Source organism: Flavobacterium sp., from assembly GCF_034111225.1.
Taxonomy (GTDB): domain Bacteria; phylum Bacteroidota; class Bacteroidia; order Flavobacteriales; family Flavobacteriaceae; genus Flavobacterium.
In genome coordinates this window covers 403,701-461,371 of record NZ_JAWUXR010000011.1, presented here as the reverse complement: position 1 = coordinate 461,371, position 57,671 = coordinate 403,701, and the positions used below count along the sequence as shown (strand labels likewise).

General features: G+C 30.8%; 58 protein-coding genes and 3 tRNA genes (1 of these 61 only partly in view). 40 read left to right on the top strand and 21 right to left on the bottom strand.

What is annotated here, in order from left to right:
- The 4 genes from nqrF to UXY25_RS07430 all read left to right on the top strand — a co-directional run.
- Window positions 1–480, top strand: partial view of an NADH:ubiquinone reductase (Na(+)-transporting) subunit F gene (gene nqrF / locus UXY25_RS07445; protein ID WP_320815372.1) — the end only. 834 nt of this gene lie to the left of the window's left edge; only the last 480 of its 1,314 coding nucleotides appear in the window; its start codon lies beyond the left edge, outside the window; the stop codon is at window positions 478–480.
- A 70-nt stretch (window positions 481–550) separates the two neighbouring features.
- Window positions 551–913: a Na(+)-translocating NADH-quinone reductase subunit F gene (locus tag UXY25_RS07440; protein WP_320815371.1), complete on the top strand. Its 363-nt coding sequence runs from the start codon at window positions 551–553 to the stop codon at window positions 911–913.
- A complete protein-coding gene (locus tag UXY25_RS07435) occupies window positions 876–1,907 on the top strand; it encodes an FAD:protein FMN transferase (RefSeq protein WP_414601371.1) in 1,032 nt (343 codons plus the stop codon). Before UXY25_RS07440 ends, UXY25_RS07435 begins: the two co-directional genes overlap by 38 nt.
- Window positions 1,908–1,913: 6 nt before the next feature.
- Window positions 1,914–2,339 carry a hypothetical protein gene (locus tag UXY25_RS07430; RefSeq protein WP_320815370.1) on the top strand — a complete coding sequence of 142 codons (426 nt, stop codon included), beginning with the start codon at window positions 1,914–1,916 and terminating at the stop codon, window positions 2,337–2,339.
- 22 nt (window positions 2,340–2,361) lie between these two features.
- On the opposite strand, the gene UXY25_RS07425 is transcribed toward UXY25_RS07430, so the two are convergent.
- Window positions 2,362–3,132 carry a class I SAM-dependent methyltransferase gene (locus tag UXY25_RS07425; protein WP_320815369.1) on the bottom strand — a complete coding sequence of 257 codons (771 nt, stop codon included), beginning with the start codon at window positions 3,130–3,132 and terminating at the stop codon, window positions 2,362–2,364.
- A complete protein-coding gene (map, locus tag UXY25_RS07420; protein WP_320815368.1) occupies window positions 3,132–3,950 on the bottom strand; it encodes a type I methionyl aminopeptidase in 819 nt (272 codons plus the stop codon). Before map ends, UXY25_RS07425 begins: the two co-directional genes overlap by 1 nt.
- 232 nt (window positions 3,951–4,182) lie before the next feature.
- On the opposite strand from map, the gene UXY25_RS07415 reads away from it, so the two are divergent.
- On the top strand, window positions 4,183–4,362 hold the full coding sequence (locus UXY25_RS07415) for an acetyl-CoA hydrolase/transferase C-terminal domain-containing protein (protein WP_320815504.1): 180 nt from the start codon (window positions 4,183–4,185) through the stop codon (window positions 4,360–4,362).
- An 83-nt stretch (window positions 4,363–4,445) separates the two neighbouring features.
- A complete protein-coding gene (locus UXY25_RS07410; RefSeq protein ID WP_320815367.1) occupies window positions 4,446–4,790 on the top strand; it encodes an RNA-binding protein in 345 nt (114 codons plus the stop codon).
- Window positions 4,791–4,840: 50 nt separating this feature from the next.
- On the opposite strand, the gene UXY25_RS07405 is transcribed toward UXY25_RS07410, so the two are convergent.
- The 7 genes from UXY25_RS07405 to UXY25_RS07375 all read right to left on the bottom strand — a co-directional run bounded on the left by UXY25_RS07405 (window position 4,841) and on the right by UXY25_RS07375 (window position 14,595).
- Window positions 4,841–6,223, bottom strand: a complete 1,383-nt coding sequence (locus UXY25_RS07405) for a TolC family protein (protein WP_320815366.1) — start codon at window positions 6,221–6,223, stop codon at window positions 4,841–4,843.
- Between the two features lie 6 nt (window positions 6,224–6,229).
- Window positions 6,230–7,582, bottom strand: coding sequence for an HlyD family secretion protein (locus tag UXY25_RS07400; protein ID WP_320815365.1), 1,353 nt, complete (start codon window positions 7,580–7,582; stop codon window positions 6,230–6,232).
- 2 nt (window positions 7,583–7,584) lie between these two features.
- Complete coding sequence (locus UXY25_RS07395) at window positions 7,585–9,246, bottom strand: peptidase domain-containing ABC transporter (protein WP_320815364.1); 1,662 nt, start codon at window positions 9,244–9,246, stop codon at window positions 7,585–7,587.
- Window positions 9,243–9,914: a TetR/AcrR family transcriptional regulator gene (locus UXY25_RS07390; protein ID WP_320815363.1), complete on the bottom strand. Its 672-nt coding sequence runs from the start codon at window positions 9,912–9,914 to the stop codon at window positions 9,243–9,245. Before UXY25_RS07390 ends, UXY25_RS07395 begins: the two co-directional genes overlap by 4 nt.
- Window positions 9,915–10,039: 125 nt before the next feature.
- Window positions 10,040–10,606 carry a thioredoxin family protein gene (locus UXY25_RS07385; protein ID WP_320815362.1) on the bottom strand — a complete coding sequence of 189 codons (567 nt, stop codon included), beginning with the start codon at window positions 10,604–10,606 and terminating at the stop codon, window positions 10,040–10,042.
- 1 nt (window position 10,607) lies between these two features.
- Complete coding sequence (gene gpmI / locus UXY25_RS07380; RefSeq protein ID WP_320815361.1) at window positions 10,608–12,125, bottom strand: 2,3-bisphosphoglycerate-independent phosphoglycerate mutase; 1,518 nt, start codon at window positions 12,123–12,125, stop codon at window positions 10,608–10,610.
- A gap of 52 nt (window positions 12,126–12,177) precedes the next feature.
- Window positions 12,178–14,595: a DUF5916 domain-containing protein gene (locus tag UXY25_RS07375; RefSeq protein ID WP_320815360.1), complete on the bottom strand. Its 2,418-nt coding sequence runs from the start codon at window positions 14,593–14,595 to the stop codon at window positions 12,178–12,180.
- Between the two features lie 187 nt (window positions 14,596–14,782).
- Between UXY25_RS07375 and UXY25_RS07370 the strand changes: the two genes are divergently transcribed.
- Window positions 14,783–15,514, top strand: a complete 732-nt coding sequence (locus tag UXY25_RS07370) for a murein L,D-transpeptidase catalytic domain family protein (RefSeq protein ID WP_320815359.1) — start codon at window positions 14,783–14,785, stop codon at window positions 15,512–15,514.
- Here the strand turns inward: UXY25_RS07370 and UXY25_RS07365 are convergent.
- On the bottom strand, window positions 15,503–17,092 hold the full coding sequence (locus UXY25_RS07365; RefSeq protein ID WP_320815358.1) for a L,D-transpeptidase family protein: 1,590 nt from the start codon (window positions 17,090–17,092) through the stop codon (window positions 15,503–15,505). The two genes, UXY25_RS07370 and UXY25_RS07365, sit on opposite strands and share 12 nt — an antisense overlap.
- A gap of 294 nt (window positions 17,093–17,386) precedes the next feature.
- Here UXY25_RS07365 and UXY25_RS07360 point away from each other — a divergent pair.
- Both UXY25_RS07360 and UXY25_RS07355 read left to right on the top strand, forming a co-directional pair.
- Window positions 17,387–17,459 (top strand) — tRNA-Gly (locus UXY25_RS07360).
- A 23-nt stretch (window positions 17,460–17,482) separates the two neighbouring features.
- A tRNA-Gly gene (locus UXY25_RS07355) sits at window positions 17,483–17,555 on the top strand.
- Window positions 17,556–17,586: 31 nt separating this feature from the next.
- Here the strand turns inward: UXY25_RS07355 and pepE are convergent.
- Window positions 17,587–18,294: a dipeptidase PepE gene (gene pepE / locus UXY25_RS07350; RefSeq protein ID WP_320815357.1), complete on the bottom strand. Its 708-nt coding sequence runs from the start codon at window positions 18,292–18,294 to the stop codon at window positions 17,587–17,589.
- Between the two features lie 184 nt (window positions 18,295–18,478).
- Here pepE and UXY25_RS07345 point away from each other — a divergent pair, with 184 nt between their 5' ends.
- The 7 genes from UXY25_RS07345 to UXY25_RS07315 all read left to right on the top strand — a co-directional run bounded on the left by UXY25_RS07345 (window position 18,479) and on the right by UXY25_RS07315 (window position 23,450).
- A complete protein-coding gene (locus tag UXY25_RS07345) occupies window positions 18,479–19,201 on the top strand; it encodes a hypothetical protein (RefSeq protein ID WP_320815356.1) in 723 nt (240 codons plus the stop codon).
- Window positions 19,191–19,694 carry a DUF6702 family protein gene (locus UXY25_RS07340; protein WP_320815355.1) on the top strand — a complete coding sequence of 168 codons (504 nt, stop codon included), beginning with the start codon at window positions 19,191–19,193 and terminating at the stop codon, window positions 19,692–19,694. The genes UXY25_RS07345 and UXY25_RS07340 overlap by 11 nt, the downstream gene beginning before the upstream one ends.
- Window positions 19,695–19,705: 11 nt before the next feature.
- Complete coding sequence (locus UXY25_RS07335; RefSeq protein WP_320815354.1) at window positions 19,706–21,976, top strand: M1 family metallopeptidase; 2,271 nt, start codon at window positions 19,706–19,708, stop codon at window positions 21,974–21,976.
- A gap of 131 nt (window positions 21,977–22,107) precedes the next feature.
- A complete protein-coding gene (locus tag UXY25_RS07330) occupies window positions 22,108–22,455 on the top strand; it encodes a twin-arginine translocase TatA/TatE family subunit (RefSeq protein ID WP_320815353.1) in 348 nt (115 codons plus the stop codon).
- A 1-nt stretch (window position 22,456) separates the two neighbouring features.
- Complete coding sequence (locus UXY25_RS07325; protein WP_320815352.1) at window positions 22,457–23,029, top strand: phosphatase PAP2 family protein; 573 nt, start codon at window positions 22,457–22,459, stop codon at window positions 23,027–23,029.
- A 23-nt stretch (window positions 23,030–23,052) separates the two neighbouring features.
- Window positions 23,053–23,244, top strand: a complete 192-nt coding sequence (locus UXY25_RS07320; RefSeq protein ID WP_320815351.1) for a hypothetical protein — start codon at window positions 23,053–23,055, stop codon at window positions 23,242–23,244.
- Between the two features lie 5 nt (window positions 23,245–23,249).
- A complete protein-coding gene (locus UXY25_RS07315) occupies window positions 23,250–23,450 on the top strand; it encodes a hypothetical protein (protein ID WP_320815350.1) in 201 nt (66 codons plus the stop codon).
- 1 nt (window position 23,451) lies between these two features.
- Here UXY25_RS07315 and UXY25_RS07310 read toward each other — a convergent pair whose 3' ends face one another.
- Window positions 23,452–24,093 (bottom strand): O-methyltransferase, encoded by a 642-nt coding sequence (locus UXY25_RS07310; protein ID WP_320815349.1) that lies wholly within the window; start codon window positions 24,091–24,093, stop codon window positions 23,452–23,454.
- Window positions 24,094–24,183: 90 nt separating this feature from the next.
- On the opposite strand from UXY25_RS07310, the gene rlmN reads away from it, so the two are divergent.
- The 5 genes from rlmN (at window position 24,184) to UXY25_RS07285 (ending at window position 29,229) form a co-directional block, all read left to right on the top strand.
- On the top strand, window positions 24,184–25,224 hold the full coding sequence (gene rlmN / locus UXY25_RS07305) for a 23S rRNA (adenine(2503)-C(2))-methyltransferase RlmN (RefSeq protein WP_320815348.1): 1,041 nt from the start codon (window positions 24,184–24,186) through the stop codon (window positions 25,222–25,224).
- 44 nt (window positions 25,225–25,268) lie between these two features.
- Complete coding sequence (locus UXY25_RS07300; protein ID WP_320815347.1) at window positions 25,269–26,249, top strand: polyprenyl synthetase family protein; 981 nt, start codon at window positions 25,269–25,271, stop codon at window positions 26,247–26,249.
- 102 nt (window positions 26,250–26,351) lie between these two features.
- Window positions 26,352–26,921 carry an RNA polymerase sigma factor gene (locus UXY25_RS07295; protein ID WP_320815346.1) on the top strand — a complete coding sequence of 190 codons (570 nt, stop codon included), beginning with the start codon at window positions 26,352–26,354 and terminating at the stop codon, window positions 26,919–26,921.
- Window positions 26,908–27,591 carry a hypothetical protein gene (locus UXY25_RS07290; protein ID WP_320815345.1) on the top strand — a complete coding sequence of 228 codons (684 nt, stop codon included), beginning with the start codon at window positions 26,908–26,910 and terminating at the stop codon, window positions 27,589–27,591. The genes UXY25_RS07295 and UXY25_RS07290 overlap by 14 nt, the downstream gene beginning before the upstream one ends.
- 30 nt (window positions 27,592–27,621) lie before the next feature.
- Window positions 27,622–29,229, top strand: coding sequence for a hypothetical protein (locus UXY25_RS07285; protein ID WP_320815344.1), 1,608 nt, complete (start codon window positions 27,622–27,624; stop codon window positions 29,227–29,229).
- Between the two features lie 50 nt (window positions 29,230–29,279).
- On the opposite strand, the gene UXY25_RS07280 is transcribed toward UXY25_RS07285, so the two are convergent.
- Complete coding sequence (locus tag UXY25_RS07280; protein WP_320815343.1) at window positions 29,280–30,224, bottom strand: hypothetical protein; 945 nt, start codon at window positions 30,222–30,224, stop codon at window positions 29,280–29,282.
- A 10-nt stretch (window positions 30,225–30,234) separates the two neighbouring features.
- On the bottom strand, window positions 30,235–30,594 hold the full coding sequence (locus UXY25_RS07275; protein WP_320815342.1) for an NINE protein: 360 nt from the start codon (window positions 30,592–30,594) through the stop codon (window positions 30,235–30,237).
- A 47-nt stretch (window positions 30,595–30,641) separates the two neighbouring features.
- Here UXY25_RS07275 and UXY25_RS07270 point away from each other — a divergent pair, with 47 nt between their 5' ends.
- On the top strand, window positions 30,642–31,505 hold the full coding sequence (locus UXY25_RS07270; protein WP_320815341.1) for a hypothetical protein: 864 nt from the start codon (window positions 30,642–30,644) through the stop codon (window positions 31,503–31,505).
- Between the two features lie 2 nt (window positions 31,506–31,507).
- Complete coding sequence (gene dnaG, locus UXY25_RS07265; protein WP_320815340.1) at window positions 31,508–33,484, top strand: DNA primase; 1,977 nt, start codon at window positions 31,508–31,510, stop codon at window positions 33,482–33,484.
- Here dnaG and UXY25_RS07260 read toward each other — a convergent pair.
- Together UXY25_RS07260 and nadE are read right to left on the bottom strand one after the other, a co-directional pair.
- Window positions 33,481–34,110 (bottom strand): response regulator transcription factor, encoded by a 630-nt coding sequence (locus UXY25_RS07260; protein ID WP_320815339.1) that lies wholly within the window; start codon window positions 34,108–34,110, stop codon window positions 33,481–33,483. The two genes, dnaG and UXY25_RS07260, sit on opposite strands and share 4 nt — an antisense overlap.
- 74 nt (window positions 34,111–34,184) lie before the next feature.
- A complete protein-coding gene (gene nadE, locus UXY25_RS07255; protein ID WP_320815338.1) occupies window positions 34,185–34,997 on the bottom strand; it encodes an NAD(+) synthase in 813 nt (270 codons plus the stop codon).
- A gap of 103 nt (window positions 34,998–35,100) precedes the next feature.
- On the opposite strand from nadE, the gene gldB reads away from it, so the two are divergent.
- Window positions 35,101–36,057 (top strand): gliding motility lipoprotein GldB, encoded by a 957-nt coding sequence (gldB, locus tag UXY25_RS07250; protein ID WP_320815337.1) that lies wholly within the window; start codon window positions 35,101–35,103, stop codon window positions 36,055–36,057.
- Window positions 36,057–36,389, top strand: coding sequence for a gliding motility protein GldC (gene gldC, locus UXY25_RS07245; protein ID WP_320815336.1), 333 nt, complete (start codon window positions 36,057–36,059; stop codon window positions 36,387–36,389). The genes gldB and gldC overlap by 1 nt, the downstream gene beginning before the upstream one ends.
- 76 nt (window positions 36,390–36,465) lie before the next feature.
- On the opposite strand, the gene yihA is transcribed toward gldC, so the two are convergent.
- Both yihA and UXY25_RS07235 read right to left on the bottom strand, forming a co-directional pair.
- On the bottom strand, window positions 36,466–37,089 hold the full coding sequence (gene yihA, locus UXY25_RS07240; protein WP_320815335.1) for a ribosome biogenesis GTP-binding protein YihA/YsxC: 624 nt from the start codon (window positions 37,087–37,089) through the stop codon (window positions 36,466–36,468).
- Between the two features lie 34 nt (window positions 37,090–37,123).
- The gene (locus tag UXY25_RS07235; RefSeq protein ID WP_320815334.1) at window positions 37,124–37,879 is read right to left on the bottom strand and encodes an alpha/beta hydrolase; all 756 of its coding nucleotides are present in this window, start codon (window positions 37,877–37,879) and stop codon (window positions 37,124–37,126) included.
- Window positions 37,880–38,227: 348 nt separating this feature from the next.
- Between UXY25_RS07235 and mraZ the strand changes: the two genes are divergently transcribed.
- The 15 genes from mraZ (at window position 38,228) to UXY25_RS07160 (ending at window position 54,470) form a co-directional block, all read left to right on the top strand.
- Window positions 38,228–38,698, top strand: a complete 471-nt coding sequence (gene mraZ / locus UXY25_RS07230; protein WP_320815333.1) for a division/cell wall cluster transcriptional repressor MraZ — start codon at window positions 38,228–38,230, stop codon at window positions 38,696–38,698.
- Complete coding sequence (gene rsmH / locus UXY25_RS07225; RefSeq protein WP_320815332.1) at window positions 38,673–39,584, top strand: 16S rRNA (cytosine(1402)-N(4))-methyltransferase RsmH; 912 nt, start codon at window positions 38,673–38,675, stop codon at window positions 39,582–39,584. The genes mraZ and rsmH overlap by 26 nt, the downstream gene beginning before the upstream one ends.
- A 6-nt stretch (window positions 39,585–39,590) precedes the next feature.
- Window positions 39,591–39,950, top strand: a complete 360-nt coding sequence (locus UXY25_RS07220; protein WP_320815331.1) for an FtsL-like putative cell division protein — start codon at window positions 39,591–39,593, stop codon at window positions 39,948–39,950.
- The gene (locus UXY25_RS07215) at window positions 39,941–41,935 is read left to right on the top strand and encodes a penicillin-binding protein (protein ID WP_320815330.1); all 1,995 of its coding nucleotides are present in this window, start codon (window positions 39,941–39,943) and stop codon (window positions 41,933–41,935) included. Before UXY25_RS07220 ends, UXY25_RS07215 begins: the two co-directional genes overlap by 10 nt.
- Window positions 41,932–43,395: a UDP-N-acetylmuramoyl-L-alanyl-D-glutamate--2,6-diaminopimelate ligase gene (locus UXY25_RS07210; protein ID WP_320815329.1), complete on the top strand. Its 1,464-nt coding sequence runs from the start codon at window positions 41,932–41,934 to the stop codon at window positions 43,393–43,395. Before UXY25_RS07215 ends, UXY25_RS07210 begins: the two co-directional genes overlap by 4 nt.
- A gap of 3 nt (window positions 43,396–43,398) precedes the next feature.
- Window positions 43,399–44,619 (top strand): phospho-N-acetylmuramoyl-pentapeptide-transferase, encoded by a 1,221-nt coding sequence (gene mraY, locus UXY25_RS07205; protein ID WP_320815328.1) that lies wholly within the window; start codon window positions 43,399–43,401, stop codon window positions 44,617–44,619.
- 1 nt (window position 44,620) lies between these two features.
- The gene (gene murD / locus UXY25_RS07200; RefSeq protein ID WP_320815327.1) at window positions 44,621–45,955 is read left to right on the top strand and encodes a UDP-N-acetylmuramoyl-L-alanine--D-glutamate ligase; all 1,335 of its coding nucleotides are present in this window, start codon (window positions 44,621–44,623) and stop codon (window positions 45,953–45,955) included.
- Between the two features lie 2 nt (window positions 45,956–45,957).
- The gene (locus UXY25_RS07195; RefSeq protein WP_320815326.1) at window positions 45,958–47,244 is read left to right on the top strand and encodes an FtsW/RodA/SpoVE family cell cycle protein; all 1,287 of its coding nucleotides are present in this window, start codon (window positions 45,958–45,960) and stop codon (window positions 47,242–47,244) included.
- A 1-nt stretch (window position 47,245) separates the two neighbouring features.
- Complete coding sequence (gene murG / locus UXY25_RS07190; RefSeq protein ID WP_320815325.1) at window positions 47,246–48,340, top strand: undecaprenyldiphospho-muramoylpentapeptide beta-N-acetylglucosaminyltransferase; 1,095 nt, start codon at window positions 47,246–47,248, stop codon at window positions 48,338–48,340.
- 4 nt (window positions 48,341–48,344) lie between these two features.
- The gene (murC, locus tag UXY25_RS07185) at window positions 48,345–49,694 is read left to right on the top strand and encodes a UDP-N-acetylmuramate--L-alanine ligase (protein ID WP_320815324.1); all 1,350 of its coding nucleotides are present in this window, start codon (window positions 48,345–48,347) and stop codon (window positions 49,692–49,694) included.
- Window positions 49,681–50,406 carry a cell division protein FtsQ gene (locus tag UXY25_RS07180; protein WP_320815323.1) on the top strand — a complete coding sequence of 242 codons (726 nt, stop codon included), beginning with the start codon at window positions 49,681–49,683 and terminating at the stop codon, window positions 50,404–50,406. Before murC ends, UXY25_RS07180 begins: the two co-directional genes overlap by 14 nt.
- A gap of 7 nt (window positions 50,407–50,413) precedes the next feature.
- On the top strand, window positions 50,414–51,784 hold the full coding sequence (gene ftsA, locus UXY25_RS07175; RefSeq protein ID WP_320815322.1) for a cell division protein FtsA: 1,371 nt from the start codon (window positions 50,414–50,416) through the stop codon (window positions 51,782–51,784).
- 11 nt (window positions 51,785–51,795) lie between these two features.
- Entirely contained in the window at window positions 51,796–53,754 is a 1,959-nt protein-coding gene (ftsZ, locus tag UXY25_RS07170) for a cell division protein FtsZ (protein ID WP_320815321.1), read from the top strand.
- A 111-nt stretch (window positions 53,755–53,865) separates the two neighbouring features.
- On the top strand, window positions 53,866–54,315 hold the full coding sequence (locus UXY25_RS07165; RefSeq protein WP_320815320.1) for a GatB/YqeY domain-containing protein: 450 nt from the start codon (window positions 53,866–53,868) through the stop codon (window positions 54,313–54,315).
- Window positions 54,316–54,396: 81 nt separating this feature from the next.
- Window positions 54,397–54,470: transfer RNA gene (locus UXY25_RS07160), tRNA-Arg, on the top strand.
- Window positions 54,471–54,505: 35 nt separating this feature from the next.
- Here UXY25_RS07160 and UXY25_RS07155 read toward each other — a convergent pair.
- Genes UXY25_RS07155 through UXY25_RS07145 form a run of 3 tightly spaced genes read right to left on the bottom strand, consistent with a single transcriptional unit; the run spans window position 54,506 to window position 57,589 of the window.
- On the bottom strand, window positions 54,506–56,215 hold the full coding sequence (locus UXY25_RS07155) for a S8 family serine peptidase (protein WP_320815319.1): 1,710 nt from the start codon (window positions 56,213–56,215) through the stop codon (window positions 54,506–54,508).
- A 3-nt stretch (window positions 56,216–56,218) separates the two neighbouring features.
- A complete protein-coding gene (locus UXY25_RS07150; RefSeq protein WP_320815318.1) occupies window positions 56,219–57,115 on the bottom strand; it encodes a tail fiber protein in 897 nt (298 codons plus the stop codon).
- A gap of 6 nt (window positions 57,116–57,121) precedes the next feature.
- Window positions 57,122–57,589 carry a T9SS type A sorting domain-containing protein gene (locus UXY25_RS07145; protein WP_320815317.1) on the bottom strand — a complete coding sequence of 156 codons (468 nt, stop codon included), beginning with the start codon at window positions 57,587–57,589 and terminating at the stop codon, window positions 57,122–57,124.
- Window positions 57,590–57,671: the final 82 nt, after the last annotated feature.

Genomic DNA, 57,671 nt, shown 5'->3' with positions numbered 1-57,671 from the left:
GTTTCTGGTCCTTATGGAGAATTTTTCATCAACGAAACAGAAGCAGAAATGTTGTATGTAGGTGGTGGAGCTGGTATGGCACCAATGCGTTCACATTTATATCACCTATTCCGTACTGTTAAAACAGGAAGACAAGTTACTTACTGGTATGGTGGTCGTTCTAAGCGTGAGTTGTTTTATACAGATCACTTTAGAGCATTAGAGAAAGATTTCCCTAACTTCAAATTCTATTTAGCGTTATCTGAACCACAGCCAGAAGATAATTGGAAAATTAAAGAAGGAATTGACGGAGACGGAGACGGTTTTGTTGGGTTTATTCACAATGTGGTAATTGATAATTATTTATCACACCATGAAAATCCAGAAGATATTGAATTATATTTCTGTGGTCCGCCAATGATGAACAATGCAGTTCAGAAAATGGGAGAAGACTTCGGATTAGATCCAGATAACATCCGTTTTGATGACTTTGGAGGTTAATATATCAAAAACCGATTCAGAAATGAATCGGTTTTTTTATTTCTATTAATTCAATTCGTACTTTTACACAATGGAAGAACTAACGGAACAAGAATTGCATCAAATTGGTATGAACCATGTTGGAAAAGACCTTGAGAAAAAAGGGTTTGAATTCATTGCAATTAATAGCGAATTAAAAAAGCATCCTCAATTTGTATGTGTCGATACACAAAACACTTTACATTTTGTAATGGTTCAAGTTGTTCCATATCCTATAAACCCAGAAGAGCCAAATGTTTTGTTTGTTGAAACATTTATTAATCATGCAAAATCTAAGAATGCAAAAGTGTTATTTGCAGGAGTAGGAATTGCAAATGCAGAAGATTTAGAAAAACCCATTTATACAACATCAGATTATGTCATCAATTACAATGGTTACAAAGAACTTTTATAGTCTATTAGTACTTTTAGTACTTACAGTTTCGTGTCAAGAAAAAGAAAATCAATTTTTTGTAATTCAAGGAGAAGCACAAGGCAGTACGTATAGTGTTAAATACATTGCCAATGAAGAATTGGTCACTAAAAATCAAGTGGATTCGTTATTATTGGCTTTTGATATGTCACTTTCGACTTATCGACCTGATTCTAAAATTTCAAAATTAAATGCAGGAGACTCTACAATTATCGTTGATGGTATGTTTGTAGAAACATTCAAGGCTTCTAGTCAAATTTTTAACGAAACTAATGGTCTTTTTGATCCAACTATTGGTGTTTTAGTCAATGCATATGGTTTTGGACCTAATCACGAAAGAAAAGAGCTAAATCAGCTTCAAATTGATAGTTTGTTGCAATATGTAGGTTTTGATAAAGTGAAGTTGAATGCCAATAAAACGATTTCTAAATTACATACAGCAACTTATTTTGATTTCAATGCAATTGCACAAGGATATTCAGTGGATGTAGTTATAGATTTTTTTAAATCTAAAGGAATTGAAAATGCAATAGTTGAAATAGGAGGTGAATTATATGCCTTAGGAAAAAATACAATTGATGATAAGAATTGGATAGTGGGCATTGATGACCCATTACAATTTAAAAGTGAACGTGAATTAATTGCAACCGTTAGATTAGAAAATCTAGGAATGGCAACTTCTGGGAATTACCGTAAAGTGGTTACCGACTCTATTACAGGTGAAAAATTCGTACATACTATAAATCCAAAAACTGGGAAGCCTCAAAAAAGTAATGTCTTAAGCGCAACGGTATTGACTTCGACTTGTAAAATGGCCGATGGTTATGCAACTGCTTTTATGGTTATGGATTTAGAGCAAAGCAAAGTCTTTATAAAACAACATCCTGATTTATACGTTATGATTATGTATGCTGATCAAAATAATGAAATGCAACGCTTTACTTCAGAAAATTTTAATCAGTTACTTAATGAATAGGAGTTTATGAGGAAATATTTAATATGTATAACATTTGGGTTATTGTCTTTTTCTTGTAAAGAAAAGAGTGTTTCAAAAAATGAATTATTTGATCAAGATTTGAATAAATCTCTTTATAAAAAGTTGAATTCTGAATTTAAAATTCACTTTAGTTTAAATAATTTGAATAGTGTTCTAAATGGAGTAAAAATAGAAGAATTAAAAAAAGGAAAAGAAATTGAAAAAGAAATGCTATTCGAGAATTTCAAATGTGATTGTTATGACAAAATAAAGATTTCCTATTCGCAATCTGAAAACAGATTCATTCTTTTTATATATGAAGAAGCTTTCGTCGAAGATTTAGATTGGTGTCCTGAAAGTTCATATTATTATTCTTTTGATGTAAAGAACAATAAAATAATTGATTTAAGGATGGATTTTATCGCGGGTTAAAACTTACAAATTTAGATTAAGCCTATTTAAAACAAACAGGAATAATTTCGCCTTTAGCTAAACAATATTTTTCAACTAATTCCGCTGAAATGGTATTGGTATAATCTACTTCGTTTACTTGAAAACCAATACTTCTTAATTTATCAAAATAATCACGTCCGTATATACGAACATGATCGTATTGTCCGAATATTTTAGCACGCTCTTTTTGATTGGTAATAGAATCATCAGAAAAAGTTGTTGCTCTTGATAAGTCTTGTGGAATTTGAAATATTCCCATTCCGCCAGGTTTCATAACACGATACAATTCTTGCATTGCTTTAGTGTCATCTGGAATGTGTTCCAATACATGATTGCATAAAACAATATCGTATGCATTATCTTCAAAAGGTAAATTACATATATCAGCTTTTACATCTGCCAAAGGCGAAAGTAAATCAGTAGTCGTATAATTTATATTGGCTTGTTTTTTAAAACGTTTGTAAAACTCTTGCTCAGGAGCAAAATGCAGTACTTCTAATTTGGTTTCAGAAGTAAAGAAATTCGTTTCATTTTGTAAATACAACCATAATAAGCGATGTCTTTCTAATGATAGTGTACTTGGTGAAAGGACATTGTTTCTTTGCGTTCCATAACCATAAGGTAAAAACATTTTAAAGCTTTTGCCGTCAATTGGATCTGTAAATCGATTTCCTTTTAATACAAATGCTATAATTGGTCTAACCACAATACTTAATCTAATAAGTATAGGTCTTGGGATAGTATTTAGAATGAACTTGAATATTTTTTTCATTACAGTACAAAAGGAATTTGTCTCAATCCATCTTCTTCATTAGAAGTTATTCCTAATGCTTCATATATGTATGCGAATGTAGAAAGCAATTCAGGTTTTCCGTCAACTATAGCAACATCATGTTCAAAATGAGCAGAAGGTTTTCTATCGGCTGTAGTTATAGTCCAACCGTCTTTATGTTGTACGATATTTTTAGTTCCCATATTAATCATCGGCTCTATGGCAATTACCATTCCGTTGACTAATTTTTTACCACGACCACGTTTACCGTAGTTTGCAACTTCTGGATCTTCGTGCATTTTTCTTCCTAAACCATGTCCGCAAAGCTCACGTACAACTCCATATCCGTGATCTTCACAATATTTTTGAATAGCATATCCTATATCTTCAACTCTATTGCCTACTTTAGTTTCCCTTACACCTATGTATAAAGACTCTTTGGTTATTTGCAAAAGTTTTTTAGTTTCTTCAGCAACTTCACCTACTTCAAAAGTATAGGCATGATCTCCATAAAAACCATTTTTTAAAGCGCCACAATCAACAGATATGATATCACCATCTTCAAGCGGAGTATTGTTAGGAATTCCATGTACCACTTGAGTGTTTGGGCTCATACATAACGAGTTTGGAAAGCCATACATTCCTAAAAATGCTGGTTCAGCACCATTGTCTCTAATAAATTCTTCGGCTAATTTATCTAAATATAAAGTGGTAACACCCGGTTTTATTTCTTTGGCAATTAATCCTAAAGTTTTAGAAACGATTAAAGCGCTTTCACGCATTATTTCAATTTCTTCTCTCGTTTTTATTACAATCATATCAAAAAATTATGAGCACAAAAGTACAATTTTATAAACAATTTCAATTTCAATTTGAAAAATCAATTTTAAATTTTAAACAGTTATTTAGGCCTTCGTATTTGAAAATGAGATTTATCATATTTTAAGAGCTGATTCAATGGTAAATTTTCAGTATATAAAAAACATTAGGTATGAGTAAATATATAACGGCTACAGAAGCTGTAAAAATAGTGAAATCAGACGATAGAGTATATGTGCGGGAATTGTTACAACTCGATCACATGTGCAGTATGTAATTACTGAAAATGTAATTGCTGATTTATATGGAAAAACATTAAAACAACGTATAAATCAATTAGTAAATATTGTGCATCCTTCTCATCAAGAGAGGATTGATAGAGAAAATTTTAATTTGACTAATATTTTCTAAATTAGAATAGTGTTAAAATAAACGAAATAATAATTTTTCATATCTATTAATAGATTATCTTTGCAACAATAAATTTTATATAAATGAATATTTTCGTAGGAAGTCTTCCATACAGTATTGAGGAAGCAGATTTAAGAGGTTTTTTTGAAGATTATGGTACTGTTGATTCAGTTAAAATAATTATGGATAAATTTACCGGAAGAAGTAAAGGGTTTGGTTTTGTTGAAATGCCAAATGACGCTGAAGCTCAAAAAGCAATTGATGAGTTAAACGGTGGAACTGTTGAAGGTAGAACGATTGTTGTAAACAAATCTGAGCCAAAACCAGAAGGAGAAAGAAGAAGCTTTAATAACAACCGTGGCGGAAGCAATGGTGGTGGAAGAGGCGGTTACTCTAATGACAGAGATAACAATAGAGGAGGTTATTAATTAACTTTCTTTTCTGAAAAAAATAAAATCCCGCTTTTAGCGGGATTTTTTTATTCTGGGTTAGCCATAGTTTTATATAAGTCTAAGGCAGATTGTAAATAATTATTAGTTAATGCAATATTAGTTAATTGAGCTGTTACTAACGTGTTTTCCCTTGAGTTGATAAGAAACAAAGAGCTTTCTCCCATTTGAAACAATCGTTCTTCTGCATTTAACATTTGATTGTAGTTAACCACTAAATCTGAAATAAGTTTAATTTGTCTTCTGTATGAATTGATTTCATTTTTTTGACCTTCTATTTTATTGATTAGCGCTTGTTGTTCAAAAGTTACTTCAAATTGAGATTCGGCAACTTTAATTTTTGCTAATTTTAAATTTGCTCTTTCTTTTCTTAAGAATAATGGAAATGAAAAGTTAACACCAAACTTGTAATCATTTAATCGATAATTATCAAAAGCACTTGGTTCGGATAGATAATTGTAGTTTACGTCAAGTTTTGGAAGTAAACTGTTTCCAGCGAGTTTAGTCTCTACATTTAAAATTTCAAGTTTACTATTTAATGCTTCAATTTTAGGGTGATTTTGGATAGAAAAATCTTGAAAATCATCAATTTTTAAGGCAAATAGTAAGTTTTGATCTAATACTTCTTCTGGACGAATAAATTCTTCTACTTCAAAAGGGGTTCCGTTTTCAGACCATAAATAATTTGATAACAAAAGTTTCGCTTTTATTAATTTTAGTTTTGAGTTTTCTAGATTTAACTTCCTAGATTTAACTGTTATTCCTGCTTCAATACTGTCAATTGCTGGTTTGTCGCCTTCTTCAATAAGTTTAAGGACTCCACTATAACGTATACTCGCATTTTTTAAATATTCTTTATAAAGTTCTACTTCATCAAAAGTTCTTTTCCAATTGATATAGCTTTGCGATGCTTCGTAAATTACTTCTGTTAACATTATTTTACGTTCGGCTTCATTTACACGTTGATATATTTTTGCTTTACGTAATTCAGCCATTCGTTCGTTTATCCATAACCCTTGACCAATTGGTACACTTATCCCTAACGATGTTAAGCCGCTATTAGGTAAAGTGTTTTCAGGATTTAAGTAAATACCTTCATTATTATCAAAAGCTGCTTTAACTTCAATTCCATACCAAGTTGGAATTTTAAAACTTCCATTGAAAATAGAGTAGTAGTTATTGTCTGAATATTCTTTTTCCGTATAATCAGCTTCAAGTTTAGGGTCAAAACCACCTCTGGCTTTCATAAGATTTGCTTGCGCTTCGCTTATTTTTAAATTTGCCTGCTTAGTAAGTGGATGTGATGTCTTAACGTATCCTAAAAACTCTTCAAATGATAATACTTCAGATTTTGTTTGCGCATAAATTAAATTTCCAATAAAAAGTAACAGAAGGATATATTTTTTTTTCATGCTTTTTTACTTTTTTTCATTGTTTTGTTCGCCATTAGTTGGATTATAAAAATTTGGAGGGAAACCATTTAGTGTTCTCCAAATTTCGAACCAAATTGGTACATTTTCAAGTAATGCAATGGTTTGTGTTCCTGCGCCAATACTTAATTCTTTTGGCCATTTTTTATCACTGTTATCTGGAGCAATAAGTATCCTATATTTGCCATTTTCACTAATGAAATTTTCTTTAGCAACAATAACACCTCCAAAAGTTCCAAATGAAGCTCCTGGCCAACCGCTAAATACAATTGAAGGCCAACCGTCAAACCAAACACGTACTTTTTCTCCTTTGTGAATTAATGGAAAATCAACAGGACTAATATATGTTTCTACTGCAATGTCAAAACTCGCGGGCATTATACTTACAATTGCGGTGCCTTCTTTAATTGTTTCTCCAATTCCGCTTTGCAAAGCGCGGTTTACATAGCCATTTTGTGGTGCAACAATATAATACATACCATTTCTTATTTGGTAGTTTCTATATTGATTTTTTAGTTTATTAACTTGTGCTTCTGTATCAAACTGAGAACTTAATGCTGTTTGTTTGTCACTCTGGGCTTTAGCTGTTTTTTCAGAATATTCAGCTAATATTCTATTAAGTTCCATTTTAGCATTTAAAACTTCATTTTGAGCACTAATGTATTTGTTTTGTTGTGTGATTATTTTTGCTTCAGTTTCTTGAAGTTTAACTCTCTTTTCTTCAACATCAGTTAATGGTTTTAAGCCTTCTTTATTTAAGTTAATTGCACGATTAAATTGTGTTTTTGAAATGCTTAATTGCGTTTTTACTGCCTCTAAGTCAATACTGTCACTTTGTACTTTTAGATTAGCTTGGAAGAGTTTATTTTTAGCTTGTTTGAATTTCAAACTTCTTTCATCACCAATAGCACCAATTTGATTTTCTAACGCTTGAACTTTAGAAGCGTATGAACTAACTGAGCTTTCTTTAGCAATAACTTGTCTTCCAGTGTTTTCTACTAAATTTGGATCTAAATAATCTTCTTTTATTTCTGAAATAAATAAAATAGTATCTCCTTTTTTCACATAGTCTCCCTCATTTACAAACCATTTTTCTATTCTGCCTGCAATTGCTGATTGAACGGTTTGTGGCCTCTGGTTAGGCTTTAAAGTAGTTACTGATCCAGCACCTGAAACGTTTTGAGTCCAAGGAAGAAATAGTATTAATAACAATAAAAAGCTTAAAACCCAAATTGTTTTTTTTATGCTTTGATAGCCTTTATTGTCTTCAAAAACTTTGGCTGATTTGTATTTTTCTAAATCAACCCATTTGTCTATTCTATTATTTGTTATGTTTAACATGACTATTTAATGGATTTGATGGTGTTGTTTTCTAATGTTATAATTTTAGTACATTTTTCTTTCCAATAATTTCCTTTTGCAATGACTACTAATGTCCAAGGGTTTTCAGGAGCAGTCAAAAAATCAATGATTTCTCCAGCTGTATATTTATCTAACTTTTCAACAGGTTCTTCGAGAAATAATAATTTTGGTTTTGTAATTAAACAACGCGCTAATAGTATTTTTTGTGTTGAAGCTGAGTTTATTCTTTTTCCTTCTGAAATCATTAATGTATCAAGGCCTAAAGGAAGTGATTTTATGAGATCAGTTAGTTTTAATTTTTCTAATAATTGTGCAACTTCCTTCTTTGATATTTCGGGATTATTACAAGTTATGTTTTCATAAATTGTGCCTTCAAAAGGACTATCGTCAATTGTTATTACACCAATATTGTTTCTAAATTCATCAATGCAATATTTTTTAATGTTTGTATCATTTAAGAATATACTACCTGTTGAAGGCTCAAGTAACCTTGCTAATAAGCGTAATAGTGTTGTTTTACCGCTCCCATTCTCACCCTGTATGAGCATTCTGTCGCCATTGTTTAGTGTTAAGTTGATGTTTTTTATTACTGCTGAATCACTATCTGGAAATTGAAACGATATTTCCTTCGCTTCCATACAAATGTTCTCGTCTTCTAAATAATAATTAGAAGTAGTGTTTTCTAGTCGGTTTTCCAATTCTAAATCTACAACTGTGCCTAGTTTTTCTAAAGATGTTGTAACGTCATAAAATAATTCTAAACCATAAAAGAGTTTTTCTACTGCAGTTATTATGGTAATAATGATGATTTCAGCTGCAACAAATTGACCAATATTCATTTGTTGGTTCAAAACCAATATTCCTCCAATAACCAATAATCCAGCTGTAATCAGTACTTTAAATCCAGTTAGTTGGATAAATTGTTTTCGTAATACTTTAAAGTGGCTTTCACGATGCGATAAATATTCATTTACGAGTATATCGTTTTTGTTAAGTGAGAAATCAAAAAGTTTCCCGTTTTTAAAACTTAAATGATTTCTAGCAATTTCTTGTAGCCAATGAGCTACTTTGTACTTGTATTTTGATTCTTTTAAGCTTGTTTCTAAACCAGAGTTAAAGTTTATTTTAAAAATGAAATATAATATAACGAGTAAGATTATTCCGAAAAATATAAAAAAAGGATGATAAAGTGACAATAAAAGAATTCCAAAAATAATTTGTAATGCAGCTGTAGAAACTTCTAGTATTAATTTTGAAAAACCTTTTTGTACTGTTAAAGTGTCAAAAAAACGATTTGCTAATTCTGGAGGTGAATAATTATAGATTTGGTTGAATTTTATTTTTGGAAACCTATAAGCAAATTCAAATGATGAGCGGACAAATATTTTTTGTTGAATGTTTTCGGTAATTCTAAACTGCATTATTTTTAAAATCCCCACAAATGCTACACCTAAAACAACTATAAATACCAAGACGATCCAAGAAGTGCTTACTTGTCCTGCTTGAATAAAGTTAATAATTGATTGTATTCCTAGTGGTATAGATAAACTGATTAATCCTGCCAATACTGCATATATCAACAATTGATAAACGTCTTTTTTATCGACGATAATTAAGTTTTTAAATCTTTCTATTGGGCTCATGATAATATTTTTTTAATCATATGAATGTAAAAGTCTGATAAACAATCTTTGTCTGAAAGATTGGTAATGGTTTTAAAGTGATCTTTTAAATAATGTTGATGTAAGGCTCCTTGAACAATTGAAGACGCTAAGCTTTTTGCATACGGGTATTTTGGGTTTACTTCTGTAATCATATCTATTAACCTATTGATAACTCTTTTGTAAACTAAGAAAAAGCCTTCTTTATTTTCTGTGTCAACATCTTTTGTTAATAATGTTTTTGAGAAATCAGATATAATTATACGATTTAAAATTGATTCATCGATGTGAGGTGTGTTTTTGTCATCAATTATGTTTTGTGTTATTATTTTGATGCTAATGCATAATTTATTTAATGAGTCTGAAATGTTATGAGTTGCGAATACTAAATTGTATTCAATCCAAGACCAATACCATGATGAAAGGTAAATCAATAACTTATGTTTGTTTTCAAAATATCTATAAATTGAGCTCTCATTAGATTGAATTTTTTCACCTAACTTTTTAAATGTAAAAGATTCAAAACCAATCTCGTCTATTAAAATAATGCTATTTTTTAATATTTTACGTCCTAGTTCAGATGTTTCTGGGTCTTTTACGTAAAGCTTTTCGTTAATAGTTATTTTTAAATTAGATAGTAAATTTTGCATTTATAATAATTTTATATGCAAATATAATAGTATTACTATTAAATCATAATTGTTTAACTTTTATTTAAGTTTTGTTCAAAAAAAAATCCTGATGAAATTCAGGATTTTAAATTTAATCAAACTAATTATTGAATATAAATATGTTTATAGTTGTTTCCATATAAAATGTCTATCACATCTTGTTCTAAACTTACTCTCGGAGATTCAACAATACGATTTACCTCTTTTCCGTTTTTGTAAAAAATAAAAGTTGGAACATTAGTAATGTTTAGCCCTTTTTCAAATTGTTCAGGCGTAGTTTTGTCTCTTTTCATCGTAATCAAAGTTACTTTTCTTAATGGAAAATCTACTTCTTCTAATATTTTATAAAACTTAGGCACTTGATTTTGGCTGTCTTCACACCAAGTTCCCATAAAAATAGTAATTGTATAGTCTTTTAACTCTTTTTCAATTTTATCTTCCATTTCTTCATTTATAACATAATTGTTATAACCTTGAGCAAACCAATCGTTAAAAGGAATTTGTTGCAAATCAGTTCTTTTTGCTTTTCCAACTAAGATGCCGTCTTCAATTTGTTTATGTTTGTTTGATAGGCTTAATCCTATTTCACTATTATCTATATCTTTTGTGTTTTTGTGTGATGAACAACTAAATAAAATTGTAATTGCTAAAATCGAGATTATCTTTTTCATGTTATAATAGAGATTTACAAGTCATTGCTTGTGGTTTTTGAATGTTCATTAAATCTAAAATGGTAGGAGCGATATCACCTAAAACACCATTGTTTATATTTTTCAATTCTTTATCGACTAATATAATTGGAACTGGATTTGTAGTGTGAGCTGTATTAGGAGTTCCATCAGGATTAATCATTGTTTCACAATTTCCATGATCAGCAATGATAATAGTTGTGTAGTTGTTTTCTAAGGCAGTTTCGACCACTTCCTTTACGCAAACATCAATAGCTTCACATGCTTTTATTGCGGCTTCCATAACGCCTGTGTGACCAACCATATCGCCATTTGCAAAATTCAGACATACAAAATCAACTTCCCCTTTTTTAAGTTCAGGAATTAATGCGTCTTTTAGTTCAAAAGCACTCATTTCTGGTTGTAAGTCGTAAGTTGCTACTTTTGGTGAATTTTTTAAAATACGAGTTTCACCTATAAATGGTTCTTCACGACCACCAGAAAAGAAAAATGTTACGTGTGGATATTTTTCTGTTTCGGCAATTCTAATTTGTTTTTTATTTGCTTTTTCTAAAAGTTCTCCAAGTGTTTCGGTGATGTTGTCTTTGTCGTAAATTACATGAACATTTGAATATGTGTCGTCATAATTAGTCATCGTAACATAAAACAAATTCAATTTGTGCATGTTTTGTTCGTGTAAATCTTTCTGCGAAAGCGCTTCTGTAAGTTCACGACCTCTATCGGTTCTAAAGTTGAAGAAAATCACAACATCATCTTCTTTAATTACTGAAACAGGGTTGTTATTTGAATCGGTTACAATCAAAGGTTTAATAAATTCATCAGTAACGCCGTTAGTATAACTTTCTTGAATGCTTTCTACTGGTTTTTGGGTTTTTATTCCTATGCCATTTACAAGTAAATCATAAGCTAATTTTACTCTTTCCCAGCGTTTATCTCTGTCCATTGCATAATATCTCCCTATAATTGAAGCTAATTTAGCATTGGTATTTTGTAAATAATTTTCTAAATCTAAAATGTATTTTGCTCCTGATTTTGGATCAACATCACGTCCATCTGTAAAAGCATGTACAAACATATTTTGGACACCTTTATTTTGAGCAACATCTATTAATCCTCTTAAATGTGAAGTATGAGAGTGAACTCCACCATCTGAAATTAGTCCTAAAAAATGAATGTTTTTGTTATTTTTCTTAGCATAATCAAAAGCATCCATTAATGGCTTCTCTTGATCCATAGTTCTATTGGCTACAGCCAAATTTATTTTAGCTAAATCTTGATATACAATTCTTCCTGCGCCAAGATTCATATGACCAACTTCAGAATTCCCCATTTGACCTTCTGGCAAGCCTACGTTTAAGCCATCGGTTCTTAATTGAGCATTTGGGTATTTAGTATATAAACTATCAATGAAAGGCGTGTTGGCATGGTCTATAGCGGATACTTTTGGGTCGGGAGATTTTCCCCATCCATCAAGAATCATTAAAATTACTTTCTTATTCATCTTAAAAGTGTTTTTACAAAGATAAATATTCAAGAGTTACAATAGAGCTCCTTTACGATTTTTTAAACCAATTTTTTCCTTGATTGTAATCAATATAATATCGAATACTTACTGACAAGATGTGGTTTAAATTATCGCTAATTAAATTAGAGAAGTTATTGCTAAAATCTTTATTTGTGGTTCTGTCAAAGGTTGCAGCATTGTTACGGTATAAAACAGAAACTTGACTGCCTGGAGCAAACCACCATGAATAAGTTAAGTCTAAGTTCCAGCTGTTGAAATTTGAATTTCTGTTTACGTTATAAGTTGTGTTCTCAGTAAAAGTACCATCATCATTTAAATTATGGAAGCTGTTGTTTTCAACAAATGACCAATAATGTCTAACGGATAAGTTAAAATTCATATTGCTGTTTATAGAGTATTTTCCACTAATACTATTAGTATAAGTGTCTCTATCTCTTTTTGCAAAAATTATATTTGTACCATCATTGTCAGTAAATCCTGCATTGTTTATTTGTTTGCCGTAATTGAAATTATATTGAACTGAAATCTTATCACTAAAACGATAACGTGGTCCAATGCTTATTCCATAACTATATCTATTAGTTTCAGAGGTATTGGTGAAATATGGGTTAGTGTCTAAAGCGAATTTATTTGCATAATTTGATGAAAAATATAACCATCCACCATAACTTTTAGGATAAATTGCAAATTTACCATCTTCTCTAGGCTCGTAATAATCATAATTTTCAAAAGGGTTGTAGTTAATTCCTCCTCCAAAAAAGTGATTTTTCTTGTTTGTAGAGTTTACACTTACGCCAAAATTATTTCCTTGTATTTTTGATGTTAAGTTGTTAAATTGAATAAATGAATTATAGTTAATTCTGAATGAATTGAAAACTTTAGTTGGATTTAATATCCTATAGCTTGCATTACTGAACAATGAAGTGTAATTAGTTTGAAAATTAATTCCAAGGTCGTTGTTGTCATAATCTTTTGAAACATAATTACCGCCAACACTATATCTTATTTTACCACTTGTTTCAGCAAAATTTAATGAAGTATTGTAGCCACTTTTATTTTCAAAATCATAAATACTACTCATTTTGATGTCTCCAGAAAGATTGTATGTATTCTTTTTAGTGTTTAAGTCAAATAATAATCCAGTGACATTTGCGTCTCTAAAACTTCCGTTTCTAGTTACATTAGTGTTTATAAAAGTAACTGAAGAGTTTTTATTGAATCGTTGATCAAAGACAGTTACATTATAATTAGTTAAGGGAGAAACAGTTTCTTTACGTGAAGTGTTGTCATCAGGATTTATAATATTTGCATCTGTTTTTTCAGTGATTGCATTTAAAAAACCTATTCCGAGACCGTCAGAGTTTCGTCCCGATATTTTTATTGCATTTAAAAGATTTACACTTGCAGGATATTCAGAAATATATTCATTACCAGTTAGTGTTGGGTAGAAACCAGGTGCGGATCCAATTCTTCTAGAATACAATAAGTTTCCTTTACTAAACAGGTCGGTTCCCTCAGTAAAAAAAGGTCTGTTTTCATTAAATTGTTGTTCAAAAGGACCAAGGTTTAGAATAACTTCGTCAAATTTAGTTTGCCCAAAATCTGGAACTAAAATTGCATCTAAAGTAAATGCATCATTAATTCCATATTTAATGTCTAAACCACCTTTTGCAGTTAAAGTAGTTTCTTCATTATTAGTGTTTAAATAACTCGAAGCATAAGGAATTAAGAACAATCGCGTTGGCGGCTCAATGTTTTCAATTCCGTTTAAGATTCCAGCTTGTTGAATAACTGCTCCAATTTTAGAATCAACAAATGACCATGTGTAGATTTGGCGGTCTCTTTTTATTTCTCTAATAAAATTGATTCCCCAAGTTTGTTTTGTTTCATTTGAAAATCTTAGCGCAGCATAAGGTATTTTCATTTCTACAGTCCATCCAAAATCGGTAATTTTAGCTTTACTGCTCCAAATTGCATTCCAAGAAAAATCTTCACCGGTTTGTTCTGTTGCTATACAATCCAGTTGACCGCCAGCAGCTGTTACAAAAAACCTAAAATCTTGCTGCCCGTCATTAAGACCATTTATAAAAACTCCAAAAGCATCAGTTGTGCCAAAATCATCTCTCTCCGTTATTTCTTTTAAAATTTTTCCAGGTTCATCATCATATAATTTTGCACCTATATAAACACCATCATTATCATAAAGAATTTTAACCTCTGTTTTTTTACTTTCACTAATAGGTCTTCCGTTATCAGGTTCAAACATTACAAAATTTGAAGCGGTTTGTGTTTCGCTCCATATACTTTCGTTTAATTCTCCATCAATAATAATTGATTCATTTATTTTATTGGCAACTAAGCTCTTTTTTTGAATTGAATCATTTTGAGCTTGAGACTTTAAAAAGGTAAAGGACAATAAAATTATGATAATCAGGTTCTTATGCATTATGATTTGTTTTTTGCAAAAATAGGAGGATTATAAAGTGTATGAAAAAAATTATAAAAAGTTTAACTTTATAAGAAAACACCGATTAAAGACATATTTTTTCGATAAAAAGCAATAAATAATTTGTTTTATAACTTTTTTTAAATACATTTGGAACAAGATTAACCGACTAACTACAACAACTACAATGAATTACAAATTATTAACCTTGCTTTTTTTATGTGTGTTTTCTTTTGGATTTATTAATAAATCGGATGATGATGGTGAAGCAAAAAAAGTAACAAAGCCAATGTTATTGGCTTCTAATGATAAAGTAATTATTAAATCTTCAACTCAATTATTTTTTGAAAGCATTGAAGAAAATAATTTAACTCTACCTCAATTTGAGTGTTTTTCTAAAGCTTTTGAAGGGTATGCTCAATTAAAGTCTCAAGGGATTATTCAAAAAGATTTTTTAACCATAATTGATTTTAGTCTGTCTTCTAATGAAGAAAGAATGTGGGTTATTGATATGGAAAGCAAAAAAGTTGTTTTAAGATCATTAGTAGCACATGGAAGAAATTCTGGTGAAGAGTTCGCAAATAAATTTTCTAACTCATCAGAGTCTTATCAAAGTAGCTTAGGTTTTTATGCTACTGGTGAGGTTTATCAAGGGAAACATGGTTTGTCATTAAGATTAGATGGTTTAGAATACGGAATTAATGATAACGCACGTAATAGAGCTGTGGTTATTCACGGTGCTGATTATGCTTCAGAGAAGTTTGCTAATGCAAATGGAAGGTTAGGAAGAAGCCTTGGTTGTCCTGCAGTTCCATACTCTGTACACAAAGAGTTTATAAATACTATAAAAGATAAATCTTGTTTATTTATTTATCATCCATCAAGAACTTATATTGCTAAATCTAAATTAGTTTCTTAAAGCTGTAAATAATTTTGAATCAAGATTGTAAATGTCTTCTCTAAATTGAAGCCCTTCTTTGTTAGACCAACTTGTCCAATAAAATAAGTAGATATTTATATTTGATTTCTTTAACGGAATATATCTTGTTTCCTTTTTATTAATGATAGTATCTATTTCTGCGCGGTTCCATCTTTTTTCATCTTCTTTCTTTAGTATCGTTTCAGATAACTGCAAAGGATTTTCAATTCTAACACAACCTGAACTTAAAGCTCTGTACTCTCTTACAAAGTAATCTCTATGATTGGTGTCGTGCAAGTAAACTGAATGTCTATTTGGAAAATTAAACTTCACCAACCCTAATGAATTATCATAGCCTGAAGTTTGTACATATCGATACGATTTAGATTTATTTGGGTCCCAATTTTCTGGAGCAACAATTTGTCCTTTAGAATCATAAATACTAATCCTTGTTCGGCTAAAATAACTTCTATTTTTTGTAGCTGAAGGGGTTAAGTCCTCTTTAATAATAGTTGGCGGAACTGTCCATGTAGGGTTAAAAACAAAATTAGAAAGTTTAGAACTTATAATAGGAGTTTCTCTGCTTGGTTTTCCAACGACAATTCTTCTTTCGGCAATTGTATCGTTATTTGCTACATAAGAAAGTTTGTAGTCTGGAAGGTTAATAAGTAAGTATTCTTCGCCAAAATTGTCCGGAAACCATCTCCATCTTTCTAAGTTGGCATAAATTTGTTCTCTTCTTTCGTTTTGAGTAAAGTTCAATGCTTTTAGTGTTCCTTGACCAATAACTCCATCAGCACTTAAGCCATGTCTTTTTTGGAACTTTTTTAATGCTGTAACTGCAGTTTTATCATAAATAGGCGTTATAATACTGTCTCTATTTCTAAAGTCTTTCCAGTACATTAAATGTTTTTTTATCTGAACAATTTCATTAAGTGTATCGTTTGGTTCAATTTTGTCTTTTAAATAAATTTTCCTTAATTTATATTCAGGTAATTCGTTTAAGGTAATCAAGCTTTTTTTAAGTGAAATGTATGTTGAATGTTGAGGTTTTAAATCTTTAAAAGTTGTTGCAACTATCCTTATTTTGATGGCTTTGTAAAGTAAATCAGATAATGCAATTGATTTTTGTGGAATGTCCCAATTTTCATAGATGTCTTTTGGATTGGTTTTTCCGCAATGTAAATGAGTGGCTAATTTTTGAAAAGATTCTGTAAGGAAAATGTCATAAGCAATTATTTCAGAATCACTCATGGTTGCTCTCTTTTTTTCTGATTCTAGGATTTGATCATAATTGTATTCATTTGGAATTAATCCTTCTTTGTAGCAAAATTTTATCTCGTTGATTAAATCTGCTCTATTTTCATCATTGAACCAAATTTCATATTCATTGAATTTTTTATAATATAGTTGAATACTATCGTTTTTCTTTTCAATTAAATTGATGTCAATTGGTCTAATGATAGTATGAGTAACAGGGTCCTCTAGGGGTAATTTAACCTCTGAAGTTGATTTTTTATCGTTTTTACAATTAATAAAAAAAAGCAGAATGAAAATTGAGAGTATTTTATTTATCATAAACTTGGGATTGACGCATTTTAAAGTAATAAATATTTTGACATTAATTAGAAATTTTCGTTAAAAACCACATAATGTCGACCTAAGTTAATAATATCAAAACTTATGCCAATAGTTTTAATGATATTTTGAAGTAATTAATAATAAAACTCACTAAGTATAATGTTTTGGCTTTTAGTTATTTATAGTCCTGGTGTGTATTTGTTATCGTTGAATTTTAAAATAATTGTAAATTTATTCAAAAAAAACTTGCTTTGAATTATTTTTTTCAATTATATTTGCACACCTAAAAATGCGAAAGTAGCTCAGTTGGTAGAGCGTCAGCCTTCCAAGCTGAATGTCGCGAGTTCGACCCTCGTCTTTCGCTCTAATTTATTGAAATTACCTTATGCGAAAGTAGCTCAGTTGGTAGAGCGTCAGCCTTCCAAGCTGAATGTCGCGAGTTCGACCCTCGTCTTTCGCTCAAAAAAAATCCTGCAATTTGCAGGATTTTTTTATTTTATACCATTTAGTTCCGTTTCTGGTTCTAATTCTGCTGGTTTTTTGTTTTGAGAAAATAAACGTGCAGTTAATTTTCCTTTTAATATAATTGAGTTTCCGTTTACTTTTAACCAACTACCTTCTCTTAACCCTAATACAGGTTGTGGATTAAATTTATGAAACTCATTAATTCTTGTTTCTCGTGTTTCTCCCATATGAGTAGAATTGTTGTCAGGGTCTAAATAATGAGGATTAATGTTGAAAGATACAAATCCAAAAGTTCTAAAACTTGGAGGGTAAATAATAGGCATGTCGTTAGTTGTTCCCATTGTAAGTCCGCAAATATTACTCCCTGCACTAGTTCCTAAATAGGGAATTCCATTATTTACAACATCTTCTATGTTGTCTAAAACATTATTTCTGTAAAGTTCAGATACTAATAAAAAAGTATTTCCACCACCAGTAAATATAGCTTCAGCGGTTTTAATAGCTTCTATTGGGTTTTCAAATTCATGAATTCCTTTTACCTTGATGTTTAATTTTTCAAATGCTTTTGAAGCTGTTTTCGTATATTCGTCATGGGTTATTCCTCCTGGTCTTGCATATGGAATAAATAATAGTGTTTCTACATTTTTAAAATGTTCTTTAAGAGTTGGAAACAAATAATCTAAATATTCTCCACCATGCAATGTAGAGGTACTCGCTATAATTAATTTTCTCATGTAGTTTTGTTTAAACTTCAAAGTTATCATTTTGTTTAACATAATTTTACCATGCTTTTAATATTTATTTTTGAATGTTGCTCTTACATTTACAAATATTAATCTAATAGTCTGCCTTATTAAAAAAATATACTTTTTCTTATTTTTTATTTCATTCTCTTTGTCAGCTCAAAATGACACAATATTGAAAGGTAAAATAACTTCAGATTCTTCAAATCTAGAAGGTGTTCATGTAATTAATCGTTCGCAAAAGAAAGGTACGGTTACTTTAGAAGGGGGTTATTTTACTTTAAAGGCAAAAATTACCGATACTATTATTTTTAGCGCAGTGCATTTAAATGCAGTGCAGCACATTGTTAGCAAAGAAAATTTTGGTCAAGACTTGCTTTTTATTAAAATGGAAGCATTGATAACGCCTCTAGAAGAGGTTGTTGTAATGAAGTATAAAAATATAAATGCTGTTTCTTTAGGGATAATTCCTGCAGGGCAGAAAACGTATACACCAGCAGAAAGAAAGTTATATACTGCAACCGGTGGAGGTAATAGATATGGTTTAAGTTCATCGGTATCATTAGACGGCATTATTAATGGCATCTCAGGACGAACTAAAATGCTTAAAAAAGAAGTGCAAGTCGAAAAAAAGGAATTTTTACTTGAATCTGTTCGTTTAGACTTTAATGACAATTATTTTATTGAAAATTTAAAAATTCCCAAAGATTATATTGAAGGATTTTTATATTATTTAATTGAAAACAGGAATTTTGTTTCTGTTTACAGCAAGAATAATAAAACTGCTACGGAGTTTGCTTTAGCAGGTCTTTCGGCTGAATATTTGAAAATAATCCTTAATGAAGTTGTGAAAAATGAAATTACTAAAGAATCTATATCTTTGCCAAATGAAAAATAAATATAAAATAACTTTACTGCTAGCAGTATTTACTTTAATGAGTTCGTTTGCAATTCATAAATTTTATGTTTCGGTTACCCAAATAGATTTTGTGCCTAAAAAGCAACGAATAGAAATCACTTCAAGAATATTTATAGACGATTTTGAAAAGGTGTTGAAGAAAAAATATGATAAAAATTTCTATTTATCAACCAATAAAGAAATAGCAGAAGCAGATAGTTATATTCAGAAATATCTGGAAGAAAAAATAAAACTAACAATTAATAACAAGTCTCATAAAGTTATATTTATAACAAAAGAAGTAGAAGATGATGTATTAATTTGTTATTTAAAAGTTCAATTCTCTGAAAAAATAACTACTTTCGAAATCTTTAATTCTGTACTTACAGAAATGTTCAGTGAACAAAAAAATATAGTACATACAGATATTAATGGTAACAAAAAGAGCGTTTTGTTGACATATAGTGAACGTTCAACTTTATTAGAATTTTAAACAACCCAAAAATGAGAAAATCAATCTTATTTTCTTCTTTATTAGCTGTTGCAGTTTCATTTACTTCAATTGCACAAGAGACTAAAACTGAAGAAAAGAAAAGAGAACAAGGGCATTATAACGAAAATAAATTTCGTCAAATGTACGATATTATGGCAACGCCTAATATGTTCAGAACCGCTTCTGGAGCTCCAGGTCCAGCATATTATCAGCAAAAAGCTGATTATAAAATGGATATAGAAATTGATGATAAAAATCAAAAACTATACGGTGTAGAAACAATTACATATTATAACAATTCGCCTGATGCCTTAGAGTATTTATGGGTTCAACTGGATCAAAACATGCGTGCGCAAGATTCTAAAACTCCATTGGTTGAAAGCCAAAGAATGGATCCTGCTTTACCAGCTGATAAATTCGCTAAAAAATTCATGGAAAGTGGATTTGAAGGTGGTTTTAATATAGAATACCTAAAAGATAAATCGGGTAAACCAATGAGTTATACCATCAATCAAACGATGATGCGTATTAACTTGGCGACACCATTAAAACCAGGAGACAAAACTGTTTTCTCTATTAAATGGTGGTACAATATTAATAATTACCAAATTGATGGAGGTCGTTCTGGTTATGAATTATTTCCTGATGGTAATAGATTATTTGTGATTGCACAGTTTTTTCCAAGAATGGCCGTTTACAGTGATGTTGAAGGTTGGCAAAACATGCAGTTTTGGGGAAGAGGAGAATTTGCCTTGACATTTGGAGATTATGAAGTAAACATTACCGTTCCTGCAGATCACATGATGGAAGCAACTGGAGAACTTCAAAATAGAAAAGAAGTATATACTTCTGAGCAAATGAAAAGATGGGATTTGGCTCAAAATACTTTTGACAAGCCTGTTTTAATCGTAACTCAAGCAGAAGCAGAAGCAATAGCAAAAGGTTTTTCAGATAAAAAGAAAACGTGGAAGTATAAAGCTAAAAACGTTAGAGATTTTGGAATTTCAACTTCTAGAAAATTTATGTTAGATGCAATGGCAGTTCAATTGGCTTCAAATAAACCAATGGCTATTTCAATTTATCCACCAGAAGCAAATCCGCTTTGGGGAGAATATTCAACTAGAGCAGTTGCACAAACTTTAAAAACATATTCTAAGCATACATTTGATTATCCTTATCCAAAAGCAGTTTCTGTTTCGGCAGAAGATCAAGGTATGGAATACCCAATGATTTGTTGGAACTTTGGTCGTCCTGATGAAGATGGAACGTATACAGATAGAATAAAATATGGAATGCTTGGTGTAATTATTCACGAAGTTGGACATAACTTTTTTCCTATGATTGTAAATTCTGATGAAAGACAATGGACATGGATGGATGAAGGTTTAAATACATTCTTAGAGTATTTAACAGAATTAGAATTTGATAAAAATTTTCCTACGGATAGAGGGCCAGCGGCTAAAATTGTTCCTTATATGAAAGGAAATCAAAATTACATTACTCCAATTATGTCTAATTCTGAAAACATTTTTCAATTTGGATCTAATGCTTACGGAAAACCAGCAACAGGTTTAAATATTTTACGTGAAACAATTATGGGTCATGAATTATTTGACCATGCATTTAAAACATATGCTCAGCGTTGGAAATTTAAACACCCAACACCTGAAGATTTCTTTAGAACAATGGAAGATGCTTCTGCAGTTGATTTAGATTGGTTTTGGAGAGGTTGGTTCTATTCTACTGATTATGTAGACATTGCACTTAAAGATGTAAAAGAATACTACGTTTCTACTGAGCCTACTGCTAAGTTGAAAAACTACAGAGTGAGAACAGGTCGTTTTACTTACGATGATGGTCCGTTTCTTTATTTAGTTGATGAATCTAACGAAGATTTCAATCCTGCTACTAAAAAAGCATTTAACATTAATGAAGTTCAAATGTTAGAAGATTATGTAGCTAAAAACTATACTTTAGAAGAAAAAGCGAAATTAAAAACTCCAAAATTCTTCTATGAAGTTGAATTTGAAAAATTAGGAGGAATGATTATGCCTATTCTTGTTGAGCTTCAATTTGAAGATGGTTCTTCAGAAAATCATACATTCCCAGCTCAAATTTGGAGAATGAATAACAGCACTTCTAAAAGAGTTTTCGCTACAGATAAAAAAGTAGTTAAAATTCAATTAGACCCTAAATTAGAAACAGCAGATATTGATACAAACAATAACGTTTGGCCAAGCGCAGCTGTAAAATCTAAATTTGACGAATTAGAAAAGAAATAATTTTTTAATTTATATAATATTTTAACCTCGAATTATAAAATTCGAGGTTTTTTTATTTTAACTAAGATTTTTGATGTTCACATAAAAATCTTTGTAACTTTGTTTCATTATAAAATATAATTCAATTAAAAATGTTTGGAATTGGTGGAGGAGAACTAATCTTTATAGTTCTTATTGCGGTAATGATTTTTGGTTCAAAAGGGATTCCTGATGTTGCTCGTTTTTTAGGAAAAACAATGGCGCAAATTAAACATGCGACTAACGATATTAAAACGGAAATTAACAACAGTGCCAAAGAAAACGGAATGGATATGAATTCGTTAACGGGCGGAATCTCAGAAGAAATACAAAAAGCTAAAGAAGGAATTTCTAAAGCTGTAAATCCATTAGAAAATATCAGTTCAGATATTCAAAATCCTATTCAAAAAGTAAAAGAAGATATTGAAAACATAACTGGGCCAATCAAAAGACAACTTTAATTTGGAACAACTACTTCACTTAGATAAAGAATTATTTGTTTTTTTAAACGGATTAGGTTCAGAGTCATTTGATGGTTTCTGGAAAATCATTACAAAACAACTGCATTGGGCACCTTTTTTCTTAGGTGTTTTTTATTTATTGCAAAAAAAAGTAGGTTGGAGAAACTTCGGAATCATTATTCTTTTTCTAGCGCTATTAATTACGTTTACAGACCAAATTACCAATCTTTTTAAATATTCATTTCAAAGGTTACGACCCTGCAATGACTCAGATGTTAATCAAATAGCAAGAATTGTTGAAAGCAGAAAATCATTTAGTTTTTTCTCGGGTCATGCAGCTAATTCTATGGCGAGTACAATGTTTATTTTCTTAATTATTAGACGATATTATAACTATTCGTTTCTATTGTTCTTGTTTCCTTTAATTTTCGCTTACAGCCGCATTTATTTAGGATTACATTTTCCATTAGACATTTTATCGGGTTATGTTTTCGGAATGCTTACCGGACTTTTCTTCTATAAATTGTACGAAGGTTTTATGAAGAAGTATCCAAAGTATAGTATTGATTTGTAGGTTAGCAATAATTAAACATAACTATGAAATTATTTGACAAAAAAACAGAAAAAAAAGTATGGATTGGATTAGTTATATCAATCCCTTTTTTAGTTTTTGTTTTGTGGAAAGAACGAGGAGGTTTTGGGAAAATCGAAATTATTATATCTTTATTGACTTTATCAATAGGTGTTGGTGTCCTTTATTTTGTTAAATGGTACTCAAATAAAAAATAATATAAATGGAATTAATATTTGGAATTGGAAATATCGGAATTGGTATAATGATGACATTAATTGGCTTTAAAGTTTATAATCCTTTTAAAGGGAAAAATGAATCTGAAAAAGAAAAAATTTGGTTTAATAAATTTGGAACATTTTTTAAAATTGGAGGAATAGCAATGTTTATCTTCGGAATAACCAAAACGATAAGTAATCTGTAATCTACTTCACCCTCGTAACCGTCAAGCCATCGCGAATAGGCAATAAAACCGTTTCTACACGTTCGTCTTCGTTTACTAACTTATTGTATTCTATTAAAATTTTAGTACTTAGGTCTTTCGCATTTAATTCTTCCAACACTTTTCCGCTCCACAAAACATTATCCGATAAAATAATGCCGCCTGGGTTCATCATAGGAACAATCATGTTAAAGTAGTTAATGTAGTTTTCTTTATCGGCATCAATAAAAACCAAATCAAATTTTTTATTTAAAGTAGGAATGATTTCCAAAGCATCACCTAAATGTCCTTTTATTTGACCTGCATATTCTGAAGCTTCAAAATATTTTTGCTGAAAATCAAATAACTCTTCATTAATATCAATCGTATCTAAAAATCCATCTTTTTGCATTCCTTCTGCTAAGCACAAAGCAGCGTAACCAGTATAAGTGCCAATTTCCAAAATGTTTTTTGGGTTAATTATTTTCGAAAGCATGCTCAAAACTCTACCTTGAAAATGTCCACTCAGCATTCTTGGTTGTAAAATCTTTTGATGTGTTTCGGTATTTAATTTCGCTAAAAGTTCAGGTTCTTTTTGGCTATGATTGGCTACGTAGTCTTCTAGTTCGTCCGATATAAAATGCATAATGGTTCAAATTTTAAACAAAAATACAAATTCCAACACTTCTAACTTCTAATTTCTGAATTCTAATTTCTAAATTCCTAACTTTGCACCATGCAAATTACAAAAAGAGACATAAGAGCTTTAACGAAAGATCAATTAAGAGATTTTTTTGTTGAAAACGGAGATAAAGCTTTTCGTGGAAACCAAGTTTACGAATGGTTGTGGAGCAAAGGCGCACATTCTTTTGAAGACATGACAAATGTTTCTAAAGAAACGCGTACAATGTTAGAAGCAAACTTCGTAATCAATCATATTAAAGTAGATACGATGCAACGTAGTACTGACGGAACCGTAAAAAATGCAGTACGTCTTCATGATGATTTAATTGTAGAAAGTGTATTAATTCCAACAAAAACGAGAACTACTGCTTGTGTTTCAAGTCAAGTAGGGTGTAGTTTAGATTGTAATTTTTGCGCAACTGCTCGTTTAAAACGCATGCGTAATTTGCAACCCGATGAAATTTACGACCAAGTTGTCGCTATTGATAAAGAAAGTCGTTTGTATTATAACCGACCGTTATCTAATATCGTTTTTATGGGAATGGGCGAGCCTTTAATGAACTATCCTAATGTTTTTAAGGCTATCGATATGATTACGTCTAAGGAAGGATTAGGAATGTCGCCAAAGCGAATTACCGTTTCTACTTCTGGAGTTACAAAAATGATTAAGAAAATGGCTGATGATGAGGTAAAGGTTAAGTTAGCTGTTTCTCTACATTCCGCTATTGAAGAAATCAGAAACGAAATAATGCCTTTTACCAAAAGTTTTCCGTTGCCCGAATTACGTGAAGCATTGGAATATTGGTACCAAAAAACAAAAAGTAAAATCACTTATGAATATGTGGTTTGGAAAGATATTAACGACAATAAAGAGTCTGTAGATGCATTGGTTAAATTTTGCAAACATGTGCCTTGTAAAGTCAATTTAATTGAATATAATTCTATTGATGACGATAACTTTCAACAAGCCTCTGAACAAGCGACTAACGATTATATTAATGCTTTAGAGCGAAATGGAATTGTTGTTAAGGTTCGTAGAAGTAGAGGAAAAGATATCGATGCTGCTTGCGGTCAATTAGCTAATAAATCATAAAATTGTATTAGCATTCTGATAAATTCTGTATTTTTGGTAACTGAATGAAAATCGTAGAGCAAATAAAACATCCAATCGCAAATGAAATGGAACTTTTTGAAAAAAAGTTTCACGAATCGATGTCTTCAAAGGTTGCGCTCTTAAATAGAATTACTTATTATATCGTTAACCGAAAAGGGAAACAAATGCGACCTATGTTTGTTTTTCTAACAGCCAAAATGGTTGGCGATGGAACTGTAAATGAACGTACTTATCGTGGTGCTTCGGTAATTGAATTAATTCATACAGCTACTTTGGTTCACGATGATGTAGTTGACGATTCGAATAAACGAAGAGGTTTTTTCTCAATTAATGCACTTTGGAAAAATAAAATTGCTGTTTTAGTGGGCGATTACTTGCTTTCTAAGGGCTTATTGCTTTCTATAGATAATAACGATTTCGATTTGCTGAAAATCATTTCAGTTGCAGTTCGTGAAATGAGTGAAGGCGAATTATTGCAAATTGAAAAAGCACGCCGATTAGACATTACTGAAGATATTTATTACGAAATCATTCGTCAAAAAACAGCTACTCTTATTGCAGCATGTTGTTCGCTTGGCGCTTGTTCTGTGATTCCAGATGATAAAGAAGTGGTCGAAAAAATGCGAAAATTTGGAGAGCTTATTGGCATGGCTTTTCAAATTAAAGACGATTTGTTCGATTACACTGATGATGCCATTGGTAAACCTACAGGTATTGATATTAAAGAACAAAAAATGACATTGCCTTTAATTTACGCCTTGAATAACTGTTCTAAAAAAGAGAAAAGTTGGGTAATTAATTCGGTTAAAAATCACAATAAAGACAAAAAACGAGTTAGAGAAGTTATTCAGTTCGTTAAAGACAAGCAAGGTTTGGTTTATGCCGAACAAAAAATGGTTCAGTTCCAACAAGAAGCATTAGCTTTAATACAAGATTTTCCAAATTCTCCCTATAAAGATTCATTAATTTTAATGGTAAACTACGTAATTGAAAGAAAAAAATAATTTTTTTTTCAAAATTATATACAACCATTTTAAAATCATTCTCGTCTATATAAATAGAAGGCAATAATTCTAAAGTCAAAATTCTATTTTCTATAATCAAACATGAAAGTAATTCAATTACATCAAGAAGAAAAAAAGTTAATAGCATTGGCTGTCGATAATAACCGACAAGCACAACAACGTATTTATGCTCAATTTTCTCCAAAAATGTTAAGCGTTTGCAGACAATATGTGAAAGACATTCACAGAGCTGAAGATGTTATGATTACTGCTTTTATGAAAGTGTTTACCAATTTAAAAAAATTCGAACATAACGGAAGTTTTGAAGGTTGGATAAGACGAATTATGGTGAATGAATGTATTGATTTCATTAGAGTTAAGAAAAATATTTTCCAGCACAATGAAATCGACAATTTGATAGCAAGTGAATCTGAAGATGTTGAGGAAATGGAAGATTTTTCGGTAGATGACATACAGTTGTTGATTGATAATTTACCAGAAGGATATAAATTGGTTTTTAACCTCTATGCAATTGAAGGATTTAAACATAAAGAAATAGCTGAAAAACTAAATATTAAAGAAGGAACGTCAAAATCACAATTGGCAAATGCAAGAAAACTACTTCAAACCCAAATTGTAGCACTTAAAAGAAAAGAAAATGGAACTAGATAAAAAAATAAAAAACAAACTTAACGCTAGAGAGATTCAGCCAAGTGTAAATTCTTGGGACAGACTTGGCGCTATGTTAACGCTAGAAGAGAAACCGAAGAAAAAAGCTTTCCCATTTTATTATGTAGCCGCTTCCGTTTTGTTTGCTTTAGGTTTAACTTTTTGGTTTACGAATCAGAGTTCAGAAATTATTATTCCAGAAAATAACGGAATTGTAATTACAAATGAAAATACTTCTTCAGAATCTGATAAAATTGAAAATTCAAGTCAAGATATTATTGTAAAAGATGAAACCAGCGCAGTTGTTTTGGTTCAACAAGAAAAGAAATCAGCAGATAAAGACACTTCAGAAGAATTTGTAAATAAAAAGAAAAGTATAGTTGTAGAAAATTCAAAAAGTGTTATTTCTGAAAATAAAACTCAAAAAACAAATGAAGCGAATCGTCTTATTTCTCCAGAAAAACTTTTAGCTTCTGTTGAAAATGGAGTTCAAGAAGAAACAAGTATTGTTGTTTCAAAACCAAATAAATCTTCTGTAAAAGTAAATCCAAATTCATTATTATCCTCAGTTGAAGGTGAAATTGATGAAGAGTACAGAGAAACAACTTTAGATAAATTAAAAAGAAACTTTAATCAAGTGAAAACGGCAGTTGCCAATAGAAATTACGAATAATCATCATCATTAATCAAAAAACGAAAAGTTATGCAAAAAATTATTTTATACACAGTAATAGTGTTAGTTGCTTTTGTAACTAAATTAAGCGCTCAAGAAGCAGCCGCTATAGATCCATCAGCAGGATGGAGTCCTAGACAAACCGTAGAAGGAAGTTATGAAATGCAAATTCAAAACGTCACTTCTGGAGATAGACAAAATGTTTCCTCAATTAAATCTATTGAAAAGAAAGTTGAAGGATTTGGGAACATCATGAAATCAATTAAACCAGATTTGTATTTGGGAAAAACAGTTAGGTTAACAGGTTATATTAAAAGTGAAAATGTAAAATCTTGGGCAGGTTTATGGATGCGAACAGATTATTACAAAAGTAAAGTTCTTTCTTTTGACAATATGCAAAATCGCGGAATAAGCGGAACAACAGATTGGGCTAAATATGAAATCGTTTTATTTGTCCCTCAAGATGCTACAGTAATATCTTATGGTGCTTTATTAGATGGAACAGGACAAATTTGGTTTGACGATATAAAATTAGAAGTAGTTGAAGATACTGTTCCAGAAACAGGAAGTATTAAGGGAAGAGATGTAAAGCAAATTTCATTTGAGACAAGAGCCGAGGCTATTGCAGATCAAATTGAAATGATTACAACCGAGGAGAAAAAAGCCTTAAAGCAAGAAGTAAAAGTTATTGATGATCAGGTTGAAAGCGGAAAAATTTCTAAAGAAAAAGGAGATGAATTAAAACTTTCTATTGCAACTGAAAGGGCTAAAAACATTGAAACTCAAGTTGCAGTTGAAGAAGAAAAATTAGCGCAGTTAGTTAAAGATAAAGTAGACGGAAAATTTGTAGAAGATAAGAGTAGACCTAAGAAAAAAGGAGGGACTAGAATTGTTTTAGGCGGAAGTTCTGATAATATTGGCGAGAATCAAACGGAAATTAATCTGGGGTCTTTAAAAGTTTATAATGGAAAAAAAGATTATGTAAAAAGACATTTTAAAAGAACAACATCTCAACTTGTATTTGCAGCAGGTTTAAATAATGTAGTTACGGAAGGTGAAAGTTTAAATGATTCAGATTTTAAAGTTTGGGGTTCCCATTTTTACGAATTAGGTTTAACTTTAAATTCAAGAATTTTCAATAACCACAATCTTTTGCACGCAAAATACGGATTGTCACTTATGTATAATAATTTACGAGCAACAGATAACCGTTATTTTGTAGAAACAGGAAATCAAACTTATTTGCAAACAGCAAGTGTTAATCTTGATGAATCACGTTTTCGTAGTGTGTTTTTAGTAGCTCCAGTTCACTTAGAATTTGACTTTTCAGGAAAAAAGACAGATAAAGAAGGTAATTCATATTTCAAAACACACAATTCTTTTAGATTGGGAATTGGAGGTTATGGAGGAGTTAGAATAAAATCAAAACAAATTCTTGAATATGAAGAAAACGGGAATGATATTAAAATTAAAGAGAAAGGTGATTTTAATGTTTCAGATTTCACCTATGGTTTAAGTAGTTATATTGGTTATGGGTCAACAAGTTTATATGTTAAGTATGATATTAATCCTATGTTTAAGAACAATAATATAGATCAAAACAACGTTTCATTAGGTATTCGTTTCGACTTTAATTAAGTAATTCGTTAGTTATAAAAAAAGCCTGAATATTATATTCAGGCTTTTTTTTAATCTATTTTATTGTTAATCTCTTTCAAATCTTTTTGTTTCAATTGATAACTCATAGATTGATAGTCGCGATATATTATTTCCCCTGTTTTTCCATTAACAACACTTACTAATTTAGAAGAATTTATTTTTGTATACATTAAATAATAAAAATCCTCTTTAGTGTTTAGTATTTTATTGTTCAAATCTTCATTAGAAATCCACTCGTATTTGTATTCATATTTTTTAAAAAGCTCATTAGGGTCTTCTCTTTCAGTGTCAGTTCCATCCCAACCATTGTATTTGGTGTTAATGTATGACGGAATGTATAGAGTAGTTTTAGAAAGTTTTTTGACAACTTTTTTATCATAATCACTCGCAAATGTCCATGAATACCAATCGTCTTTTAGATTTTTTTGAATAAATTGAAGGTAATTCTTCATGTATCCTAATTGATAATTATAAAGTTGATTTTGAAGATTTCCGTATTTTAAGGTGCTAATTATATTCCACATAGAATCTGCATCACCAGAAAAGAATACTGATGCAACTTCTGTTTTGTCAAATTTAATTTTTCCATTATTTACTTTTACATCAGTGTAGTAAAAATAATTGTAATTTAAATACAAATACTCTGTAGTCATTCCAGATTGACTAGTTATTGTTACTAAAAGCCCTGAAAATTCAAATATAGAGTAGTCTTCAGAAATGTACTTTTCTTTATTCTCTTCATATTTTTCTCTACTAAGTACTTCGTATTTATTTAAGTCCCAAAAAGTTTTAAGCATTTCTTCAAACTTAATTTCATCAAATGAATCAATTACAAAAATTGTCTTTCTTTTTTTGATTTCTTTATAGTCTTCTTTTTTTAAATCTTTAAAAAGTCCTCTATGTGACCTACTTACTGAAACTTGAGAAAAAGAAAAAGAAAAAAAGAGTAGAAAAATTATATATATATGTCTCATGACTTATTGATTAGAAGAAACTTTTTTTGAATCTACCTTTTGGGTTAAAGGTTCCCATTAAAATTCTAATGATGTCAATTAATAACCAAACACCTACACCGCCTAAAGACATTATGAAAATTATATTAACCGGCCATGGACATCCAACATACCATCTATGAGCCGCTAAAAGACCTAGTGTAAGTGCTAATATAAGAGCAATTCCCTGGCTTTTTTCAGAACCTAAATAAGGTTTGTAATCTTCTTCTGAAGTTTCACTAATGTTTGTTGAATTTTCAACAGATTTAGTTCTTTCAACTGGGAAAGAAGCAAATGTAAATTGTGTACTAATACTTATTAATAATAATACCAAAAAAGTTTTAAATTTCATTATAATATTTGTTATTTTGTTTACCGCAATATAAATAAAATATATAAATGAAGATATTTATTTCCGTAATTTTTTTCTTATTTTTTAACACTTCATTTGCGGTAGATTATGAGTTTTTCGGAGTCATAAAATTCAGTAAAACAAATATTATTTCTTACAGACTTGTTTTTAGTGAAAATAATGGGAAAATTTCAGGTTATTCTATAACAGATTTACAAGGATTAAATGAGACTAAAAATATAATTGTTGGTACTTATAATAAAAAAACAAATGCTTTAATTTTTAAGGAAAAACAAATGGAATATACAAAGTCAAAAGTCACTAAAAATGATTTTTGTAACATATATTTTGAAGGTAAAGTAAATTTGTTGTCATCTGATAAGTTAAAAGGAAATTTTCAAAGTTTTTTCAGTGATAATTCACCTTGTATAAATGGAGATTTGAGTATGGTTTCTTCCAAAAAGGCAACAAGTAGAATGGAAAAATTTGATAAAAAAATTTCAAAATCTAAAAGAATTGATGAAGAAGTAAAAGATAGTATAAGTTTGGTGAAGGTTTTAAATGAGTTGAAAGTTAATATAATAAAAGAAGGAGAGGTAGTGTCTGTTTTTATGAATTCTTCTGAAATTTTCATCTCATTTTATGATGCCGGACAAGAAGACGGTGATGAAATAACTGTTTTTTATGATGACTTAAAAATCATATCTAATTATAGTGTTTTAAATAAAGAAAAGATTCTTAAATTAACGCTTAAGAATAATAACTCAATTATAAAAATTATTTCAAATTCTGAGGGAAGAATTCCTCCAAATACTACAAAAGTTAAAATTTATAATAAAGAAAAAACAATAGAGCTTTTTACCGATTTAAAGAAGAATGAAGCAACGTCAATCCAAATAATAAAAAATTAATTTTGATTTCAAAAACCACCATAGAAAATGTATTTGAAACTGCTCGAGTAGAGGAGGTAATTGGCGATTTTGTAAATTTAAAACGTGCAGGTTCTAATTTAAAAGGATTGAGCCCTTTTGTCGATGAGAAATCACCTTCATTTATGGTTTCGCCTGTAAAGCAAATTTGGAAAGATTTTAGTTCAGGAAAAGGCGGGAATGTTGTGACTTTTTTAATGGAGCATGAGCACTTTACGTATCCAGAAGCTATTAAGTTTTTAGCAAGAAAATACAATATTGAGATTGAAGAAACAGTACAAACGGATGAAGATGCTGCAATGGCAAATGAAAAGGAAAGTATGTATTTGGTTTCAGAATTTGCAAGTAAATATTTTCATAATGTGTTATTGAATGTTGAAGAAGGAAAAGCAATCGGACTTTCTTATTTTAAAGAAAGAGGTTTTACTTCAGAAACGATTAAGAAATTTGGATTAGGTTATTCGCCAGAAACTTGGGATGCATTTACAAAAGAAGCACTTGGAAAAGGATATAAATTAGAATATTTAGACAAAACCGGACTATCTATTGTGAAGGAAGATAAACAGTTTGATCGTTTTAAAGGTCGTGTGATGTTTCCTATTCAAAGTATGAGCGGCCGTGTTTTAGGTTTTGGAGGTCGAATTTTAAACAATGATAAAAAAGCGGCTAAATATTTAAATTCTCCCGAAAGTGATATTTACCATAAGAGTAAAGTCCTTTACGGAATTTTTCATGCCAAACAAGCAATTGCCAAACAAGATAATTGTTATTTGGTAGAAGGTTATACCGATGTTATTCAGTTCAATCAATCTGGAATTGAAAACGTAGTTGCTTCTTCTGGAACTGCTTTAACAACTGATCAAATTCGATTAGTAAGTCGTTTAACAAAAAACATTACAGTTCTTTTTGATGGTGATGCTGCTGGTTTAAGAGCGTCTGTTCGTGGTATCGATTTAATTTTGGAAGCTGATATGAACGTACGCGTTTGTGCATTTCCAGAAGGTGAAGATCCGGATAGTTTTGCTAAGAAAATGCCATACGAAGAGTTGGTAAAATATTTGGAAGAAAACGCTATGGATTTTATTCAATTCAAAGCTTCTATGCTAATGAAAGAAGCTAAGAACGATCCAATTAAAAAAGCTGATCTAATTAGAGATATGGTTGTGAGTATTTCTAAAATTTCTGATAGAATTAAACGTGAAATTTACATTCAAGAATGTTCAAGAATAATGGATATTTCTGAACAGGTTTTGTTTAATACTTTGGCTCAAATGGATAAGAAAGATGTTTCTGAAGCCAATAAAAAATTCAAAGAAGAGCAAAAATCATTTGATGTTGTTAAGAATACCGAATCAGTATCAAAAACCAAAGTTGACATTCAATTTGAATTAGAACACATTATTATTCAAATATTATTGCTTTACGGAAATGTAGAACAAGAATTTGATGACGTCATGCTAAAACCAGATGATGAAGGTGAATTAAAGGAAGTTATTGAGAAAAACAAAGTAAAGGTTTACCAAAGAATATATTTAAGCTTACAAGAAGACGAAATAAGTTTATCGAATCCTTTATTTCAAAAAATATACAAAGACTTAATTGATTATTACAATCAAAATGAAACCTTTGTTCTAGAGCAATATTTAATTCGTTTAGATGAAGAGATAGCTCAAGAAGTTACTTCAGTTTTAATGAATGAAGAGCGCGAAGTTCTTCATAACTGGGAATCTCAAAATATTTTTGTAAAACAAAAAGACGCTACTGTTGCTCAATATGTAACAGAGACAATCTTAACGCTAAGATGGTATTGGGTAAATAATATTATCGATGATTTAAAAAATCAGTTAGGTGCAAGCGAATCTGATGATAATTCAGAGTCATTATCAATGGTTATGGATTATTTAGGGCTTACTAATATGTTCTCTCAAAAACTGGGAAGAGTAATGAGTAGGTATTCTTAAAGAATCTCTAAACTTTTCGCTTTATTTAATAAATCTACTAAATTGGTAACACTCAATTTGGCTAGTAAACGCAATTTATAAGTACTAATTGTTTTTTCGTCTAATCCAAGTATTTGTGCAATCTCCTTGTTCTTTTTACCGTCATTTAAATAACGCAAAACTTCAATTTCTCTTGTAGATAATTTTTTAAATAAACGATCTGATTTTTTACCTTTTTTAAGCTCTTCAATTGTTTTTTTAACTTCGTCGCTAAAAATAATAACTCCGTTAGAAACACGTATAATTGTAGTTTCAAGTACTTTTAAAGAAGCAGTTTTAAGTAAATAAGCAGATACACCAGCTTTTATTGCAGTAGGTGCATACATTTTCTCAGACACTGAAGTGTAAAGTATAATCTTAGAATCTGGATGTTCCTTAATTAAAGATTTTAAATCTCTTATACTAGACAAGCCGTCTAGTTCTAATTCTACAACAATTACGTCGATAGATTTAGACTGTAAGGTGTTTTGTAGTGCATTAAAATCATTAACAGTAGCAACAATTTCAATAGAATCACTATTATTAAAATATGATTTAACTCCATGTTGCACCACAGGATGGTTGTCGGCAATACATACTTTTATCATAACTTCAATTGTTTATTGGGTGGTAAATAGCATATCAAAGTTAATGAAAAAAAACGTAAATACTTGTTAAATAATTAGATATTCTTTATTTTTTTAGGAATTTCACAAACAGGGATAGGTTGCATTTTGTGTTGGTTGATTCTATTAAGGCGTTCGTATATTTTAAAAACTACTGCTTCACGGCCGTTAAAGTCCTTTTCAATCTTTCCATTTTCCATTTTTTTCATTGCCCATTCTAGTTCGTCATAACTAGCTCCAAGTTGATCTTCGTCGCTTCTGTCGTCTCCAAACAAACCATCAGTTGGTTTGGCAACTAAAATACTTGCTGGAACGTTTATGTGTTTAGATAATAAACGCACTTCACTTTTCATTAAATCGGCAATCGGACTAATATCAACTCCGCCATCACCATATTTGGTATAAAAACCTACGCCAAAATCTTCCACTTTGTTTCCTGTTCCAGCTACTAAAAATCCGTTTAAACCAGCATGATAATACAAAGTGGTCATTCTAAGTCTCGCTCTTGTATTTGCTAAAGTTAAATTTAAAGCTGCTTCGTTTTCTGAAGTTGGAACTTGATTCTTGAAAATTTCAAAAACAGGCGTTAAGTCGGTTCTGTCATTGGTAACTTTAGGGAACCTTTTCTTCAATTGTTCAATATGTTCGTTTGCTCTGCTAACATGACTTTCGGCTTGATGAATAGGCATTTCTACGCATAAAGTCGGTAAGCCAGTCATTGCGCATAATGTTGAGGTTAATGCGCTGTCAATGCCGCCAGAAATTCCAACTACAAAACCTTTAACTTTTGCATTTGTAGCATAATCTAAAAGCCATTTTACAATATGTTCGGTTACTTTTTCTGAATTGAAATTTGTAGAATTTGTCATTTTTTTAGGTAAATTTATTATACTATAAATGTATCTTTGCGTTCTTAAGCTTGTGAATGAGCTTTCAAATTTGGATAAAATTAAAAATAAATATCGAAGTAGTATGAATAAACTTTTAATTTTAAGTCTTATGCTTTTGCTTTTTTCATGTAAAAAAGAAGATAAAGTGGAAGAAGAAGTTGCTAAAATACCTGTAAAATTTAAAGTAGAACGATTTGATAAAGTATTTTACGAATCGAAACCTGAAGATTTATCAAAAATAAAATCACAATTTCCATTCTTTTTTCCAGAAGGAAATGAAGATACAGTTTGGACAAATAAATTGTCGAATCCCTTAATGCGTGAGCTTTACAGCGAAGTGCAAAATAAATATTCAAATGTTGGTCCGTTAGAAGCCGATTTGAGTAAATTATTTGGTTATGCCCAATATTATTTTCCCGAATATAAAACACCACGAGTGATTACTTTAATTAATGAAGTGGATAAAGACGCTAAATCTATTTATGTAGATACATTGGCAATTGTGGCTTTAGATTGTTATTTAGGTAAAGAACACCGATATTATCAAGATTTTCCAGAGTATGAGCGAATTGGTTTTGAAGAAAATCAAATACTTCCCGATTTAGTAAATAGCTTTTCGTTTAATAAAATTGCTTCTCCAACCAATAGAAGTTTATTGTCATTAATGATTTATAAAGGAAAACAATTATACCTTAAAGATAAATTATTGCCTGATTATTCTGATGCTGCTAAAATAGCGTATACTGATGCTCAAATAGAATGGTGTAAAGAAAATGAATACCAAATGTGGAGTTATTTTGTAGAGAACAAGATTTTGTTTGAAGCAAACATGAAAAATGAATTTCGATTCATAAACAATGCGCCTTTCTCTAAATTTTATTTGGGTTTAGATGCAGAATCTCCAGGAAGAGTTGGTCAATGGTTAGGTTGGCAAATTGTGCGTAGTTATATGGAAAACAACAACGCTTCATTAAAAGAAATGCTAGCATTAGACGCAAAAACATTATTCGATAAATCAAAATACAAACCAGCAAAGTAATGGCAAATAAAACATCTGAAATAAAATTCATAGTAGAATTAGACGAAAATAAAATACCTGAAAAATTAAATTGGTCAGCTCAAGACGGTGGTGTTGATAACGAAGAGGCAAAAGCTATAATGGTTTCTGTTTGGGATGCAAAAGCCAAAGAAACAATGCGAATTGACCTTTGGACAAAAGACATGCCTGTAGATGAAATGAAACAATTTTTTCATCAAACATTAGTAGCAATGTCAGACACTTTTAACCGCGCAACCGACGATGAAAAGATGACGGCAACTATGAAAGATTTTTGTGATTATTTCGCAGAAAAATTAGAGTTGACGAAGTAGTTTAAATCACATGATTTAAAACAAAAAAAGCGTAGTTTTAAAACTACGCTTTTTTTTGTTTTACGAATCTTTAGAATTAAATAAAACTATCATTCTCTTTAAAAACCACTTGATTGATATCGTCAATATAAGTAAGAATTTCTTCTCTTCCTGTTTTTTCTGAAGCAGACGTAATAAAATATTGAGGCATTTCGGCCCAGTTATTAGCCAGTATTTTTTTAGTGTAAGCCGCAACATTTTGTTGTGCTTTTACTTTTCCTATTTTATCTGCTTTTGTAAAAACAATACAAAATGGAACTTCAGTTTCACCTAAGTAAGTAATGAATTCTAAATCAATTTTTTGTGCTTCAAGTCTAATATCGATTAGTACAAATGCACAAACCAATTGTTGTCTGCTCTCGAAATAATCAGTAATAAATTCTTGGAATACTTCTTTTGTTTTCTTAGAAACTCTTGCGTATCCATAACCAGGTAAATCAACTAAATACCAGTTTAAATTAATTTTAAAATGGTTAATTAATTGTGTTTTCCCAGGTCTTCCAGATGTTTTTGCTAAACTTTTATGGTTTGTCAACATGTTGATTAAAGAAGATTTACCAACGTTTGAGCGACCAATAAATGCGTATTCTGGCAAGTTTTCGTTAGGACATTTACTCACTTCAGAATTACTAATTACAAATTCAGCAGTATTTATTTTCATCTGTTTATTTTTTAAAACGAGAATTTTATTCGTTTTATAATTTATGGCTAACCAACCAATTGTTTAAAATTTCATTGAATTTATCAGGATGTTCCATCATGGCTGCGTGGCCACATTTTTCAATCCAAAACAATTCAGAATTGGGTAGTAATTTATTAAATTCTTCTGCAACTTCTGGTGGAGTAACTTTGTCGTTTGCTCCCCAAATGATGCAAGCTTTTATATGCATTTTTGGCAAATCTTTTGCCATATTATGTCTAATTGCGCTTTTGGCAATAGTTAGCGTTTTTAGTAATTTCATACGGTCATTTACCGTTGCAAAAACGTCATCAACCATTTCTTTTGTTGCAACATTAGGGTCGTAAAATACATCTTCAGCTTTCTTTTTAATGTATTCATAGTCACCTCTTTTAGGGTAACTTTCGCCCATTCCACTTTCGTATAACCCAGAACTTCCAGTAATAACAATTCCTCTTACAAGTTCAGGGTAAGATTTTGCAAAATATAAAGCAATATGACCACCAAGAGAGTTACCGACTAAAATGGCTTTCTCAATGCCTAGGTGAATCATAAAATCTTTTACATATTTAGAAAAAGCTTTTACGTTTGTTTTTAAAATATTCTGCGTGTATAGTGGTAATTCAGGAATAATGACTTTGTATCCTTTTTCTGAAAAGTAATTAGCTACTCCATCAAAATTACTCAAGCCTCCCATTAAACCATGAAGTACTATAATTGGCTTACCTTCTCCAGCTTCAAAGTAGGTATATTTTTTATCTTTTTTCAGCATAAAGTAATTTCAAATTTAGGTTCTGAAATTTTCACAAATATAGGATATTATATATTAATAAAAAGACATTGTGTAAAACTAATTATTTAAGCTTTTGTAGGAAAAAAAAGCATTTAATTATTTAGTTTTCAACAGCTTTCACTTTTTTCGAATGTTTTGTTGTTGTTAATTTTTGGAGAAAATTAATTTTCAAATTCTTTGTTAAAGCATGTGCTTTGTGTGTTTACTTCTTTTTTTAATAAAAATCAATGGGTGTATGTGTGAAAACTTATTAACAAAGTGGGGTTTTGTGGTAAATTGTGGTAAATATTTTTTAAATTTGTCAATATTCTAAACAATACTATTTAGTTGGATTCAATAACAGGAACATACGAATGTAAGGTTGACGCTAAAGGAAGATTAATGCTTCCTGCTTCGTTGAAAAAACAGTTCAAATCATTGGAAGATGGTTTTGTACTGAAGCGTTCTGTGTTTCAGCCTTGCTTGGAGCTTTATCCTATAAAGGAATGGAATGAGATGATGTTGAAGATGAATAAGTTAAATCGTTTTGTAAAAAAGAATAACGATTTTATTAGACGATTTACTGCAGGTGTAAAAACGATTGAAGTTGATGCGGCAGGAAGATTGTTAATCCCAAAAGACTTGTTGGTTTTTTCTAAAATTGAAAAAGAAATAGTAATGTCTTCGGCAATTAATATTGTTGAAATTTGGGATAAAGATTTGTATGAAAATGCAATAGAAAATGCTACTGATGATTTTGCTGATTTAGCTGAAGATGTAATGGGTAACTTATATGAAAATGGAGATGGAATATCATAATCCGGTGTTGTTAAAGGAAACGGTTGACGGTTTAAATATTAAGCCCGATGGCGTGTATGTTGATGTTACTTTTGGTGGCGGTGGTCATTCAAGAGAAATGATGTCACGTCTTGGAGAAGGTGGAAGATTGATTGCTTTTGACCAAGATGAAGATGCTTTAGCAAACGCTATTGATGATAAACGATTCTTATTGATCAATGAAAATTTTAGAAATATTAAAAGATTTCTTCGTTTTCACGGAATTAAAAAAGTAGATGGAATTCTTGCTGATTTAGGTGTTTCTTCTCATCAATTTGATGTGGCAGAACGTGGTTTTTCAACTCGTTTTGAGGCTGATTTAGATATGAGAATGAGTCAAAAAGGCGAATTAAGCGCTTACGATGTGGTTAATGATTACGAAGAAAAACATTTAAGTAAGGTTTTCTTTGATTATGGTGAATTAAAAAATGCAAACGCACTTGCGGCTGCAATTGTAAATTATAGAAATGAAGGCGGTAAGATAAAAAGTTCTGATACTTTAAAAGAGGTTCTTTCTCGTTTTTTGCCAGCTCACAAAAGCAATAAAATTCTAGCACAAATATACCAAGCAATTCGAATTGAAGTAAATCAAGAAATGGATGCTTTAAAAGAATTCTTAGAGCAATCATTAGATATTTTAGAAGTTGGAGGAAGGTTAAGTGTTATTTCATATCATTCTCTTGAAGATAGATTGGTAAAACGTTTTGTGAAAAATGGTTTATTTGAAGGTGAACCTGAAAAAGATTTTTACGGAAATTTTGAAGTCCCTTTTAAAACAATTGAAAAATTAATTGTTCCGTCAAGTGCTGAAATAGCAATTAATAACAGAGCAAGAAGCGCAAAATTAAGAGTAGCTGAAAAAAAATAATTTGCCATGAAGAAAGGTATTTATAGTTTGTTGAAAGCTAAATTTCTTGTCAGTGATGATGCATTAAAAAATTGGAAATTCATTGTGTTTCTAGTTTTTTTAGCAATGATTATGATTGCTAATAATCATAAATACGACGAAAAAAATTATAGAATTACGGAGCTAACAAACATAGTAAAAGAAAAAAGATCACAATTTGTAGATAGACGTTCAGAATTAATGAAATTAAAAATGGAATCTACTGTTTCAAAAAAAATGGAAGAAAAATTAATTTTTCCATCTTCGGTTCCACCTACAAAAATTGTGGTTAAAGAGAATAATAAGAAAACTAAAGGTTTTATAGATAAATTAAAAATATGGCAGTAGTAGACAAAAAGATCTCTTACCGTATGTATTTGGTTGTCTTCATGATGTTCATGATGGCTGTTCTTGTTATGATAAAACTTAATAATATTCAGTGGGTTGAAGGTGATAGTTTAAGAAAACTTGCAAAAGAAAGAACGGTTCGCAATTTTACAATTCCAGCAAATAAAGGAAATGTTTATTCTTCAGACGGAAGTTTGTTGGCTACTTCAATTCCAGAATATGTAATTCGTTTTGATGCTTTGTCTCCAAGTAATGATGATTTTAATGATAATATCAGCGCATTAAGTGATTCGCTTGCTTCTTATTTTGGAAAAAGTTCAGGATTTTATGAAAGCAAATTAAAAAAGGCAAGAGCAAATAAAAACAGATACTTTTTAGTCGCTAGAGAGCTTAGTTATTCAGATTATTTGCGCTTTAAGAGTTTTCCTTTATTTAAAAAAGGACCATATAGAGGTGGTTTAATTGTTGAACAAAAAACAGTTAGAGAACATCCTATTGGTAGAGTTGCTCAAAGAACTATAGGTTATGAAAGAACAAATGATGATGGGACTCCAAACGGTAAAGGCTTAGAATATGCATATAGAAAATACTTAAATGGCGCAAACGGCCATAGAATGATGCAAAAAATTGCAAAAAATCAATGGAAACCGATTAATGACAATAACGAGTTAGAGCCTCAAGATGGACTTGATATTATTTCGACTATTGATGTTTATATCCAAGATATTGCGCATCATGCTTTATTGAAGCAATTAGAATATTATGAGGCTGATCATGGTTGTGTAGTAGTAATGGAAACAAGAACAGGTGAAGTTAAAGCAATTTCAAATTTAGGAAGAGCTAAAGATGGAAGTTATTATGAAACACAAAATTACGCTGTGGCTGAATCTCACGAACCTGGTTCTACATTTAAATTATTAGACCTTATTGCGTTGCTTGATGATAAAAAGGTAGATACAAGTAAGGTATATGATTCTAATGGTGGGGTTATTGAGTTTTACGGTAAAAAAGTAAGAGATTCTCATAAAGGAGGTTACGGTAAAATAACTTTAGCCAAAGGTTTTGAAGTTTCTTCAAATACTGTTTTGGTTCAAGCGATTTACGATAATTACAAAGATAATCCTAAACAATTTGTAGACAGAATTAACAGCTACGGTTTAAACAAACCATTAGGGTTGCAATTAATTGGGGAAGGAAAGCCAATAATTCCTCAACCTGGAGCAAAAAACTGGAGCGGTATTTCATTGCCTTGGATGGCTTTTGGGTATGGTGTTTCATTAACGCCTTTGCAAACTTTGTCTTTATATAATGCTGTTGCAAATGATGGTGTAATGGTTAAGCCATTATTTGTAAAAGAAATTAAAGAATGGAATACAACTGTTAAGAAATTTGAGACTCAAATTATTAATCCTAAAATCGCGTCAGATGAGGCTTTAGCTAAAGTGCGTAAGATTTTAGAAAATGTCGTGAAAAGAGGAACAGGTTCAAAATTATATTCGAAAGATTTTTCCATGGCAGGAAAAACAGGAACAGCTCAAGTAAATTATAAAGACAAATCGAAGTTGTTTTATGCATCTTCATTTGTGGGTTATTTTCCTGCAGACCAGCCAAAATATTCTTGCATTGTAGTGGTTCATAAACCAAATGTTGCATCAGGATATTACGGTGCAGATGTTGCTGGACCTGTTTTTAAAAGGATTGCTCAAAAGATATATACCGATTCTCCTCCAACGAATCATATTAAGAACATTGATGCTAAAATAAAATCATTAGAAGCTAATTATGCTTCTTATTATAAAAAATCACAAGCGGAAACTTCTGTTGTTCCTAACGTAAAAGGAATGGCTGCCATGGATGCAATTGCTCTTCTGGAAAATTTAGATTTATCGGTTGAGATAAAGGGAAGTGGTAAAGTACAGAATCAATCCGTTAAAGCAGGAGAACAAATTTCAAAGAATCAGATAATTATACTAGACTTAAGGTGAAAATATTAAAAGACATATTATACAAAGTAAGTATCGAGGCTGTAAAAGGCGCTACCGATGTTGCTGTTAATAAAATAACATTCGATTCAAGAGCTGTTGAATTAAATGATCTTTTTGTAGCAATAAAAGGAACGCATTCAAACGGTCATGATTATATTGAAAAAGCTTTAAGCTTAGGAGCTGTTGTAGTTATTTGCGAAGAGTTTCCAAGTGTTATTGTTAATGGCGTTACTTATGTTCAAGTAAATAACACCAATGTTGCTTTAGCGTTTATGGCTGCGAATTTTTATGAAAATCCTTCACAAAAAATTAAATTAGTTGGCGTTACAGGGACAAATGGTAAAACTACTATTGCCTCTTTGTTGTATCAAATGTTTAAAAAAGCAGGTTATAAAGTAGGATTGCTTTCTACTGTAAAGATAATGGTTGATGAAACCGAATATAAAGCGACTCATACAACACCAGATTCTATTACGATAAATAGATTTTTAGACGAAATGGTTGAACTGGGTTGTGAGTTTTGTTTTATGGAAGTAAGTTCTCATGGTATTCATCAGAAAAGAACAGAAGCTCTTGAATTTACTGGTGGAATTTTTACCAATTTATCACATGATCATTTAGATTATCACAGTTCATTTGCTGAATACAGAGACGTTAAAAAAGTATTTTTTGACCAATTGCCAAAATCAGCATTTGCTATTACCAATATTGATGACAAGAATGGAGCTATTATGCTTCAGAATACTAAAGCAAAGAAAGTTACTTATGCTTTAAAATCGTATGCAGATTATAAAGCACAAATCTTAGAGAATCAGTTTACAGGCTTGTTATTAAAAATGAACAATAATGAAGTTTGGTCTAAACTAATAGGTTCTTTTAATGCCTATAATTTATTAGCAATTTTCGCAACTGCTAAAGAGTTAGGGGTTGAAGAGCAAGAAGCACTTCGATTATTGTCTGAATTAGAAAGTGTTTCAGGTCGTTTTCAATACATTATTTCAAAAGGGAAGATAACTGCAATTATAGATTATGCACATACACCAGATGCTTTAGAAAATGTATTAAATACTATTGAAAACATCCGTGGGAAAAACGAGCAATTAATTACAATTGTTGGTTGTGGTGGCGATAGAGATAAAACTAAAAGACCAGTAATGGCAAATATAGCTTCTACCTTAAGTGATAAAGTGATTTTCACTTCAGACAATCCTAGAACCGAAAATCCAGATACAATTATAGATGAAATGGAAAAAGGTGTAGAGCCTCAAAATTTCAAAAAGACAATTTCTATTTCAGATAGAAAACAAGCTATAAAAACGGCTTGCCAACTGGCAAACGAGAATGATATTATTCTTATTGCTGGTAAAGGACATGAAACGTATCAAGAAATAAATGGTGTTCGCCATGATTTTGATGATTTGTTAATTGTAAAAGAAATGTTGAACCAACTAAACAAATAACAGATGTTATATTATCTTTTTCAATACTTAGATAGGGCTTTTGATTTTCCAGGCGCAGGTGTATTTCAGTACATTACTTTTCGTTCGGCATTAGCTTTTATTATGTCGTTAGGTTTTGCAACTATTTATGGAAAAAAAATAATTAATTTTTTAAGAAATCAGCAAGTTGGTGAAACAGTTAGAGAATTAGGGTTAGATGGTCAAAAACAAAAAGCGGGTACGCCTACAATGGGTGGGATCATTATAATTTTGGCAACATTAATTCCTGTTTTCTTATTGGCAAGATTAGAGAACATTTACATCATTCTTTTAATAGTTACAACCATTTGGATGGGAGCTATTGGATTTATTGATGATTATATTAAGATTTTCAAAAAAGATAAAGACGGTTTAAAAGGTAGGTTTAAAGTTTTAGGGCAAATAGGTTTAGGTTTAATTGTTGGTTCGGTTCTTTATTTCAGCCCTCATGTAACTGTTCGTAAAGACACTTTAAAGGAAAGAATAAAAATTGAACAAGGGGTAGATGCATCTTCATTAAATGAAAAGTCAACAGCTACAACCATACCTTTTTTTAAAAATAACGAATTTGATTATGCAGAAGTACTTTCTTTTATGGGAGACGGATATGAAAAATATTCATGGTTAATTTTTATCCCATTTGTAATTTTAATTATAACTGCGGTTTCTAATGGAGCCAACTTAACTGATGGTATTGATGGTTTAGCGGCCGGTACTTCGGCAATTTCAGTTCTCGCATTAGGTGTTTTTGCCTTTGTTTCGGGAAACGTAATTTTTTCAGACTATTTGAATGTAATGTATATTCCAAACTCTGGAGAAATGACCATTTTTATTGCGGCCTTCGTAGGAGCTTTAGTTGGTTTTCTTTGGTATAATACTTATCCGGCATCTGTTTTTATGGGCGATACGGGTAGTTTAACTATTGGTGGTATTATAGCTGTGATAGCAATATCCATTCGTAAAGAATTATTGATTCCAATTTTATGTGGAATATTCTTAGCCGAAAATTTATCAGTAATCCTACAAGTTGGATATTTTAAATACACAAAAAAGAAGTTTGGAGAAGGCAGGCGTATTTTCTTAATGTCGCCATTGCATCATCATTATCAAAAAAAAGGATATCACGAAAGTAAAATTGTAACACGTTTTTGGATTGTTGCTATTTTCTTAGCCATTTTCTCATTAGTATCATTAAAACTAAGGTAATATGAAGCGATTAGTAATACTTGGCGGAGGTGAAAGCGGTGTAGGAACTGCGATTTTAGGAAAAAAGAAAGGATATGATGTTTTTGTATCTGACTTTGGAAAAATTAAAGAAACGTATAAAGAAGTTCTTACTATTAATGCTATTTCTTGGGAAGATGAGCAACATACTGAAGCATTAATTTTAAATGCAGATGTGGTAATGAAAAGCCCTGGAATTCCAGAGAAAACTCCAATTGTAAAAAATTTAATTGAGTTAGGAATACCTGTAATTTCTGAAATAGAATTTGCCGTTCAATTTACCGATGCAGTTACGGTTGGTATAACAGGGAGTAATGGTAAAACAACAACAACTTTGCTTACGTATCATTTGTTAAAGCAAGGAGGTTTAAATGTTGGTTTAGCCGGAAATATTGGAAAAAGCTTTGCATGGCAAGTAGCAGATAATAAACACGATGTGTATGTATTGGAATTGAGTAGTTTTCAGTTAGATGGAATTATAGATTACAAACCACACATTGCTATAATTACAAATCTAAGTCCAGATCATTTAGATCGATATAATTACGACTATAATTTATATATAGAATCAAAATTTAGAATTACAAAAAACCAATCAGAAGAAGATTTTTTAATTGTCGATAATGAAGATGTTGAAATTAAAAAATGGTTGCAAAACAATAAGATTAAAGCACAATTAATTCCATTTTCATTAACTGAAAATATTGAAAACGGAGCTTGTATAATAGAACAAAACTTAATGAGTACTATAAATAACGACCTATTTACTATGCCAACAAATGAACTAGCATTAGAAGGAAAGCATAATTTAAAAAATGCTATGGCTGCAACAGCAGTTTCTCAGTTACTTAAAATTAGAAAACAAACAATTAGAGAAAGTTTATCTAATTTTCAAGGAGTAGAACATCGCTTGGAAAAAGTTTTGAAAATTCAAAATGTGCAATACATTAACGATTCAAAAGCAACTAATGTAAATGCGGCTTATTTCGCATTAGACAGTATGACGGTTCCTACTGTTTGGATAGTAGGTGGTGTAGATAAAGGAAATGATTATAACGAATTAATGTCGTTAGTGCGTGAGAAAGTAAAAGCAATAATTTGTTTAGGTGTTGATAATTCTAAGATTATAAGCACATTTAGTAATGTGGTTGATGTAATGGTAGAAACAACTTCGATGTCTGAAGCTTTAAAAATAGCAAAACATATAGCAGAATCTGGCGAGGCAGTATTATTGTCTCCAGCTTGTGCAAGTTTTGATTTGTTTGAAAACTATGAAGATAGAGGACGTCAATTTAAAAACGCGGTTCATAATTTATAATAATGAATGATATTGTAGCTAAAATAAGAGGAGATAAAGGGATCTGGGCAATAGTTTTTCTATTGGCACTTATCTCATTCTTGCCAGTTTATAGTGCTAGTACAAATCTAGTATATGTAATTGGTAAAGGCTCTACTTTGGGTTACTTAATCAAACATTTAGGGCATCTTTTTTTAGGGTTCGTTATTATTTACTTTGTACATAAAGTGCCTTATCATTATTTTAGAGCTTTGTCCATTTTTGGAATCCCTATAGTTATTGTCTTGTTACTCTATACGCTTACACAAGGCACAACAATAGGTGGGTCTGGCGCAAGTAGATGGATAAATATTCCTTTTGTAGGTATTGGATTCCAAACTTCTACATTGGCGTTTATGGTTTTAATGGTTTACGTTGCTCGTTATTTGGCTAAAATTGAAGACAAAGTCATTACATTTAAAGAATCCTTTTTAGAGTTATGGCTTCCTGTTTTTGGAGTGTTAATTCTAATTTTACCTGCCAATTTTTCTACTACCGCACTTATCTTTACAATGGTTTGTATGGTGGTTTATATTGGATATTATCCTATAAAATATTTACTATTCATCATTGGTCTTGGAATACTTGCATTGACGTTTTTCATATTAGTTGCAAAGGCTTTTCCAGATGCAATGCCAAATCGTGTAAAAACTTGGGAAAAACGTATTGAGCGTTTTACTTCAGACACTGCAGATGAAGATGTGTATCAAATAGAGAAAGCAAAAATAGCAATCGCTTCAGGAGGAATTAAAGGGTTAGGTCCAGGGAAAAGTGTGCAAAAAAACTTTTTACCTCAATCTTCATCCGATTTTATCTTTGCAATTATTGTTGAAGAATACGGGATGATTGGGGCTTTTGGAATCATGTTTTTATACTTATTGCTTTTCGTGCGGTTTATAATCAATGCACATAAAGCCACAACGCTCTTTGGAAAATTACTTATAGTTGGCTTAGGTTTCCCAATTATATTTCAAGCATTAGTCAACATGTCTGTGGCGGTAGAATTATTACCCGTAACCGGACAAACATTGCCTTTAATTAGTGCTGGTGGAACATCTATTTGGATGACTTGTGCTTCTATTGGAATCATTTTAAGTGTTACCAAAAAAGAAGAAGAAATTGCATTAGACTTAGAAGAAAAGAAAAATAGAGAAGAAGCATTACAAAGAATAATTGATAAAGAAGTTGAAGCAGAATTAGGAGATTTTAGTATTGATGATGAATCAAATAATGAAGAAACTAATCCGCTTGAACCCATTTTAAATAAATAATATGCAAAACTTAAAATTTATAATTAGTGGTGGAGGAACAGGAGGGCATATTTATCCTGCAATTGCTATTGCAAATGAATTAAAGGCACAATATCCTGATGCCGAATTCTTATTTGTAGGCGCTAAAGATAAAATGGAAATGCAAAAAGTGCCTCAAGCAGGTTTCGAGATTAAAGGATTGTGGATTTCTGGTATACAAAGAAAGCTGACGATGCAAAATTTAATGTTTCCATTTAAATTGCTTTCAAGTTTACGGGAGTCTTATAGAATTATTAAAAAATTTAAGCCAAATGTTGTTATTGGAACGGGTGGTTTTGCAAGTGGAGCTGTTTTAAAAGTTGCTTCGATGATGCAAATTCCAATTGTGGTTCAAGAACAAAATTCATATCCAGGAATAACAAATAAATTATTAGCTAAAAAAGCAAATGCAATTTGCGTTGCTTATGAGGGTTTAGATAAGTTTTTTCTAAAAGATAAAATTAAGTTTACAGGAAATCCTGTGCGACAAGATTTATTAGATATTGATACAAAGCGAATAAAAAGCTTAACTTATTTTGAGTTAGACAGCACAAAAAGAACCTTGTTGGTTTTAGGAGGAAGTTTAGGGGCAAGAAGAATTAATCAGCTAATTGCTCAAGAAATAGATTTTATAACTCAGCTTGGGGTTCAAGTAATATGGCAATGTGGAAAATTGTATTATGATGAATACAGTCATTTCAATAATAAAGAAAATGTACATGTTTTAGCGTTTATTGATAAAATGGATTTGGCTTATGCTGCTGCAGATATTGTTATTTCAAGATCAGGAGCGTCATCAGTTTCAGAATTGTGTATCGTTGGAAAACCAACAATTTTCATTCCGTCTCCAAATGTTTCTGAAGATCATCAAACTAAAAATGCTTTGGCAATAGTTGGTAAAAAAGCAGCAATACTTTTAAAAGAATCAGATTTGGAAGAAAAATTTAAAAACACCTTTGCAGAATTGCTTTCTAATGATGATATGCAGGATATGTTGAGTAAAAAAATTCACAAATTGGCTTTGCCTAATGCAACTAAGGAAATAGTAAAGGAAATAGAAAAATTAATAAAGGAATAAAAAAATGAATTTAAACCAAATACATAATATCTACTTCATAGGAATCGGAGGAATCGGAATGAGTGCACTTGCGCGTCATTTTATGAATATTGGTAAAAATGTAGCCGGTTATGATAAAACCAAAACAATATTAACAAATGAGTTAATTGCTTTGGGAATGGATATTCATTTTGAAGATAATTTAGATTTAATAGATAAGAAATATTTAGACAAAACAAATACTTTAGTAATTATTACACCTGCCGTACCAAAAGATCATTCAGAATGGAATTACTTTCTTTCTGAGGGTTTTGAAGTAAAGAAACGCGCAGAAGTTTTGGGCTTAATAACTAAAGATACTTTTTGTTTTGCAATTGCAGGGACACATGGAAAAACAACCACATCGAGTATTTTAGGACATATTTTATTTCAAAGTGGAGTAGACGTTACATCATTTCTTGGTGGAATTGTAGAAAATTATAATTCAAACATTATTGGAGATGGTAAAACCGTTACAGTTGTTGAGGCCGATGAGTTTGACCGTTCATTTTTACATTTACATCCTAATTTGGCTTGTATAACTTCTATGGATGCAGATCATTTAGATATTTATGGTGATGCGTCTGCAATTGAAGCCTCATTTGTAGAATTTTCAAATAAAGTAACCTCTCAAAATTTATTCATTGCAAAAGGATTGCCTTTAAACGGGAATACAATTGGAATTAATGAAGAAGCTACTTTTTCAGCACAAAATATCCGCATCGAAAATGGTTTTTATGTCTTTGATGTAAAAATGGCAAACGAAGTGGTTGAAAATGTGAAATTTGCTTTACCCGGGCATCATAATTTGTCAAATGCTTTAATAGCTTTTGCAATGGCGAAAAATTACGGAGTTTCAAATGATAATATAATTTCTGCTTTAGCTTCGTTTAAAGGGGTAAGAAGAAGGTTTTCGTTCCAAACAAGAACTGAAAACATTGTCTATATTGACGATTATGCACATCATCCTACAGAAATAAATGCAGTTCATCAAGCGGTGAGAGAATTGTATCCCAATAAAAAGATAATTGCAGCCTTTCAGCCTCATTTGTTTTCTCGTACAAAAGATTTTGTTGATGGTTTTGCAGAAAGTCTTTCTCAGTTTGATGAAGTTTTATTGTTGGAAATTTATCCAGCGAGAGAATTACCTATGCAAGGAGTAAATTCTAGTTGGTTGTTAAGTAAGATTTCAAATAAAAACAAAAAATTAATTACAAAAGAAGGTTTATTGCAAGAATTTAAAAATTCAGATGCAAATGTGTATGTAACAATTGGAGCAGGTGATATAGGTGAAATGGTATCGGAAATTAAAAAGATAGTAGATGAAAAGGCTTAATTGGCAAAATATTCGACTAGTGTTAATCATTGTTTTAATGGTTTTTTTCTATTCTTTTTCAATGAAAAGGAATAATGAACGATTGTTAAAGTCTGTAAATATTTCATTTGCAGCAGGAAAAGAGAATAATTTTATAACACATGAAATGGTTAATAACTTGTTAATACAAAATTGTGGAGAACCGTTATCAATCAAAAAAGAAAAAGTAGCTTTGAATACTTTAGAAACCGTACTCGAAGATCACGAGATGATAGAAAAAGCAGAAGTTTTTTCTGGTATAGATGGTTCTCTAAATGCGCATATAAAACAAAAGACCCCAATTGTACGATATATGTCAGATAATGCAAAGTATTATCTTGACAATAAAGGAGATAGAATCCCTTTGTCTGAAAATTTTTCGGCAAGAGTTCCTGTAGTTATTGGGCAGATTAATGATGCCAAAAAAAGTAATTATGTGTACTTGTTTAATAAAATCGCAAACGACGATTTTCTTAAAAAAAGTATAACTGGGTTAACTATTTTGCCGTCTGGAAGTGTTGTGATGACTAATAGAGATTATGATTTTAAAATAATTTTCGGGAATCCTATACATGTAGATAAGAAGTTAAAGAATTATAAAGCTTTTTATAAGCACGCTATAAAAGATACATTGATTAAAAATTACAAAACAGTAAGTTTATTGTTTACTGAGCAAGTAGTTTGTAAGAAATAGATAGATTATGAACAAAGAAACCATTGCAGTAGGATTAGATATTGGAACAACAAAAATTGTTGCAATGATCGGTAAGAAGAATGAATACGGGAAATTAGAAATTCTAGGAGTTGGGAAGTCTAAAAGTCTTGGTGTTCATAGAGGTGTTGTAAATAATATTACACAAACTATTCAGTCTATTCAACAAGCTATTATGGAAGCTGAAAACGACTCTGATTATAAAATTAATGATGTAGTTGTAGGTATTGCAGGTCAACATATAAGAAGTATTCAGCATAGCGATTATGTGAGTAGACCAAATGCCGAAGAAGTAATTAGTGAATTAGATATTGATACATTAATAAACCAAGTACATAAGTTGGCAATGTTGCCAGGAGAAGAAATTATTCACGTTTTACCACAAGAATTTAAAATTGATGGTCAAGCCGAAATAAAAGAACCTATTGGTATGTATGGTGGAAGATTAGAAGCTAGTTTTCATGTTGTAGTTGGTCAAGCTGCTTCAATTAGAAACTTAGGAAGATGTGTTAAAAGTGCTGGTTTAGAGCTTTCGGGTTTAACATTAGAGCCATTAGCTTCTGCCGATGCTGTTTTAAGTCAAGAAGAAAAAGAAGCAGGTGTTGCTTTGATTGATATAGGTGGTGGAACAACAGATTTAGCCATTTTTAAAGATGGTATAATTCGTCATACTGCTGTAATTCCTTTTGGAGGGAATGTTATAACAGAAGACATTAAAGAAGGTTGTTCAATAATTGAAAAACAAGCTGAATTATTAAAAATGCGTTTTGGTTCTGCATGGCCAGGTGAAAACAAAGACAATGAAATTGTTTCAATTCCCGGATTAAGAGGAAGAGAGCCAAAAGAAATATCATTAAAAAACTTATCAAAAATAATTCACGCTCGAGTAGTAGAAATTATTGAGCAAGTTTATGCAGAAATTAAAATATACGGTCACGAAGATCCAAAAAGAAAACTTATTGCTGGTATTGTATTAACTGGTGGAGGTTCTCAATTAAAACACATTAAGCAATTAGTTGAATACATAACAGGAATGGATACAAGGATAGGTTTTCCAAACGAACACCTAGCTGGAGATTCAAATGAAGAGCTTTCAAGTCCTATGTATGCAACCGCAGTAGGTTTAGTAATGAACAGTATTAGAAATAATACAAGAAGTGCTACGCCAATTGTTGAAATGAAAAAAGAAGTTCCGGTTCAATTACCTGTAGTAGAAATAGAAGATTCATTTGAAGAAGTAGATTCTAAAACAGAAAGGAATGAACCAAAAGTTACACAGTCAACGGAGGAAAAAATCAAAAAGTCATTTTTTGATAAATACATAGAGAAGATTAAAGAATTTTTAGATAACGCAGAATAAAAAGGAACATTATGTCAGAATTTACAAACATCTCATTCGATTTACCTAAAAACCAGTCCAACGTCATTAAAGTGATAGGTGTTGGTGGTGGTGGAAGTAACGCTATTAATCACATGTTTCAACAAGGGATTAAGGGTGTAGATTTTGTGGTTTGCAACACAGATGCGCAAGCATTACAAAACAGTCCGGTGCCAAACAAAATTCAATTAGGTTTAACTCTAACTGAAGGTTTAGGTGCAGGAGCAAATCCTGATGTAGGGCAACAATCTGCAATCGAAAGCATGGAAGCTATCGAGAAAATGCTTGACACAAATACTAAGATGCTTTTTATAACTGCCGGAATGGGTGGTGGTACTGGAACAGGGGCTGCACCTGTGATAGCACAATTAGCAAAAGAACGTGACATTTTAACTGTTGGAATCGTTACTATTCCATTCCAGTTTGAAGGTAAGATACGTTCTGAGCAAGCAATGATTGGAATTGAGAAACTACGTAAACAAGTAGATTCTTTAATTGTTATCAATAATAATAAGTTACGTGAAGTTTATGGAAACCTTGGTTTTAAAGCTGGTTTTTCAAAAGCTGATGAAGTTTTGTCAACAGCCTCTAGAGGAATAGCTGAAGTAATTACTCATCACTACACACAAAATATAGATTTACGAGATGCTAAAACAGTTTTAGCAAACAGTGGAACAGCAATTATGGGTTCTGCCATTGCTACTGGAGATGATAGAGCTAAAGATGCTATTAAAAATGCATTAGATTCTCCGTTGTTAAACGACAATAAAATTTCAGGAGCTAAAAATGTATTGTTATTAATTGTATCAGGTTCATCTGAAATTACACTTGATGAAATAGGAGAAATCAATGATTTTATCCAAACTGAAGCAGGTCATAATGCAAATATTATTATGGGGGTTGGTGAAGACGAAACTCTTGGCGATGGTGTTGCAGTTACAATTATAGCTACTGGTTTTGATGTAGAACAACAAGCTGAAATTGTAAATACAGAACCTAAAAAAATTATTCATTCACTAGAAGATGAACAAAAAATTGTTCACGATTTGTCTACTAAAGCCATTTCAAACATTGTAGTAAATGAACCAATCATAGAAACTAAAGCAGAGGTTAAAGAAGATATCATTAATCCAATTAGTGATGAAAAAGTAGTTTTTGCCTTAGAAGAAACAGAAAAAGAAGAAGTAGTTTTTGAAATTCAAGAGCCAGTTCTTCCTTCAATGGATTTAATTCCAACATCTGAATTTTTAAAAAATATAGACGTAACATTTGAAGTGATTTCTCCAAATATTGTTAATGAATTTGAAATCATTACTGCTCAAATTAGAGAGATTGAAGTTGTAGAGCCAGAATTTGTTAAAGCTGAAGAAAGTGATTTTAACTTTGCTTTAAACTTATTTGACGACAAAGAAGAAGATGACAATCAAATTGTTTTTAGTTTAACAGATGAAATCAAAGAAATAGAAGTAAAAGAACCGGTAAGTTTTATTCCTGTTACTGAAGTTAATCAAAATGGAATTGTAAAATATACTCTAGAAGATTATTTAGAAAAGGAAAAAGAATTAACGGCAACTGCAAAAGCAGAGGAAGTTAAAGAGCCTGTAGATGAAGAATTAAATTTTTCATTTAAAAATTTGGCTACAAAAAATAATAATACTCAAGCAAGTTATAACGAAACGGTTTCACCTTTAGATATGTCTATTGAAGACTCTTTAAAAGCAAGAGCTGAAGAACGTAAAAGAAAAATGAAGGACTTTAATTATAAGTTTAATAATAGTCCTGCACGTATAGATGAAATTGAAAAAGAACCAGCATATAAAAGAATGGGTATTGATTTAACTGAGCAACCTGCTAGTAACAATCAATCATCTAGAATGTCATTAGGTAAAGACAGTAATGATGATGTTCAATTAAGATCTAATAATTCATTTTTACATGATAATGTAGATTAATCCGCAATAAAACAAACCTACACATTTAAAAACCCGAAGAATTCTTCGGGTTTTTTTATTACTTTTGCATAAATAATTTTACAAGAAAACAATAATAAAAAAATAGGAAGCATGAGTTTAGAAGCAAATATAATGACGCACATGAAAGAAGCTATGAAAGCTAAAGATTCTGTGGCGTTAGAAGCATTAAGAGCAATTAAAGCAGCAATTATCATGTCAAAGACTGAAGCTGGTGCTTCTGAAGGTTTAACCGAAGATCAAGAAGTGAAAATGTTACAGCGTTTAGTAAAAATGCGTAAAGACAGCGCAACTATTTTTACAGAACAAAACCGTATGGATTTGGCGGAACCAGAATTAGCTCAAATTGCAGTAATAGAACAATTTTTACCTGCTCAATTGTCTGAAGACGAAGTAGAAGTAATTATTGCTAAAATTATTTCAGAAACAGGAGCGTCAGGTATTGCTTCAATGGGAAAAGTTATGGGATTAGCTTCTGCACAAATTGGCGGACAAGCTGAAGGAAAAACGATTTCTGGTGTTGTTAAAAAACTTTTAGTTTAGATAATTTAGACTTGCTTAGATTATTAGAAACATAGATTTTCTAGATGTCTAACAATCTAATTCTCTAAGCAGTCTAAATACGGCTTCGTAGTTCAACTGGATAGAATGACGGATTTCGGCTCCGTTGGTTGCAGGTTCGAACCCTGCCGAGGTCACAAACAAAAAAGAACGCTAATAGCGTTCTTTTTTATTAATCAATAATTTCATATTTAAAACTCCAACCTTTTCCTGTTGTCTTTGCGTCAGTAACAAACCAAATTAATGCTTCATTAGTTGCTGAATAGACAATTGGAGGCATGTTATTTCCGCTAAATTTAGCAAATATTCTATCAGGAATAGCCGTTTGTCCATTTACTAAATAAACAAAGTCAATATTAGGCTCTGTGGCCATTTTGTTAAAAATAAATTTTATTTTTTTACCTTCAGGAGCAGTTATAATCCATTTACAAGAACAATTATTAGAATAATTATTTTCGCTACTTCCGTCTTCAATAATACCGCTTCCACTTTCTAAATATATTTTGGTTGGAATATCTTGACAATATAATTTTGTGGAATCTATAGGTTTTCCATAATATTCTATTTTTAGAATATCCTTTTTCTTAAATGAATTATTTTTAAATGATAATCTAATTGAAGAAGAAGGAATTAATAGATTACTTGGTAATTCAGAAAGTTTATAGGTATTCCAAAGTGTGTCCTTTATAGAAATGTCAATGGAATGTTTTTCTTGGTTTTTAATATATGCTAAGTTGGGTTTTAAATAAATTCCATGAAATCCACCTTCAAGATTTATATTCCAATCTTTATTACTATTCGTTTTGTTTACAATAATATTTCCTCTAGTTCTTTTAGGAGAAAAACAAGCATCTTTATTTGTTTTTTCTTGCGAGTAGTCTATTGCTTTTTCAAGATTTATAATACCTGCTCCCAATTTTCCATTAAATTTAATTTGTTCACCAGAGAATAATGTTGCAGAATTTAACAGGGCTTCTTTAACTTCTTGAATGTTATTTACATGTTTTTTTGACAAAAGTATTGCTGCACAACCGGCTACTATAGCTGTAGCTGGAGAAGTTCCACTGTCAAAAAAATAAGCATTTTCTTTTTCAGAATGCGCTCCAAAAACATTTTCTCCAGGAGCGGAAATTGCTATTTCTATTCCAAAATTTGAGTGAGGTTCTTTTTTAAAGTTGCTATTAATACCTGCGACAGAAAACATATTTGGAATAGCTGCAGGAAATAATACTTTTTCTTCATTGAAGTTCCCTGCTGATGCTATTATTAAAACACCTTTATTGTGTGCTTCTTGAATTATTTTAATTTCTTCGGAAGTCGGATTGCCTCCGCACCACGCTAAACAGATAATATCTGCTCCATTATCAATTGCATATTTTATTCCTTTATAGCCATCTTTTAGATAAGTAGAATTTGTGTTGTCTGAAAGGACTTTAATAGGCATTATCTTTATTTTTTGACTTGCCGTTTCATTATAGTGTAAACTTGCTATGTTTGCAATTATGCTTGCAATATAGGTTCCGTGATAATAATCATTTTTATGTTCTTCCGAAACGGATACGTCATTATCATTATCTGAAATGTCCCAGCCAGAAACATCATCAATAAAACCATTAACATCTTCATCTATTGAATTATTGTTTTTTTCAAGAGGATTTTTATAAATAAAATCCTTAATAGTTTTATGGTTGATGTTAAACGCATCATCTATTACAGCAACAATAATTGGTTTGCCTTTGAATGTATTGTTTTTATTTATTGGGATATGAATGCTATCATAAGCCCATTTTTTTAATTGTTCCTGATTTTCTTGCGCTAATGCTGTAAAAGAAAAAAAACTGGTAAATACTATTGTACTTACCAGTTTGAAAAATATTTTCATATTCTATTGGTATATAATGGTATGATTATGAGAAGGCATTTGGCTAACGGTCATTGTGTTTGTTTCTGAACCGCCTCTTTGACCAATTCTATATGATGATAATCCAGGGCCATTTCCTGGGTGAATTGCAGTTCTACCTCTCATGTCTGGTAAACCAAAAGTAGTTCTTCCATCTCCACCATATATTGTTCCTAATAAAGAAAATAACGCAGTGTTTGAAGAAATTGCTAATAACTGTCCATCACAAAGGGCCCAGTTTCTTGGCGCAAAATTACCTCCGAACATCACTATATCAGCAATAAACGCGTCCGTACCGCTCCTAGAAGGAAAAATACCTTGAAGTGCAATAATATGATTTACAACTATAAAAGGTTGTATGTTGTTCATAGGTAGGTTTCCGCCAGTATTTGATATTACAGCATTTTTAGCCACCCAGTTTGTACCGTCATATGTAACTAAATCACCAGATACTTGATCTGTAATATTTAAATCAGTTGCTGTTTTTGCTTGTAATGTATAAGGAACACTCGTTAATTCACTTATTCCTTCAATTGAGTAAGTAGTTCCACCTGCAGGATCCGTTTCTGTTTTTATAAAATAAGGTCCATTTTGCCAGTTTATATCTGCAAAAAGGCCAGAACCAGTTACTATAGTTCCTTCTCCAATTTTTAAACTTAATAAACCGTTTATGTTGGTTGTTTTTGTTTGTGTTTCTACATATACAGGAATAAATCCACCTATATTTTGTAAAATACTAATTTGCATTCCAATAGAAGTGTTAGTAACTAAATCTCCTCCTGCATCTCTAATTACCGCTTGATAACTCATCTTTTCTGGAGTTTGAGCAAAAAGTATTGGTGCGCAAGATATCATTAATAATAAGGCGTATAGTTTTTTCATTTTGTTTTAGTTTTTAATTATTTTAAACGTTTTTATAGATTTATTGTTTTCTCTTATATTTAAGAAATAAATTGCTTTTTCTAAATGGGCTAATTTAATTTCTGTAGTGTTGTTTTTTATAACATTGTTTTCAATTAATTTTCCTTGCAAATCAATTAATTGGTAAGTTAATTCTTGACTTAATCCATTTTCAATTGAAAGAAATAAAATATCATTTGTTGGGTTTGGATAAGCTGCTAAATTCAATTTAATATGATTTTCTTCTAAACCTAAAACTACTGAAATTTCAAAAGGTTGTTGTACTCCTTGCGAAACAGAAAAATTTGAATCCGAATTAGAAATATAATCTATTTGACCAACTGAATAAGAAGCACTACCTCCCGTACCATTAGCTTCTCCTCCAGTAGAAGTTGTGTTTTGTTGAGCTTGTAATGTACTTATACCAAAAAGGAAAATAAGAGTAATTTTTTTCATACTTGTTTTTTTTGCAGTAATATACGCAAATCTAACTTTTTTTTAAATTATATACAATTATTAGTGGTTAAATAGCATGAAT

Coding starts and splice junctions, on each gene's coding strand:
- UXY25_RS07340 (WP_320815355.1), top strand. CDS start 19,191: ATGAAAAATAAATATAAAATAACTTTACTGCTAGCAGTATTTACTTTA.
- UXY25_RS07410 (WP_320815367.1), top strand. CDS start 4,446: ATGAATATTTTCGTAGGAAGTCTTCCATACAGTATTGAGGAAGCAGAT.
- yihA (WP_320815335.1), bottom strand. CDS start 37,089: ATGAAAATAAATACTGCTGAATTTGTAATTAGTAATTCTGAAGTGAGT.
- murG (WP_320815325.1), top strand. CDS start 47,246: ATGCAAAACTTAAAATTTATAATTAGTGGTGGAGGAACAGGAGGGCAT.
- UXY25_RS07310 (WP_320815349.1), bottom strand. CDS start 24,093: ATGCATTTTATATCGGACGAACTAGAAGACTACGTAGCCAATCATAGC.
- UXY25_RS07375 (WP_320815360.1), bottom strand. CDS start 14,595: ATGCATAAGAACCTGATTATCATAATTTTATTGTCCTTTACCTTTTTA.
- UXY25_RS07315 (WP_320815350.1), top strand. CDS start 23,250: ATGGAATTAATATTTGGAATTGGAAATATCGGAATTGGTATAATGATG.
- ftsA (WP_320815322.1), top strand. CDS start 50,414: ATGAACAAAGAAACCATTGCAGTAGGATTAGATATTGGAACAACAAAA.
- UXY25_RS07320 (WP_320815351.1), top strand. CDS start 23,053: ATGAAATTATTTGACAAAAAAACAGAAAAAAAAGTATGGATTGGATTA.
- UXY25_RS07145 (WP_320815317.1), bottom strand. CDS start 57,589: ATGAAAAAAATTACTCTTATTTTCCTTTTTGGTATAAGTACATTACAA.
- UXY25_RS07295 (WP_320815346.1), top strand. CDS start 26,352: ATGAAAGTAATTCAATTACATCAAGAAGAAAAAAAGTTAATAGCATTG.
- ftsZ (WP_320815321.1), top strand. CDS start 51,796: ATGTCAGAATTTACAAACATCTCATTCGATTTACCTAAAAACCAGTCC.
- UXY25_RS07395 (WP_320815364.1), bottom strand. CDS start 9,246: ATGAGCCCAATAGAAAGATTTAAAAACTTAATTATCGTCGATAAAAAA.
- UXY25_RS07385 (WP_320815362.1), bottom strand. CDS start 10,606: ATGAAAAAGATAATCTCGATTTTAGCAATTACAATTTTATTTAGTTGT.
- UXY25_RS07260 (WP_320815339.1), bottom strand. CDS start 34,110: ATGATAAAAGTATGTATTGCCGACAACCATCCTGTGGTGCAACATGGA.
- UXY25_RS07155 (WP_320815319.1), bottom strand. CDS start 56,215: ATGAAAATATTTTTCAAACTGGTAAGTACAATAGTATTTACCAGTTTT.
- UXY25_RS07275 (WP_320815342.1), bottom strand. CDS start 30,594: ATGAAATTTAAAACTTTTTTGGTATTATTATTAATAAGTATTAGTACA.
- UXY25_RS07440 (WP_320815371.1), top strand. CDS start 551: ATGGAAGAACTAACGGAACAAGAATTGCATCAAATTGGTATGAACCAT.
- nadE (WP_320815338.1), bottom strand. CDS start 34,997: ATGACAAATTCTACAAATTTCAATTCAGAAAAAGTAACCGAACATATT.
- UXY25_RS07330 (WP_320815353.1), top strand. CDS start 22,108: ATGTTTGGAATTGGTGGAGGAGAACTAATCTTTATAGTTCTTATTGCG.
- UXY25_RS07215 (WP_320815330.1), top strand. CDS start 39,941: ATGGCAGTAGTAGACAAAAAGATCTCTTACCGTATGTATTTGGTTGTC.
- UXY25_RS07370 (WP_320815359.1), top strand. CDS start 14,783: ATGAATTACAAATTATTAACCTTGCTTTTTTTATGTGTGTTTTCTTTT.
- UXY25_RS07285 (WP_320815344.1), top strand. CDS start 27,622: ATGCAAAAAATTATTTTATACACAGTAATAGTGTTAGTTGCTTTTGTA.
- UXY25_RS07430 (WP_320815370.1), top strand. CDS start 1,914: ATGAGGAAATATTTAATATGTATAACATTTGGGTTATTGTCTTTTTCT.
- rsmH (WP_320815332.1), top strand. CDS start 38,673: ATGAAAATGGAGATGGAATATCATAATCCGGTGTTGTTAAAGGAAACG.
- gldC (WP_320815336.1), top strand. CDS start 36,057: ATGGCAAATAAAACATCTGAAATAAAATTCATAGTAGAATTAGACGAA.
- UXY25_RS07180 (WP_320815323.1), top strand. CDS start 49,681: ATGAAAAGGCTTAATTGGCAAAATATTCGACTAGTGTTAATCATTGTT.
- UXY25_RS07220 (WP_320815331.1), top strand. CDS start 39,591: ATGAAGAAAGGTATTTATAGTTTGTTGAAAGCTAAATTTCTTGTCAGT.
- rlmN (WP_320815348.1), top strand. CDS start 24,184: ATGCAAATTACAAAAAGAGACATAAGAGCTTTAACGAAAGATCAATTA.
- UXY25_RS07405 (WP_320815366.1), bottom strand. CDS start 6,223: ATGAAAAAAAAATATATCCTTCTGTTACTTTTTATTGGAAATTTAATT.
- UXY25_RS07280 (WP_320815343.1), bottom strand. CDS start 30,224: ATGAGACATATATATATAATTTTTCTACTCTTTTTTTCTTTTTCTTTT.
- pepE (WP_320815357.1), bottom strand. CDS start 18,294: ATGAGAAAATTAATTATAGCGAGTACCTCTACATTGCATGGTGGAGAA.
- gpmI (WP_320815361.1), bottom strand. CDS start 12,125: ATGAATAAGAAAGTAATTTTAATGATTCTTGATGGATGGGGAAAATCT.
- UXY25_RS07335 (WP_320815354.1), top strand. CDS start 19,706: ATGAGAAAATCAATCTTATTTTCTTCTTTATTAGCTGTTGCAGTTTCA.
- UXY25_RS07290 (WP_320815345.1), top strand. CDS start 26,908: ATGGAACTAGATAAAAAAATAAAAAACAAACTTAACGCTAGAGAGATT.
- UXY25_RS07365 (WP_320815358.1), bottom strand. CDS start 17,092: ATGATAAATAAAATACTCTCAATTTTCATTCTGCTTTTTTTTATTAAT.
- murC (WP_320815324.1), top strand. CDS start 48,345: ATGAATTTAAACCAAATACATAATATCTACTTCATAGGAATCGGAGGA.
- murD (WP_320815327.1), top strand. CDS start 44,621: ATGAAGCGATTAGTAATACTTGGCGGAGGTGAAAGCGGTGTAGGAACT.
- UXY25_RS07400 (WP_320815365.1), bottom strand. CDS start 7,582: ATGTTAAACATAACAAATAATAGAATAGACAAATGGGTTGATTTAGAA.
- map (WP_320815368.1), bottom strand. CDS start 3,950: ATGATTGTAATAAAAACGAGAGAAGAAATTGAAATAATGCGTGAAAGC.
- UXY25_RS07165 (WP_320815320.1), top strand. CDS start 53,866: ATGAGTTTAGAAGCAAATATAATGACGCACATGAAAGAAGCTATGAAA.
- UXY25_RS07390 (WP_320815363.1), bottom strand. CDS start 9,914: ATGCAAAATTTACTATCTAATTTAAAAATAACTATTAACGAAAAGCTT.
- UXY25_RS07435 (WP_414601371.1), top strand. CDS start 876: ATGTCATCAATTACAATGGTTACAAAGAACTTTTATAGTCTATTAGTA.
- UXY25_RS07150 (WP_320815318.1), bottom strand. CDS start 57,115: ATGAAAAAACTATACGCCTTATTATTAATGATATCTTGCGCACCAATA.
- UXY25_RS07195 (WP_320815326.1), top strand. CDS start 45,958: ATGAATGATATTGTAGCTAAAATAAGAGGAGATAAAGGGATCTGGGCA.
- UXY25_RS07270 (WP_320815341.1), top strand. CDS start 30,642: ATGAAGATATTTATTTCCGTAATTTTTTTCTTATTTTTTAACACTTCA.
- UXY25_RS07300 (WP_320815347.1), top strand. CDS start 25,269: ATGAAAATCGTAGAGCAAATAAAACATCCAATCGCAAATGAAATGGAA.
- gldB (WP_320815337.1), top strand. CDS start 35,101: ATGAATAAACTTTTAATTTTAAGTCTTATGCTTTTGCTTTTTTCATGT.
- UXY25_RS07425 (WP_320815369.1), bottom strand. CDS start 3,132: ATGAAAAAAATATTCAAGTTCATTCTAAATACTATCCCAAGACCTATA.
- mraY (WP_320815328.1), top strand. CDS start 43,399: ATGTTATATTATCTTTTTCAATACTTAGATAGGGCTTTTGATTTTCCA.
- UXY25_RS07235 (WP_320815334.1), bottom strand. CDS start 37,879: ATGCTGAAAAAAGATAAAAAATATACCTACTTTGAAGCTGGAGAAGGT.